Annotated in this window: 51 protein-coding genes and 4 tRNA genes (2 of these 55 only partly in view); 29 read left to right on the top strand and 26 right to left on the bottom strand. The window is 58.8% G+C overall.

The genetic code is table 11. The features are described from left to right. Together GS612_RS06480 and GS612_RS06475 are read left to right on the top strand one after the other, a co-directional pair. Nucleotides 1-48: the 3' end of an MmcQ/YjbR family DNA-binding protein gene (locus GS612_RS06480; protein ID WP_171639441.1), read on the top strand. It extends 297 nt beyond the left edge of the window; 48 of the gene's 345 nt are visible here — the last part of the coding sequence; the start codon falls outside the window, past its left edge; it ends in the stop codon at nucleotides 46-48. A 56-nt stretch (nucleotides 49-104) separates the two neighbouring features. Next, a complete protein-coding gene (locus GS612_RS06475; protein ID WP_171639440.1) occupies nucleotides 105-1,292 on the top strand; it encodes a pyridoxal phosphate-dependent aminotransferase in 1,188 nt (395 codons plus the stop codon). A gap of 8 nt (nucleotides 1,293-1,300) precedes the next feature. Here GS612_RS06475 and GS612_RS06470 read toward each other — a convergent pair whose 3' ends face one another. Next, nucleotides 1,301-1,831 carry an outer membrane protein gene (locus GS612_RS06470; protein ID WP_253286105.1) on the bottom strand — a complete coding sequence of 177 codons (531 nt, stop codon included), beginning with the start codon at nucleotides 1,829-1,831 and terminating at the stop codon, nucleotides 1,301-1,303. Nucleotides 1,832-2,232: 401 nt separating this feature from the next. Here GS612_RS06470 and GS612_RS06465 point away from each other — a divergent pair, with 401 nt between their 5' ends. Further along, nucleotides 2,233-3,777, top strand: a complete 1,545-nt coding sequence (locus GS612_RS06465) for a trimethylamine methyltransferase family protein (protein ID WP_171639439.1) — start codon at nucleotides 2,233-2,235, stop codon at nucleotides 3,775-3,777. Between the two features lie 45 nt (nucleotides 3,778-3,822). Here the strand turns inward: GS612_RS06465 and GS612_RS06460 are convergent, their stop codons facing one another. Together GS612_RS06460 and GS612_RS06455 are read right to left on the bottom strand one after the other, a co-directional pair. Continuing rightward, nucleotides 3,823-4,068 (bottom strand): hypothetical protein, encoded by a 246-nt coding sequence (locus GS612_RS06460; RefSeq protein WP_117868858.1) that lies wholly within the window; start codon nucleotides 4,066-4,068, stop codon nucleotides 3,823-3,825. A 540-nt stretch (nucleotides 4,069-4,608) separates the two neighbouring features. Continuing rightward, entirely contained in the window at nucleotides 4,609-8,229 is a 3,621-nt protein-coding gene (locus tag GS612_RS06455; RefSeq protein WP_171639438.1) for a vitamin B12-dependent ribonucleotide reductase, read from the bottom strand. Nucleotides 8,230-8,675: 446 nt separating this feature from the next. Between GS612_RS06455 and GS612_RS06450 the strand changes: the two genes are divergently transcribed. Continuing rightward, nucleotides 8,676-9,206 (top strand): hypothetical protein, encoded by a 531-nt coding sequence (locus GS612_RS06450; RefSeq protein WP_253286104.1) that lies wholly within the window; start codon nucleotides 8,676-8,678, stop codon nucleotides 9,204-9,206. An 11-nt stretch (nucleotides 9,207-9,217) separates the two neighbouring features. On the opposite strand, the gene GS612_RS06445 is transcribed toward GS612_RS06450, so the two are convergent. From GS612_RS06445 to pdxH, 4 genes are all read right to left on the bottom strand, one after another. After that, nucleotides 9,218-9,294: transfer RNA gene (locus GS612_RS06445), tRNA-Pro, on the bottom strand. Between the two features lie 43 nt (nucleotides 9,295-9,337). Next, entirely contained in the window at nucleotides 9,338-9,805 is a 468-nt protein-coding gene (locus tag GS612_RS06440; protein ID WP_152458086.1) for a DUF192 domain-containing protein, read from the bottom strand. 5 nt (nucleotides 9,806-9,810) lie between these two features. Continuing rightward, nucleotides 9,811-10,317: a cold-shock protein gene (locus GS612_RS06435; protein WP_174829352.1), complete on the bottom strand. Its 507-nt coding sequence runs from the start codon at nucleotides 10,315-10,317 to the stop codon at nucleotides 9,811-9,813. Between the two features lie 142 nt (nucleotides 10,318-10,459). Next, a complete protein-coding gene (pdxH, locus tag GS612_RS06430) occupies nucleotides 10,460-11,065 on the bottom strand; it encodes a pyridoxamine 5'-phosphate oxidase (protein WP_171116534.1) in 606 nt (201 codons plus the stop codon). Between the two features lie 135 nt (nucleotides 11,066-11,200). Here pdxH and fabI point away from each other — a divergent pair, with 135 nt between their 5' ends. From fabI to trpE, 5 genes are all read left to right on the top strand, one after another. Continuing rightward, nucleotides 11,201-12,007, top strand: a complete 807-nt coding sequence (fabI, locus tag GS612_RS06425) for an enoyl-ACP reductase FabI (protein ID WP_171167969.1) — start codon at nucleotides 11,201-11,203, stop codon at nucleotides 12,005-12,007. Nucleotides 12,008-12,011: 4 nt separating this feature from the next. Next, nucleotides 12,012-12,521 (top strand): xanthine phosphoribosyltransferase, encoded by a 510-nt coding sequence (gpt, locus tag GS612_RS06420; RefSeq protein ID WP_152458089.1) that lies wholly within the window; start codon nucleotides 12,012-12,014, stop codon nucleotides 12,519-12,521. A gap of 21 nt (nucleotides 12,522-12,542) precedes the next feature. Then, nucleotides 12,543-13,718 (top strand): aminotransferase, encoded by a 1,176-nt coding sequence (locus GS612_RS06415; protein ID WP_171639437.1) that lies wholly within the window; start codon nucleotides 12,543-12,545, stop codon nucleotides 13,716-13,718. Nucleotides 13,719-13,798: 80 nt separating this feature from the next. Continuing rightward, nucleotides 13,799-15,640: a peptidylprolyl isomerase gene (locus tag GS612_RS06410; RefSeq protein ID WP_171639436.1), complete on the top strand. Its 1,842-nt coding sequence runs from the start codon at nucleotides 13,799-13,801 to the stop codon at nucleotides 15,638-15,640. Between the two features lie 11 nt (nucleotides 15,641-15,651). Continuing rightward, entirely contained in the window at nucleotides 15,652-17,163 is a 1,512-nt protein-coding gene (gene trpE / locus GS612_RS06405) for an anthranilate synthase component I (protein WP_171639435.1), read from the top strand. 57 nt (nucleotides 17,164-17,220) lie between these two features. Here trpE and GS612_RS06400 read toward each other — a convergent pair whose 3' ends face one another. Continuing rightward, nucleotides 17,221-18,654 carry a polysaccharide deacteylase family 2 protein gene (locus tag GS612_RS06400; RefSeq protein WP_171639434.1) on the bottom strand — a complete coding sequence of 478 codons (1,434 nt, stop codon included), beginning with the start codon at nucleotides 18,652-18,654 and terminating at the stop codon, nucleotides 17,221-17,223. 198 nt (nucleotides 18,655-18,852) lie between these two features. Here GS612_RS06400 and GS612_RS06395 point away from each other — a divergent pair, with 198 nt between their 5' ends. The 6 genes from GS612_RS06395 (at nucleotide 18,853) to lexA (ending at nucleotide 23,678) form a co-directional block, all read left to right on the top strand. Further along, the gene (locus GS612_RS06395) at nucleotides 18,853-19,434 is read left to right on the top strand and encodes an aminodeoxychorismate/anthranilate synthase component II (RefSeq protein ID WP_171639433.1); all 582 of its coding nucleotides are present in this window, start codon (nucleotides 18,853-18,855) and stop codon (nucleotides 19,432-19,434) included. Continuing rightward, nucleotides 19,431-20,450: an anthranilate phosphoribosyltransferase gene (gene trpD, locus GS612_RS06390; RefSeq protein WP_171639432.1), complete on the top strand. Its 1,020-nt coding sequence runs from the start codon at nucleotides 19,431-19,433 to the stop codon at nucleotides 20,448-20,450. The genes GS612_RS06395 and trpD overlap by 4 nt, the downstream gene beginning before the upstream one ends. Continuing rightward, nucleotides 20,447-21,259 carry an indole-3-glycerol phosphate synthase TrpC gene (gene trpC, locus GS612_RS06385; RefSeq protein ID WP_171639431.1) on the top strand — a complete coding sequence of 271 codons (813 nt, stop codon included), beginning with the start codon at nucleotides 20,447-20,449 and terminating at the stop codon, nucleotides 21,257-21,259. The genes trpD and trpC overlap by 4 nt, the downstream gene beginning before the upstream one ends. Continuing rightward, complete coding sequence (gene moaC / locus GS612_RS06380; protein WP_171228256.1) at nucleotides 21,259-21,732, top strand: cyclic pyranopterin monophosphate synthase MoaC; 474 nt, start codon at nucleotides 21,259-21,261, stop codon at nucleotides 21,730-21,732. Before trpC ends, moaC begins: the two co-directional genes overlap by 1 nt. Further along, on the top strand, nucleotides 21,729-22,901 hold the full coding sequence (gene glp / locus GS612_RS06375) for a gephyrin-like molybdotransferase Glp (RefSeq protein ID WP_171639430.1): 1,173 nt from the start codon (nucleotides 21,729-21,731) through the stop codon (nucleotides 22,899-22,901). Before moaC ends, glp begins: the two co-directional genes overlap by 4 nt. A 78-nt stretch (nucleotides 22,902-22,979) precedes the next feature. Then, nucleotides 22,980-23,678 carry a transcriptional repressor LexA gene (gene lexA, locus GS612_RS06370; protein ID WP_171167952.1) on the top strand — a complete coding sequence of 233 codons (699 nt, stop codon included), beginning with the start codon at nucleotides 22,980-22,982 and terminating at the stop codon, nucleotides 23,676-23,678. On the opposite strand, the gene GS612_RS06365 is transcribed toward lexA, so the two are convergent. Beyond that, on the bottom strand, nucleotides 23,672-25,720 hold the full coding sequence (locus tag GS612_RS06365) for a ComEC/Rec2 family competence protein (protein WP_171639429.1): 2,049 nt from the start codon (nucleotides 25,718-25,720) through the stop codon (nucleotides 23,672-23,674). The genes lexA and GS612_RS06365 overlap by 7 nt on opposite strands. Nucleotides 25,721-25,798: 78 nt before the next feature. Between GS612_RS06365 and gltX the strand changes: the two genes are divergently transcribed. Both gltX and gltA read left to right on the top strand, forming a co-directional pair. Continuing rightward, nucleotides 25,799-27,199, top strand: a complete 1,401-nt coding sequence (gene gltX, locus GS612_RS06360) for a glutamate--tRNA ligase (RefSeq protein WP_171639428.1) — start codon at nucleotides 25,799-25,801, stop codon at nucleotides 27,197-27,199. A 121-nt stretch (nucleotides 27,200-27,320) separates the two neighbouring features. Then, nucleotides 27,321-28,616, top strand: coding sequence for a citrate synthase (gene gltA, locus GS612_RS06355; RefSeq protein WP_152458102.1), 1,296 nt, complete (start codon nucleotides 27,321-27,323; stop codon nucleotides 28,614-28,616). A gap of 135 nt (nucleotides 28,617-28,751) precedes the next feature. Here gltA and GS612_RS06350 read toward each other — a convergent pair whose 3' ends face one another. Continuing rightward, nucleotides 28,752-29,819 carry a PA0069 family radical SAM protein gene (locus tag GS612_RS06350; protein ID WP_171639427.1) on the bottom strand — a complete coding sequence of 356 codons (1,068 nt, stop codon included), beginning with the start codon at nucleotides 29,817-29,819 and terminating at the stop codon, nucleotides 28,752-28,754. A gap of 270 nt (nucleotides 29,820-30,089) precedes the next feature. Here GS612_RS06350 and GS612_RS06345 point away from each other — a divergent pair, with 270 nt between their 5' ends. From GS612_RS06345 to GS612_RS06335, 3 genes are all read left to right on the top strand, one after another. After that, a complete protein-coding gene (locus GS612_RS06345; protein ID WP_152458104.1) occupies nucleotides 30,090-30,788 on the top strand; it encodes a B12-binding domain-containing protein in 699 nt (232 codons plus the stop codon). A gap of 146 nt (nucleotides 30,789-30,934) precedes the next feature. Continuing rightward, nucleotides 30,935-31,972: a Hint domain-containing protein gene (locus tag GS612_RS20510; RefSeq protein WP_171639426.1), complete on the top strand. Its 1,038-nt coding sequence runs from the start codon at nucleotides 30,935-30,937 to the stop codon at nucleotides 31,970-31,972. A gap of 77 nt (nucleotides 31,973-32,049) precedes the next feature. Continuing rightward, nucleotides 32,050-32,709, top strand: coding sequence for a DUF1638 domain-containing protein (locus tag GS612_RS06335; protein WP_171639425.1), 660 nt, complete (start codon nucleotides 32,050-32,052; stop codon nucleotides 32,707-32,709). A gap of 2 nt (nucleotides 32,710-32,711) precedes the next feature. Here GS612_RS06335 and GS612_RS06330 read toward each other — a convergent pair whose 3' ends face one another. Further along, nucleotides 32,712-33,122 (bottom strand): SufE family protein, encoded by a 411-nt coding sequence (locus GS612_RS06330; RefSeq protein ID WP_117868838.1) that lies wholly within the window; start codon nucleotides 33,120-33,122, stop codon nucleotides 32,712-32,714. Nucleotides 33,123-33,261: 139 nt separating this feature from the next. On the opposite strand from GS612_RS06330, the gene GS612_RS06325 reads away from it, so the two are divergent. Further along, the gene (locus GS612_RS06325; RefSeq protein WP_171639424.1) at nucleotides 33,262-33,792 is read left to right on the top strand and encodes a hypothetical protein; all 531 of its coding nucleotides are present in this window, start codon (nucleotides 33,262-33,264) and stop codon (nucleotides 33,790-33,792) included. A 6-nt stretch (nucleotides 33,793-33,798) separates the two neighbouring features. Here the strand turns inward: GS612_RS06325 and rnd are convergent, their stop codons facing one another. From rnd to purM, 3 genes are all read right to left on the bottom strand, one after another. Next, entirely contained in the window at nucleotides 33,799-34,956 is a 1,158-nt protein-coding gene (gene rnd / locus GS612_RS06320; RefSeq protein ID WP_171639423.1) for a ribonuclease D, read from the bottom strand. A gap of 114 nt (nucleotides 34,957-35,070) precedes the next feature. Next, on the bottom strand, nucleotides 35,071-35,667 hold the full coding sequence (gene purN / locus GS612_RS06315) for a phosphoribosylglycinamide formyltransferase (protein WP_171204835.1): 597 nt from the start codon (nucleotides 35,665-35,667) through the stop codon (nucleotides 35,071-35,073). Next, on the bottom strand, nucleotides 35,664-36,710 hold the full coding sequence (gene purM, locus GS612_RS06310; RefSeq protein ID WP_171639422.1) for a phosphoribosylformylglycinamidine cyclo-ligase: 1,047 nt from the start codon (nucleotides 36,708-36,710) through the stop codon (nucleotides 35,664-35,666). Before purM ends, purN begins: the two co-directional genes overlap by 4 nt. Before the next feature lie 106 nt (nucleotides 36,711-36,816). Between purM and GS612_RS06305 the strand changes: the two genes are divergently transcribed. Continuing rightward, nucleotides 36,817-36,893, top strand: a tRNA-Ile gene (locus GS612_RS06305). A 53-nt stretch (nucleotides 36,894-36,946) separates the two neighbouring features. On the opposite strand, the gene GS612_RS06300 is transcribed toward GS612_RS06305, so the two are convergent. Continuing rightward, a complete protein-coding gene (locus GS612_RS06300) occupies nucleotides 36,947-37,504 on the bottom strand; it encodes a hypothetical protein (protein WP_152458112.1) in 558 nt (185 codons plus the stop codon). Nucleotides 37,505-37,602: 98 nt separating this feature from the next. Further along, a complete protein-coding gene (locus tag GS612_RS06295) occupies nucleotides 37,603-38,922 on the bottom strand; it encodes an ATP-binding protein (protein WP_171639421.1) in 1,320 nt (439 codons plus the stop codon). Nucleotides 38,923-38,966: 44 nt separating this feature from the next. Between GS612_RS06295 and GS612_RS06290 the strand changes: the two genes are divergently transcribed. The 3 genes from GS612_RS06290 to GS612_RS06280 all read left to right on the top strand — a co-directional run bounded on the left by GS612_RS06290 (nucleotide 38,967) and on the right by GS612_RS06280 (nucleotide 40,234). Further along, nucleotides 38,967-39,881, top strand: a complete 915-nt coding sequence (locus tag GS612_RS06290; RefSeq protein WP_171639420.1) for an MBL fold metallo-hydrolase — start codon at nucleotides 38,967-38,969, stop codon at nucleotides 39,879-39,881. A gap of 76 nt (nucleotides 39,882-39,957) precedes the next feature. Continuing rightward, a tRNA-Asn gene (locus tag GS612_RS06285) sits at nucleotides 39,958-40,032 on the top strand. Between the two features lie 127 nt (nucleotides 40,033-40,159). Beyond that, nucleotides 40,160-40,234, top strand: a tRNA-Asn gene (locus GS612_RS06280). Nucleotides 40,235-40,255: 21 nt separating this feature from the next. Here the strand turns inward: GS612_RS06280 and GS612_RS06275 are convergent. The 4 genes from GS612_RS06275 to zwf all read right to left on the bottom strand — a co-directional run bounded on the left by GS612_RS06275 (nucleotide 40,256) and on the right by zwf (nucleotide 45,793). Then, entirely contained in the window at nucleotides 40,256-41,875 is a 1,620-nt protein-coding gene (locus tag GS612_RS06275) for a long-chain-fatty-acid--CoA ligase (protein ID WP_171639419.1), read from the bottom strand. Nucleotides 41,876-42,055: 180 nt separating this feature from the next. Then, nucleotides 42,056-43,666, bottom strand: coding sequence for a glucose-6-phosphate isomerase (gene pgi, locus GS612_RS06270; protein WP_171639418.1), 1,611 nt, complete (start codon nucleotides 43,664-43,666; stop codon nucleotides 42,056-42,058). Between the two features lie 4 nt (nucleotides 43,667-43,670). Beyond that, nucleotides 43,671-44,342, bottom strand: coding sequence for a 6-phosphogluconolactonase (gene pgl, locus GS612_RS06265; RefSeq protein ID WP_171639417.1), 672 nt, complete (start codon nucleotides 44,340-44,342; stop codon nucleotides 43,671-43,673). After that, nucleotides 44,339-45,793 carry a glucose-6-phosphate dehydrogenase gene (gene zwf, locus GS612_RS06260; RefSeq protein WP_171639416.1) on the bottom strand — a complete coding sequence of 485 codons (1,455 nt, stop codon included), beginning with the start codon at nucleotides 45,791-45,793 and terminating at the stop codon, nucleotides 44,339-44,341. Before zwf ends, pgl begins: the two co-directional genes overlap by 4 nt. A gap of 163 nt (nucleotides 45,794-45,956) precedes the next feature. Here zwf and GS612_RS06255 point away from each other — a divergent pair, with 163 nt between their 5' ends. Continuing rightward, on the top strand, nucleotides 45,957-46,910 hold the full coding sequence (locus GS612_RS06255; RefSeq protein WP_171639415.1) for a radical SAM protein: 954 nt from the start codon (nucleotides 45,957-45,959) through the stop codon (nucleotides 46,908-46,910). Here the strand turns inward: GS612_RS06255 and GS612_RS06250 are convergent, their stop codons facing one another. Together GS612_RS06250 and GS612_RS06245 are read right to left on the bottom strand one after the other, a co-directional pair. Next, complete coding sequence (locus GS612_RS06250) at nucleotides 46,911-47,573, bottom strand: hypothetical protein (protein WP_216603509.1); 663 nt, start codon at nucleotides 47,571-47,573, stop codon at nucleotides 46,911-46,913. It lies immediately after the preceding gene. A gap of 99 nt (nucleotides 47,574-47,672) precedes the next feature. Then, entirely contained in the window at nucleotides 47,673-47,942 is a 270-nt protein-coding gene (locus tag GS612_RS06245; RefSeq protein WP_152458119.1) for an usg protein, read from the bottom strand. A gap of 193 nt (nucleotides 47,943-48,135) precedes the next feature. Between GS612_RS06245 and gyrA the strand changes: the two genes are divergently transcribed. After that, on the top strand, nucleotides 48,136-50,862 hold the full coding sequence (gene gyrA, locus GS612_RS06240) for a DNA gyrase subunit A (RefSeq protein ID WP_171639414.1): 2,727 nt from the start codon (nucleotides 48,136-48,138) through the stop codon (nucleotides 50,860-50,862). A 131-nt stretch (nucleotides 50,863-50,993) separates the two neighbouring features. Then, on the top strand, nucleotides 50,994-51,656 hold the full coding sequence (locus GS612_RS06235) for a hemolysin III family protein (RefSeq protein WP_171639413.1): 663 nt from the start codon (nucleotides 50,994-50,996) through the stop codon (nucleotides 51,654-51,656). Nucleotides 51,657-52,618: 962 nt separating this feature from the next. Here the strand turns inward: GS612_RS06235 and GS612_RS06230 are convergent. From GS612_RS06230 to GS612_RS06220, 3 genes are read right to left on the bottom strand one after another with little or no spacing between them, the layout of a single operon-like run. Further along, nucleotides 52,619-54,088 (bottom strand): carboxypeptidase M32, encoded by a 1,470-nt coding sequence (locus tag GS612_RS06230; protein ID WP_171639412.1) that lies wholly within the window; start codon nucleotides 54,086-54,088, stop codon nucleotides 52,619-52,621. A gap of 1 nt (nucleotide 54,089) precedes the next feature. Continuing rightward, nucleotides 54,090-55,238, bottom strand: coding sequence for a heme A synthase (ctaA, locus tag GS612_RS06225; protein WP_171639411.1), 1,149 nt, complete (start codon nucleotides 55,236-55,238; stop codon nucleotides 54,090-54,092). A gap of 59 nt (nucleotides 55,239-55,297) precedes the next feature. Then, a complete protein-coding gene (locus tag GS612_RS06220; protein ID WP_152458125.1) occupies nucleotides 55,298-56,041 on the bottom strand; it encodes an RNA methyltransferase in 744 nt (247 codons plus the stop codon). 155 nt (nucleotides 56,042-56,196) lie between these two features. Here GS612_RS06220 and GS612_RS06215 point away from each other — a divergent pair, with 155 nt between their 5' ends. Beyond that, nucleotides 56,197-56,817 carry a thiamine phosphate synthase gene (locus GS612_RS06215; RefSeq protein WP_171639410.1) on the top strand — a complete coding sequence of 207 codons (621 nt, stop codon included), beginning with the start codon at nucleotides 56,197-56,199 and terminating at the stop codon, nucleotides 56,815-56,817. Here the strand turns inward: GS612_RS06215 and GS612_RS06210 are convergent. Beyond that, nucleotides 56,814-56,972, bottom strand: partial view of a HupE/UreJ family protein gene (locus tag GS612_RS06210; protein ID WP_171639409.1) — the end only. 984 nt of this gene lie beyond the right edge of the window; 159 of the gene's 1,143 nt are visible here — the last part of the coding sequence; its start codon lies beyond the right edge, outside the window; the stop codon is at nucleotides 56,814-56,816. The genes GS612_RS06215 and GS612_RS06210 overlap by 4 nt on opposite strands.

Here is a 56,972-nt window from a genome sequence, read left to right as displayed (position 1 = left end):
GCATCGCTGACAAAAAAGCTTCAGGCGACGCTGGCGCCGCGAAGCTGATTGACAAACGGCCACCGCTCTGCCCCATTCAGCGCAAAGCAACCAGGGGCGATTTCATGAGATTGTCTGAACGCATCACGCAGATCACCGGCGGCGGCAGCGATGGCTGGGACGTGTTCTATCGCGCCCGCCGGATGTTGAGTGAAGGACAAGCCGTAACCGAACTGACGATCGGTGAACATGACACCCGAACCGACCCTTCGATTCTTCGGGCGATGGAGCTGTCGGCCCGCAGCGGCCATACAGGTTACGCGATGGTGCCCGGCACGGACCTGCTGCGCGACACGGTCGCCGCTCGGGTTCAGACCCGCACTGGCGTTCCGACCTCTCGGAACAATGTTCTGATCACCCCCGGCGGGCAAGCTGCCCTGTTCGCGGCACATATGGCCGTTTGCGATCCCGGAGATGTCGGATTGTATCTCGACCCGTACTACGCCACCTATCCCGGCACGATTCGGGGTGTTGGCGCCGTGGCCCGTGCGGTTCAAACCCCGGCCGATGACGCTTTCCAGCCCCAGGCAGAGCGGATCGATGCCGCTGCTGAAGGCGCGGTTTCGCTGTTGATCAACACGCCGAACAATCCGACCGGCGTGGTCTATTCCCGTCAATCGCTCGAGGCGGTCGCTGACGTGTGCAAGCGGCGCGATCTCTGGCTGATCTCGGATGAGGTGTACGATACGCAGGTCTGGGACGGTGAACATCTTTCTCCGCGTGCGCTGCCCGACATGGCAGAGCGAACGCTTGTGGTTGGATCCATGTCCAAGTCCCACGCCATGACCGGGTCTCGGTGTGGATGGGTCGTCGGCCCTCAGGAGGTCATCGCCCATCTGATCAATCTGGCGACCCACACCACCTACGGCGTTCCCGGGTTCGTACAGGACGCGTCGAGTTTTGCGCTGACTGCGGGTGTTGAACTTGAAGAAAAAATCGCCGCTCCGTTCCGCCGCCGCCGGTCCTTGGCCATGGACATTCTGGCCTCGCAAAACATCGTCGGCCTCGTCCCCGCGCAGGGCGCCATGTATCTGATGCTGGATATCCGCGCGACCGGGATGTCGGGGGACGCGTTTGCCAACGCGCTGCTGGACGCACACAAGATTGCCGTCATGCCCGGCGAAAGCTTCGGCAAGGCCGCTGCCGGGCACATACGGGTGGCCATGACCGTGGCGGATGAACGCTTTGCGGTTGCGCTGAAAACGCTGTGCGAATTCGCGTCGCAACTTGCGAGGCAGCACGCAGCTGAATAAGCCCGTTGTCAGAAACGAAACGTTGTACGCAGGTTGAAAACGTTGGAATCCAGACCACCGGTGGATCGGGTGACATCATCGAAGTCCTGCCGCAGCGCCTCACCGCTGATGACAAAATTGTCGCCAATCGGATAAGCGACGCCGATCCCGTAAACAGCGGCGGTATCGCTGTCGACGGATGTTTCGGCCCGTGCCGCACCAACGACGACATACCCCAGCGCGCTGCCGAAATCGTACCCGCCACGCAGTTTCAATCGGGTCATACTGTCCAGACTGCCCTGAGACTGGCTGAGGTTCAGGGAAAGGCGGTTGTATTCAAGTTCACCGCCCAGAACGAAAGCCCCGAAATCCCGATCATAGCCTACATGCGCACCAAAGGCGGTGTCGTCCCCGCTTGATCCGCCCGGTCCATCCGCATCCGCGTACCCAAAGCTGAGCCCAACGTACCCCCCTGTCCAATCCTCTGCCAAAACCTGGCCGGCGCTGGCCGTCAGAGCCACGACAATCAGGACAGAAAAAAGTTCAAAAGTCTGTTTCAACGCGATTTCACTCGGGCTTCAGATCATGTGTTAACTTATAATTAAACTGGGATCGCTTTTGTCAGAGTTCAATTCCTTGCACGCAAAGCTCAAGAGTAAGTGAATGCAGTATAACAGATTTCTGTCCTCGGGGGAGAAAATCTGCCTTAGAGTTCCGTCAGAGGTTTGTTGGGCAGATATTTGCTGAAGTAAATTCCGTTGAGGTCGCAAACAGAACAGATTGCGTCGCCGTGTTTTGGAATTGTTGCGCCAAACGTATAGAGGCGGAATGACTGACCACGACTGGAAAATCAGCCTGATCAGCCGCACCATTGGTGCGGACCGGGGGCGTGCAGCGAGAGGACGGCCGTAAGCGGCCATTTGCCAGTTCCCCAAACATCTCTCACAGATCGGAAATAGAAATGAACGACCAATCCCGCAACACATCGCGCAGCGGCGGTCGCGCTGCGCGTCGCGCTGCCCGTGCAACCGCATTGCCTGAACATCTGCGGCCCGTGCGCCCCGGTATGGAGGGCGGTGTCCTGAATGTTCTGACCCAGGCACAGATCGAACGTATCCACGAGGCCGCCCTGACCGCATTGGAAACCATTGGTCTGGCGGACGCGCCGCAAAGCGGGATCGACTATCTGGTTGGTGCAGGCTGCACATTGGGCGACGATGGCCGCATCCGCTTTCCCCGTGCGCTTGTCGAAGACACGATCGCAAAGGCGAACCGCAATGTCACTTTGTACAGCCGTGACGGGAAGACCGATCTGGACCTGACAGGTACAAAAGTACATTACGGCACGGCTGGTGCAGCCGTTTCCTTGGTCGACGTGCATGGTCGCGAGTATCGCGATTCAACCGTTCAGGATTTGCACGATGCCGCACGTATCTGCCAACAGCTTGACAATATTCACTTTGTTCAGCGCCCCATGGTCTGTCGCGACATTGCGGACAACCTGGAAATGGACCTGAACACGATCTACGCCAGCTGTTCAGGAACATTCAAACACGTCGGCACATCCTTCACGGAACCCAGCCACGTCGCCCCCGCGATGGAGATGATCTACATGATCGCGGGCGGCGAAGACAAATATCGCGAGCGACCATTCGTGTCGAACTCGAACTGCTTCGTCGTCCCGCCGATGAAATTCGCCACTGAAAGCTGCGAAGTGATGGAGGAATGCATCAAGGCCGGAATGCCGGTTCTGTTGCTGTCAGCCGGAATGGCCGGCGCCACCGCGCCATCAACCATCGCCGGAGCAATCACCCAGGCCACGGCGGAATGCCTTGCGGGATTGGTTTATGTAAACGCCGTAAGCCCCGGCGCGCCCGCAGTTTTCGGCACCTGGCCCTTTGGTCTTGATCTGCGGACTGGCGCAATGTCCATCGGTTCCGGAGAACAAGCCCTGCTGACGGCAGGCTGCGCCCAGATGCACCGTTTCTACGACTTGCCGGGGGGCGCGGCGGCCGGTGCGTCAGATTCGAAGCTGCCCGACATGCAGGCCGGGTGGGAACAGATGTGCTCGAACGTGATGGCGGGGCTGTCCGGTCTGAACATGGTTTATGAAGCCGCTGGAATGCACGCCTCGCTGCTGGGATTCTGCTTTGAAAGTCTTATCCTCAGCGACGACCTGATCGGTCAGGCACAGCGCTGTGTGCGCGGGATCGAAGTGACCGATGAAACCCTGGCATTGGATCAGATCGCATCGGTATGCATGGGCGGCCCCGGTCATTATCTGGGCACCGATGCGACCCTCAGCCGGATGCAGGCCGACTACGTCTATCCGACCTTTGGTGACCGCTCGTCCCCCAAGGAATGGGTGGAGCTTGGCAAGCCGGATCTGGTTGAAAAGGCAGTGGCCCGAAAGAATGAGATCCTGTCCACCCCGTCGGCGGCCCGGTTCGACCCGCTTCTGGATGCTGAGATTCGGGAAAAATTCAACATACACTTGCCGTTATAGCATCTGAAAAAGCGGCCCGATGAGTGTCGGGCCGCCCTTTCTTGTTTACCCGTTGCTGGGTGGAAGCAAACCTGCCTCTTGCGCAACGGCCACTTCATCAGCATCCAGCGCCCCGTCGCCATTTGCGTCCATCGCCGAAAATGTATCGGCGTCAACGTCGGGCAACACGGCCTGAATTTCTTCGATGGTCAGAACGCCATCGCCATTGGCGTCGGTTGAGGACTGCGCCGAGAGCACTCCCGGCAAGGTCAGTGCAGCAATGGAAATCCCAATCAAGTACTGCGGTTTCATTTTCGTGCCTCCTGGATAAGTTGATTATGTCTTCGTCCGGACAGGCCCGAGAAACACCGGATTAGCCGCAGGCGTCACCCGTTTTGCGTGATTTCCGGGAAGTCGCGCCAATCTTTGCGTGTTTGCCCGAGTCGGTGTTGCGACACACCGCCGGGCAAAACCTTGCCAGACCCGTTTCGGCAAAACTTGCCCGACAGGCATGGCCCGATCCGGCAAGACCGCGCTCATCCGGGCAACCAGTCGCAAAAAAGAAAGGGGGCCGAAGCCCCCTGTCAGTTTCGCCATCCAGGCTCATTTCGTTGACCGCCCGGTGTTTTTTTGCCTGCGGCCTGGACGTCGCATGGAACGAGCGCACCCGTTCCGTGAAAGAGTGGGAGGGAGCAAATATTCCGCCCCACCCTGTTCCCGGCCAACACGGGCATGTCGGCCGAGTGAAGAAAGGACATCTGGTAAATCTTGTGTCCTTTCTCCGAATTCGTCGGGGTCGGTTACCTAGGGCAGCGTCCGACCCCTACGCCCCGGGTTGCCGGGGCGCTTTCCTTAGCTACACCCGCTTGTCGCGCCACAGGTGTTGCATTTCATGCAGGTGCCGTTGCGCACCAGTGTGTAGTTTCCGCATTCGCCGCAGGGATCGCCCTCGTACCCCTGCATCTTGGCCTTTGTGCGGGCGTCCATGCTTGTGGCCACCGCCGTTTCGGCTGCCGATGCTTCAAAGGAAGCCGCCGGTTCAGCCATGCCGTTCACCTCGACCTGACCCGCATTGAACACAGCCAGATCTTGCGGCAAGCGCTTGCGCAGATAGCCGGTGGAGCTGATTTGTTTCAGCACTTCCAACGACTTGGACGCGGCTGTATCGCTGATTTCCGAAACATTCGAGACACCCTCGTCCTCGCCCCGACCCAAATCGTCAAAGGTTGCGCCTTCGGGTTTCACGTGGGCCAAATCGGTGCGGTCCAGATAGGACACGGCCAGTTCGCGGAAGATGTAATCCAGGATTGACGTTGCGTTCTTGATCGAGTCGTTGCCCTGCACCATCCCCGCGGGTTCGAACTTGGTGAAGGTGAAAGCGTCCACGAATTCTTCCAGCGGAACGCCGTATTGCAGTCCAACCGAGACGGCGATGGCAAAGTTGTTCATCATCGCACGGAAGCCAGCGCCTTCCTTGTGCATGTCGATGAAGATTTCGCCCAGCTTGCCGTCTTCGAACTCACCGGTGCGCAGATAGACCTTGTGGCCGCCCACGATCGCCTTTTGGGTATAACCTTTGCGGCGATGCGGCAGTTTCTCGCGATGGCTGCGGATCATTTCCTTGACCACAACCTTCTCGATCACCTTCTCGGCCAGAACGACCGCTTTTTCCTGTGTCGAACCGCTTTCCAGAACTTCGGCTGCCTCGTCGTCATCCTCGACCAGTGCTGCCGCCAGCGGTTGCGACAGTTTCGAACCGTCACGATAGAGCGCGTTGGCCTTCACACCCAGCGACCAGCTGAGTTCATAGGCTTTCTGGCAATCTTCGATGGTCGCGTCATTCGGCATGTTGATCGTCTTCGAGATCGCACCCGAGATGAAGCTCTGTGCCGCCGCCATCATGGTGATATGGCTTTCAACCCCAAGGAAACGCTTGCCTTTTTTCCCGCACGGGTTGGCGCAGTCGAAGATTGAATAATGCTCTTCCTTCAGATGCGGCGCACCTTCCAGCGTCATGGTTCCGCAGACATGGTCGTTGGCCGCCTCGATATCCGCACGGGAAAAACCAAGATGACGCAGCAGGTCGAATGTCGGGTCATTCAGCTTGGTCGCCGGGATGCCCAGAACACCGGTGCAGAAATCCTCGCCCAGTGTCCACTGGTTGAAGACGAACCGTATATCGAAGGCGCTTTCCAGAGCCGCATCCACCTTGGCCAGTTCATTCGGGCCAAAGCCATGACCGGTCAGCGAGGTGTGGTTGATCCCTGGCGCATTGCCGATGGTGCCGTGACCAACTGCGTAGGATACGATCTCTTCGATCTGCGACGAGGAATAGCCCAGCTTTTCCAGCGCCGATGGCACCGAGCGGTTGATGATCTTGAAATACCCGCCACCGGCCAGCTTCTTGAACTTCACCAGCGCAAAGTCAGGCTCGATCCCGGTGGTGTCGCAATCCATCACCAGACCGATGGTGCCGGTGGGCGCGATCACGGTGGCCTGCGCGTTGCGATAGCCGTTCTTCTCACCAAGGCTCAGCGCCTCATCCCAGGCTGACATGGCCAGATCGACCAGGCGCTTGTCCGGGCAGTTGCCGTGATCCAGCGGCACCGGTTTGACGGCTAGTTTCTCGTAGCCTTCTGTCACACCCTGCGCCGCGCGGCGGTGGTTGCGGATGACACGCAGCATATGCTCGGCGTTGCGCTCATAACCTTTGAACGGGCCAAGCTCTCCGGCAATTTCAGCCGAAGTCGCATAAGCCACACCGGTCATGATCGCGGTCAGCGCGCCACAGATCGCCCGGCCTTCGTCCGAGTCATAGCTGTAGCCCATGTTCATCAGCAGACCGCCGATATTGGCATAACCCAGACCCAGTGTGCGGAAGTCATAAGACAGCTGCGCGATTTCCTTCGACGGGAACTGCGCCATGGTCACCGAGATTTCCAGCGTCAGGGTCCACAGGCGCGAGGCATGCATGTAATCCGCTGCCTGGAACTCACCATCCTTGAGGAAGGTCAGCAGGTTCATCGAGGCCAGGTTACAGGCCGTGTCATCCAGGAACATGTATTCCGAGCACGGGTTCGAACCGCGGATCTCACCATCTTCGGGGCATGTGTGCCACTCGTTGACCGTGTCATGGAACTGGATGCCCGGATCGGCACAGGCCCAGGCCGCATGGCCGACCTTTTCCCACAAATCCCGCGCCTTGACCACCTTGGCCACCTTGCCGTCGGTGCGGTTGATCAGCTCCCAATCGGCATCCTTTTCAACCGCCTTGAGGAACGCATTGGTCACGCGGATGGAATTGTTCGAGTTCTGGCCCGAAACCGAGCTGTACGCCTCCGAATCCCAGTCTGTATCATAGGTCGGGAACTCGATGCTGTCGTGGCCCTGCTTAGCATAATCCAAAACACGCTTGATGTAAGTTTCTGGTATTGCGACCTTTTTCGCTTCACGAACCGCCTTTTTCAGCGCGTCGTTCTTGTTCGGATCATAGGCGTCATCGGCAGATCCATCCCAAGACCGGATGGCCTCGAAAATGCCGTTCAGCATCTTCTCGTGCATCTTCGATCCGGCAACGATCGAGGCCACCTTCTGTTCTTCGATCACCTTCCATTCGATGAATTGCTCGATGTCTGGGTGATCTGCATCGACGATCACCATCTTTGCTGCCCGACGGGTTGTTCCGCCTGATTTGATCGCGCCAGCGGCGCGGTCGCCGATCTTGAGAAAGCCCATGAGGCCCGAGGATTTGCCGCCGCCCGAAAGCGCCTCGCCTTCTGCACGTAGATGGCTGAAGTTGGTGCCTGTGCCGCTCCCGTATTTGAACAGGCGCGCCTCGCGCACCCACAGGTCCATGATGCCACCTTCGTTCACCAGATCATCATCGACCGACTGGATGAAGCACGCGTGCGGCTGAGGATGTTCATAGGCCGATTTCGACTTGGTCAGCTTGCCGGTCTTGTAATCGACATAGTGGTGCCCCTGCGCCGGGCCATCGATTCCATAAGCCCAGTGCAGGCCAGTGTTGAACCACTGCGGTGAGTTTGGCGCCGCACGCTGGGTCGCCAGCATATAGCGCATCTCGTCGAAATAGGCGCGCGCGTCTTCCTCGGTCGAGAAATAGCCGCCCTTCCAGCCCCAATAGGCCCAGGCACCGGCCAGACGGTCGAACACTTGCTTCGACGATGTTTCTCCTTCGAACTCTGCGCCTTCTGCGGGAACCGATCGCCACAGAAATTCAGGAACGTCTTTTTCTTTCACCTTCTTGAGCTTGGTGGGCACCCCCGCCTTGCGGAAGTACTTCTGCGCAATCACATCACTTGCAACCTGCGACCAGCTGGAAGGGATTTCGATGTCATCAAGACGAAAGACAATTGTACCGTCCGGATTTCGGATTTCAGATGTTGCCGACACAAAATTCAGTTCCGCATAGGCGTCCTGATCCGGTTTGGTGAATTTTCTTTCAATCTTCATGTCCGCAGCCCTGGTTTATTCAGCTCAATTTCAGATTCCCGACACCAAATCTTGTGTTGCAGGGTGTCGCCCACAACGCCCTGAGAAGCGTGCAAAAAGGTACTGTTCGCTGCCTTGGACAGCGCAATGCCGCTAATGCGGCCGCACGATAATCGTTTGTGCTTATCCGACCCTCGCCCGCTGCCTTTTCTGGAATATACACCAGATGTTGTGGCAATCTCGTTGGCTCATACAATTTGACGTATGTTCCCATAGTAGGTCAACGCCCTTTTTCGGTCATTTCCCAAATCTTTTTTATTGACCTGATGGTTGCATGAGGCCTTCTGCGTGCAGGCCGCGATTCCTCCACAGCTTCATCCACGGCCAATTTCCGCCGACGTTTTGCGCTCTCAAAATGAATTCCCGTTTTTACCAGCATAGTTATCTGGATTTGATCAACCAATGGCATGCTGGTTACCTTGAAAGGGAATCAATACCGTCCGGGCAAACAGACCTGCGCCATGTGCCGAACGGTTTACCCAAGAGCGAGGGAGTTCAAACGAATGAAGTTGTTTCATTTTTTCCCGGCCATGGCCTGCATCGTTGCATGCGCACCACAAGATGTGCCCATCCCGTCACGCAGCGCACAGTTTGAATCCTTCCCGAAACGGCTGTTCGATACGTTTGAAACCAGTTGCTCGGGCCCTGGCGAGTCTTTCAAAAAAACCGCGAACCAAGTTTTTGAATGCAGTGAGTTCCTGCCCCCGAAGGCGACAGCCTTTCTGATTCTGAACTATGACGGCCATCCGCAGGAACTGCCCCAAAGCGTCATGCGTCTTACGTCAACAAAAACAAACGCAGGGTATCGCGTGGACGCGCGTGTTTTCTTCCACGTCCCGCAAAAAACCGGTGCGGCAGTTGAAGTTCCGGTCGAAAGTGAGGTTTTGAATCAAGCCATCAGCGAGCTCTACCAGACAATGGGTGGCTCGCCGAATTAGCTTGATGGAAGTGGTCGGGGCGGCAGGATTCGAACCTACGACCCCCTGTACCCAAAACAGGTGCGCTACCAGACTGCGCCACGCCCCGGACCGTGCGCCTTCCTAACGACGCCGATCTGATTTGAAAAGCCCTAACAGGGCCAAATTGCAGGTCCTTGCGAAAAAATTTCGTGCTTCATCTGTGTCCCGGGCCCGATGGAGTAGCGCGCGGACAATCCTGCATTGATTTCAAGCACCGCGTATACGGAGTCGCCCCCTTCAATCGGCGTAAGATCACCCGGAATCGCCCCTTCATGCACACGCGTCACCAAACCGGTGCGATCCAGAAAAACCATATCGAGCGGGATCAGTGTGTTCTTCATCCAGAAAGCAACGGGTTGCGGCGGATCAAAGACGAACAGCATACCGGATCGAGCCGGCAACGATTCGCGAAACATCAAACCGCGGGATCGCTCTTGCGGAGTGACGGCAACTTCCACGTTAAATTGCACGGTCGCACTGTCGTTTCTGAGTGTGACACGATCCGATCTGCACGCAGCAGCGGCAACCCCTGCCCACAACGTTACGAATATGGTCAAGAGAATCCGAAGCCGTTTCATCCGGTTCAGCTATCCAAAGCCGCTTCCCAGGCCAGAACCTGCGCGGCCATCCGACCACGCTTGCCGTCGATCACCCTCATGGCCAGCGCTTCACCTGGTTGCAGATCGGCAAGACCCGACCGGCGCAACACCTCAATATGAAGGAATACGTCTTCATTTCGCCCAAAGACATTGGCAAATCCGAAACCCTTGCCTTTGTCGAACCATTTCACCCGTGCGGCTTCCAGCGGCGCCTTTGCGATAGCCTCCGGATCCAGCTCGGCGAAATCGGCAAGCATCATCGAGTCGGTCCGCGCCGGCGGATCAATCGCAACGACCTCGACCGCCTGAACCCCTCGGTCCGTGCGGTGAGTCATGATTTCAATGCTGGCGCCATCCGCAACCGAACTCTGGCCGTAATTGCGCAGAACATTCACGTGCAACAGAATATCCGGGCCGCCCTCTTCGGATACAACAAAGCCATAACCCTTGGCAGGGTCGAACCATTTTACGTGTCCACGGACGCGGTACATGTTGTTCAGGTCTTCTGGCACGGTTTTCCCATCGCGAATTTCAACAGTTCGTTAAGGGTTTGTTGTTTATGGGAATAGCAGGCAAATTCAAGCTGAAAAAATCGTTTATTTTCTGCCTGTTGCATTTCACGACACGTGAACGTCATGGATTCAACCTTTCAACATGCCATGCCGATCCCGGCTCAATTCGTTGCCATCTGAACCGGTCATGCAAGCGGAATGCTCCATCGGCCCAGAACTCTATCTCGGTGGGCGTCAATCTGTACCCGCCCCAAAACGGCGGACGCGGTGGATTTGGCCCAAGTTTCGCCGTCACTTTCGCGACCTCTGCCATCAAAGCTGCCCGGCTTGAAAGCGGTTGCGACTGCTTTGAAGCCCACGCGCCCAGTCGGCTTTTCAATGACCTTGATGCATAATACTCATCTGCCTGGGGCCCATTTTCACGACGTATTGTACCACGAACACGAAGTTGACGCCGCAAAGATTTCCAATGCATCACAAATGCAGCTTTTCCTGCGGTATCCAGTTCCTTGGCCTTGGCGCTTTCGTAGTTCGTATAAAAAACAAACGAGTCCGCTTCGATTTCCTTGAGCAACACCATGCGTGCATTTGGCAAGCCATCCGGATCAACGGTTGCTAGCGCAATCGCATTCGGGTCGTTCAATTCGGTTTCTTCAGCCTCGGCAAGCCACCGGGCCGCTATTTCAAACGGATCGGAGCCAGCAAAGATGCCATCACGCTCGGTCATTTCCATCCCCTGGAAAGTATTAACGACGAACCTAAGGCGAGAACCCGCTGCGGGCAAGAGCGCACGGCCTTGATGCAACGCAACCAATGGCATAAACCAACTCAACATAACGCGAAGACAGGCGGAGAACCGAACATGTCAAATCAGTTGATGGCCGGCAAACGCGGCCTCATCATGGGACTGGCCAATGACAAATCAATCGCATGGGGAATCGCCCGCGCCTTGTCGAATGCCGGGGCCGAGCTGGCCTTTTCCTATCAGGGCGAGGCTTTGAAAAAGCGCGTCGATCCGCTGGCGGCACAATTGGGCAGCGAAATCGTTCTGCCCTGCGACGTCAGTGACGAAGCATCCATCGACGCGCTTTTTGCGGCACTGGAAGAGAAATGGGGCAAGCTGGACTTCATCGTCCACGCCATCGGCTTTTCCGACAAGAACGAGCTGCGCGGTCGCTATGTCGACACCAGCCGCGCGAATTTCAAACTGACGATGGATGTTTCGGTATATTCCTTCACAGCCGTGATGCAGCGTGCTGAAAAGATGATGTCAGAGGGCGGCAGCGCTGTGACCCTGACCTACTACGGCGCCGAGCAGGTCATGCCGCATTATAATGTCATGGGCGTCGCCAAGGCCGCGCTGGAGGCGTCGGTCAAATACCTGGCTGAGGATCTGGGCAAGGATGGGATCCGCGTGAATTCGATCTCGGCCGGGCCGATCAAGACGCTGGCCGCCAGCGGCATCGGCGATTTCCGCTATATCATGAAGTGGAACGAATATAACTCGCCCCTGCGCCGCAACGTGACGATCGATGACGTCGGCAACTCGGCGCTGTACCTGTTGTCGGATCTGTCCAGCGGTGTCACTGGTGAGAATCTGCATGTGGATTCGGGGTATCACATCGTCGGCATGAAGGCCGTTGACGCCCCGGACGTTGAAAAAGGTTAATAACATGAGCGCCAAGGACCGCCTGCCCCACGAAAAAGGCTTTCATATAAGCTGGGACCAGATTCATCGCGATTCGCGTGCGCTGGCCTGGCGTCTTGACGGGCAAGGTCCCGATGATGGCAACTGGCGGGGTGTTGTCGCGATCACGCGCGGCGGCATGGCGCCTGCGATGATCGTCAGCCGAGAACTGGACATCCGTACGGTCGATACGATCAGCGTGCGTTCATACCACCACCAGGAACAGGGTGAAGCAGAGGTGCTGAAATCTCCGGACGCCGACCTGATGGGTGACGGAACCGGTATTCTGATCATCGACGACCTGGTCGACAGCGGAAAGACGTTGGAACTGGTTCGGGACATGTACCCGAATGCGCATTTCGCGACGGTTTACGCCAAACCCAAGGGCCGCCCGATGGTGGATACCTTCATCACCGAAGTCAGCCAGGACACATGGATCTTCTTCCCATGGGATATGGCCCTTCAATATGTCGAGCCGTATCGCGGCACCGATTGATTTCTGATTAGTAGACCGCTCATGACGCTCAGCCGTACCGCCGCAACATTCGCACCTCCGGTGATGGAGGCGCGCCGATGGGTCGAGGGCGTTGCCTTCCCATCCGACCGCCCGTTGATCAACGTAAGCCAGGCGGCCCCGGTTGATCCGCCGCCGCTGGCCTTGCGGCGGGCTATGGCCGAGTTCGCCGTTCGCGAAGACAGCGCACATCTTTACGGCCCGGTATTGGGCAATGACGATCTGCGCGCCGAACTGGCGACGCAGATCAGTTCTCACTATGCGGCGCAGGTAGACGCACCTCGGATCGCCGTCACCTCGGGCTGCAATCAGGCGTTTTCGGCCGTGATATCGGCGATCACCGGCGAAGCGGATGAGGTCATTCTGCCAACCCCCTGGTATTTCAACCACAAAATGTGGCTGGACATGGCCGGAGTGCAGGCCGTGGACCTGCCGACCGGCGACGATCTTTTGCCCGATCCCGAGCGTGCGCGCGCATTGATTACCGACAAGACACGCGCCATTGCGCTGGTCACGCCCAACAATCCGGGCGGCGTCGAATACCCTGCCGAACTGGTCAGAGCCTTCTACAACCTGGCCCGTGAAACCGGGATCCGCCTGATCGTCGATGAAACCTATCGCGATTTCGACAGCCGCAGCGGCCCCCCGCATGATCTGTTTCAGCACCCCGGGTGGGACGAAACGCTTGTCCATCTTTACTCTTTCTCCAAGGCTTATCGTCTGACGGGCCACAGGGTGGGTGCCATCGCAACAAGCCCGGCCTTGTTGGCCGAGGTCGAGAAATTTCTGGATACGGTCGCCATTTGCCCAGGCCAGATCGGCCAGTTCGCAGCGTTGTGGGGTATGCAAAACCTGTCGCAATGGCTGGCCGGCGAGCGTGACGAAATTCTTGACCGCCGCGCAGCCATTGCAGAAGGCATGCCGGCGCTTGAAGCCCGGGGGTGGCGGCTTTTGGGACTTGGCGCCTATTTTGCCTATCTCGAACATCCGTTCGACATGCCGTCAGACGAGCTTGCGCGCCGACTGGTCAGCGAAGCCGGCGTGCTGCTGTTGCCCGGAACCATGTTCATGCCCGATCATGACCCGGCTGGAAAACGGCAGGTGCGCATTGCTTTTGCCAATCTGGATCGGGCCGGGCTGGGCCAATTGTTCGACCGGTTGCAGGACCTGCCCTTCTAAGCTTGCCCCTCGGCGGTGTGCGTCGTATTCAGGGCCGCAACCGACAGGGCAGAACTCTGCCGAAAAAACAAGAGGGCATCATGGCCGCAGGCGCTAAAAGTCTTTCGAAAACCTTTGTCTGGATTCTGATGGGCCTGCTGATGCTGGGCCTTGCGGGATTTGGCGCGGTCAACCTCAGCGGGACGATCCGCACAGTTGCGACAGTCGGCGACGAAAGCATCTCGGTCGATGACTACGTGCGCGAATTGCAGCGCGAGATCCGAGCGGTAGAGGCACAATCCGGGCAACCTTTGCAGATGTCGCAAGCCCGCGACCTGGGTCTGGACCGAAACGCCCTTGCCCGCCTGACCGCTTTGGCTGCGCTGGACAACGAGGTCGGTCAGCTTGGGATTTCCATCGGCGATGAGAACCTTCAGCAAGAAATCATCTCGATCCCGGCATTTCAGGGCGTCAACGGAACGTTTGACCGTGAATCCTATCGCTTTCAGCTGGAGCAGGTCGGCATGACCGATTCCGAGTTCGAATCCGATCTGCGCAAGGAATCCGCCCGAACCATCGTGCAGGGCGCAATCATGGGCGGCGTGAAAATGCCGGCAACGCTGACGGACACGATGATCGATTATATCGGCGCGCGGCGCAGCTTTACGGTTGCAACTGTTGGAACGGAAGCGCTGGATACACCTGTGGCCGAACCAACGGACGCACAGATCCAGGCATTCTATGATGACAATGGGGACCAGTTCATGCTGCCCCGCACCAAGCAGCTGACTTATGCGATTCTGTCGCCGGCTATGTTGGTGGATACGGTCGAAATCGACGAAGACGCGCTGCGCAAGCTTTATGAAGAACGAAACGACGAATACAACCAGCCCGAACGCCGTTTGGTCGAACGTCTGAACTTCCCAAGCGAACAGGCCGCCAAGGACGCTTTGGCGCAGCTTGAGGTTGGCGGCACAACGTTCGAACAGTTGGTTCGGGATCGCGAACTGGAACTGAACGACATCGATCTGGGCGACGTGACGCGTGAGGATCTGGGCGAAGCTGCGGATGCCGTATTTGCGGCCGAGCTTGACACTGTCGTGGGCCCGTTGCCTTCGGTGTTCGGTCCGGCCCTGTTCCGCGTCAACGGATCACTGGCCGCAAACAACGTTCCGTTTGAAGAGGCCGAGCCGGCACTTCGGGAAGAGTTGGCGACTGAACGCGCCCGCCGTCTGATCGAGGCGCAATCCGAAGATATCAACGATATGCTGGCTGGCGGTGCAACGCTGGAAGAACTGGCGGAAGAAACCGAAATGGAACTGGGTCAGATCGACTGGACCCGTGACAGCGACGAAGGCGTTGCGGCCTATGACGGGTTCCGAGCGGCCGCAGAAGCCGTTCAGGAAGGGGATTTCCCTGAAATCGCCTTTCTCGAAGACGGGTCAATTTTTGCCCTGCGCCTGGACGAGGTTCTGCCGCGCCGCCCGGAACCGCTGGAGAGCGCGAGCGACCGTGTCGCCGCGGCCTGGCAACAGGCCGAGACCAACAAAGCCCTACGGGAAAAGGCGGATGCCATTCTGAACCAACTGGCCACTGACGGTGATTTTGCCGCGACCGGTCTGCCCTTCCGCGTCGAAAACGCCCTGACCCGCACCGCGTTTCTGGATGACGTTCCCGCCGATTTCATGACCGAAGTATTCGCCATGGAACCGGGCGAGTTGCGCGTTATTGGCGGCAACGGCGCGGCCTGGATTGTGCGTCTGGACGAAATCCTGCCGCCGGCGGATACGGATGAACTGCGTCAGTTGCGTGATGCCCTGAGCTCGCAGATGGATCAGGCTTTGGCACAGAATATCTTTAACGCCTACGTACGTGATGCCCAGACCCGGGCGCGCCCCGTGGTGGATCAACAGGCGTTGAACGCCGTGCAGGCGAGCTTTTAAACGAGACCGATATGGCCCTGACACCCGATTTCGAAACCTTCGCGCGCGCCTATGATGCGGGCGAAAACCAGGTTGTATATACGCGTCTGGCCGCCGATCTGGACACACCTGTTTCACTGATGCTCAAGCTGACGGGCGCGCAGAAAGATGCGTTCATGCTGGAATCGGTGACAGGCGGTGAGGTTCGTGGCCGCTATTCGATCATTGGCATGAAACCTGATCTGGTTTGGCGCTGTCATGGGGAAACCTCGGAACTGAACCGTTCGGCCCGTTTCGATGCCGAGGCGTTCTCGCCCCAAGATGGCAACCCGATGGACAACCTGCGGGCGCTTCTTGCCGAAAGCCGCATGGAATTGCCCGATGACCTGCCACAGGCCGCTGCCGGGCTGTTCGGGTATCTGGGTTATGACATGGTTCGGCTGGTGGAACACCTTCCGGATGTGAACCCTGATCCACTGGGTTTGCCCGATGCGATCATGCTGCGCCCGTCTGTCATCGCGGTACTGGATGGTGTCAAGGGTGAGGTGACGGTGGTTTCACCTGTCTGGGCCAGCGACGGTCAATCGGCCAAGGCGGCCTATGCCCAGGCGGCTGAGCGTGTGATGGATGCGGTCCGCGACCTGGAACGTGCCATGCCCGCGGAAACCCGCGATCTGGGCGACGCGCGCGAGGTCGCCCCGCCGGTGTCGAACTTCACCAAATCCGGCTATATGGAGGCGGTTGAAAAGGCCAAGGAATACATCCGCGCGGGTGACATCTTTCAGGTTGTCCCGGCACAGCGCTGGACGCAGGATTTTCCGCTGCCGCCTTTTGCTCTCTACCGATCTTTGCGGCGCACGAATCCGTCACCCTTCATGTTCTACTTCAACTTCGGCGGTTTTCAGGTCGTGGGCGCAAGCCCCGAAATCCTGGTGCGTGTGTTTGGCAACGAAGTCACCATACGCCCCATCGCAGGCACGCGCCCACGCGGCGCGACGCCCGAAGAAGACAAGGCGAACGAGCTGGACCTGCTGGCCGACAAGAAAGAACTGGCGGAGCATCTGATGCTGCTGGATCTGGGTCGCAACGATACCGGTCGCGTGTCAAAGATCGGAACCGTGCGTCCGACCGAAGAATTCATCATCGAACGCTACAGCCACGTGATGCACATCGTATCAAACGTTGTAGGCGAACTGGCCGAAGACAAAGACGCGTTGGATGCCTTTTTTGCGGGTATGCCGGCAGGAACGGTTTCGGGCGCACCCAAAGTGCGCGCGATGGAGGTCATCGACGAGCTGGAGCCTGAAAAGCGCGGCGTTTACGGCGGCGGCGTCGGCTATTTCAGCGCGGGCGGAGACATGGACATGTGTATTGCCCTGCGTACCGCCATCGTGAAAGATCAGAAACTCTATATCCAAGCTGGGGGTGGTGTTGTTTACGACAGCGACCCCGAAGCCGAGTTTATGGAAACTGTTCATAAATCCAACGCCATACGGCGCGCAGCAGCTGACGCCGCGCGGTTTACCGGCAACGGAAACGGCTAAAAAACAGAGGCGGCCGATCAGATGATCACCGCCCCTTTTCTTTGCATTCTGCGCAGGTCACTGCACCTGTTTCATCATGACGGCCGAGATCGGAGCCATTGCCACGCGGTTGCCCCGATCTTCCAACCCCCACAGCAACAGGGCTGAAATCGTCTCGGGACGCACGCGTCCCAGCATGACCACTGTCCCTTCCTGACCCGCACGGAACGCGGCCTGATCCAGGAATCTGCGCATGATTTTCGGATCCTGCCGTGCGCCGTCGATATCGCGGAAAACGACACTGGACGGAATTCCGTTTCGCGCCGCCAGTTTCTGCACGGTGTTGAGCCCGTTGTCCTGCGTAATCAGCCCCCGGCCGGTTCCCGCAGCAATCGCGGCGACCTGATCAGCCAGTTTACGATTGCCCTGAATCCCGCTGTTCACACCTTCCAGAATGCCAACCGTTTCCGGCAGGGTATCCAGCCACACCGACAGCGACACCTCGGCGTCCTGCGCGCTTGCGGCCTCGGGCAGATCCGCCAGGGCCAGAACCTCGAACCCGGCCTTGCGGTGACGGGCCATCTTTTCTGCCGCGTCTGGGTCCGATGGGTTCACGGCAAAGCTGATCGGATAGGGAAAGTCCTGCAACGCCTCGGACCCGAATGCACCCTCGTCATCAATCAGAATAATGGACATCAGCGGCTTGGATTCGGGGTTTTCGAACTTTGCCGCAAAACGCTCGATCGGCTTGGTCGATTTCGGCTGTTCGGCCGAGGCCTGTTCCACGACGGGCTCATCATCCCGTTCCGTCAGCGGAACGACGCGTTTTCCGATGATCGAGCTGGCATTTGCTTTCTGCTCACCCCCGATCTGGGGCAGCGCAGCGATGCGCGGCAGTTCACGTGGCATGGTGTCTTCATCGCCTTCCACGGCAATAGGGCTGTTTTCAAAGGGGTTCTGTTCTTCGGCCTCTGTCGACTCTGGCTCCGGTTCTGGCGCTGCTTGTGGCAGAGGGTCCGGTTCGGGCGCAAGCGCGGCCATCTCGGTGTTCTCGGGCTCTGCCGGCGGGGCCGGTGTTTCATCAATGACCGCAGGCAGCACATCGTCTGGCTGAATCGCGGGAACCTGACTTGGCTCTGGCAGGGCGGCGGGTGCTTCGATCACGAATGACACTTCATTTGCATCTGCTGATTCCGGTTGGATCAATTCGTCCGTTGCGGCGCCGACAACTGGCTGGGAATCGACTGATGTTTCCAGACCCGACAGATCGGCCAGATCCTCGCTGGCGTCATCGGCGGCTTCTGGCGCACGCGGGGCCAGTTCCACCAGATCGGCGTCAGAACCGGCCTCAGCCACTTCAGCCGGGCCTTCGGGCGTTTCAGAAATCGTCGGTGCCGGTGCTTCGGTTGCGACAACCGGGGTATTCACCATCGGCGTCTTGAGAGACACGACCGCGCCCAAGATCAAAACAACGATCGCGCCCGCGACCATTCCTCCGAAAAATCCGCCCATTTTCCTGCCTTTCGCCTCTTTCCTCTGCCTCGTCCAGCTCTGCGCCATCTGGTGTGGCGCTCGGCCAATTGAACGCGCCAGAAACGGTATGTCCTCTTGACGCTGCCGCTCAAGCCTGAGCATGTATGTGCGGACATTATACCGTGGCCCGGGGCTGCATCGCCAGCCCGAAATGCCCAAGCGAAGATAAGTGCCCAAATGCTGCTGCTGATCGACAACTACGACTCGTTTACCTACAATTTGGTACATTATTTAGGCGAACTTGGTGCCGAAATGGTCATTCGCCGAAATGATGCGCTGGATGTGCAGGAAGCGATGGCCATGAACCCCGCCGGCATTCTGCTGAGCCCCGGCCCCTGCGACCCGGATCAGGCGGGGATTTGCCTGGTACTGACGGAAGCGGCCGCTGAAACCAAAACGCCGCTGTTGGGGGTTTGCCTGGGCCATCAGACCATAGGCCAGGTGTTTGGCGGCAAGGTGGTTCGATGCCACGAGATCGTTCATGGCAAGATGGGCACGGTGAAGCACACCGGCAAGGGGTTGTTTGCCGGTCTGCCCTCACCCTTTGAGGCAACGCGCTACCATTCGCTGGTGGTCGAGCGCGAGACCCTGCCCGATTGCCTGGAGATCACGGCCGAGCTGGACGACGGCACGATCATGGGATTGCAGCACAAGGAATTGCCAATCCACGGTGTGCAGTTCCATCCGGAATCCATCGCATCCGAGCACGGTCACGCCCTTCTCAAGAACTTCCTGCAAGAACTGAAAGTCCCGGCATGAGCGACGCGCTTAAACCGCTGATCGGAGCCGCTGCCGATCGTCCTTTGACACGTGCCGAGGCCGAAAAAGCCTTTGCCATACTGTTTGATGGCGAAGCCACGCCCAGCCAGATCGGCGGGTTGCTGATGGCCATGCGGACACGCGGTGAGACGGTCGATGAATACGCTGCGGCAGCCGCCGTGATGCGTTCGAAATGCAATGCCGTAAACGCACCCGAGGGGGCGATGGATATCGTCGGCACCGGCGGCGACGGCAAAGGCACCCTGAACATCTCGACCGCGACCGCTTTTGTCGTGGCCGGTGCCGGAGTCACGGTCGCGAAACACGGCAATCGCAACCTGAGCTCCAAATCCGGCGCGGCGGATGCGTTGGGCCAGATGGGCATCAACGTCATGGTTGGCCCTCAAGTTGTTGAAAATGCGCTGAAAGACGTTGGTATCGGCTTCATGATGGCGCCTATGCACCACCCTGCCATCGCCCATGTGATGCCGTCCCGGCAAGAATTGGGAACGCGCACGATCTTCAATATTCTCGGGCCCCTGACCAACCCTGCCGGCGTCAAACGGCAATTGACCGGTGCCTTCAGCCGCGACCTGATCCGGCCGATGGCCGAAACGCTTGGCCTACTGGGCTCGGACCGGGCCTGGCTGGTGCATGGTTCGGACGGGACGGACGAGCTTACGATCACCGGCATCAGCTGGGTCGCCGCTCTGGAAGACGGGATTGTGAAAGAGGTCGAACTGCACCCCGAAGACGCAGGTCTTCCGGTGCATCCGTTCGAGGACATCATCGGTGGCTTGCCCGAGGAAAACGCCGTTGCGTTCCGGGCTTTGCTGGAGGGTGCACCGTCCGCGTATCGTGACGCGGTGTTGCTGAATTCGGCTGCCGCTCTGGTCGTCGCCGAAGCGGCAAATGATCTGCGCGAAGGCGTGGCCATGGCTGCTGAAAGCATCGACAGTGGCAATGCCAAAAACAAAATCACGGCCTTGGCCGCCAAGACACAGGAAGCCGCATGACCGAAACCGTTCTGGACAGAATCAAAGCCTACAAACTGGAAGAAGTCGCGGCGGACAAAGCGCAGAAATCCCTGGAAACACTGGAAAGCGAGGCCCGGTCCGCCTCGGAACCCCGTGGCTTTGCCAGTGCGTTGCAACACGCCTCACGGCAAGGCTATGGCCTGATCGCCGAGATCAAGAAAGCCAGCCCGTCCAAAGGACTGATCCGGCCGGATTTCGACCCGCCCGTTCTTGCAAAGGCTTATGAAGATGGTGGCGCGACATGTTTGTCCGTCCTGACCGACACCCCCAGCTTTCAGGGCAAGAAAGAGTATCTGACGCAGGCGCGCGAGGCGACGTCCCTGCCCGCCTTGCGCAAGGATTTCATGTACGACCCGTATCAGGTGGTCGAAGCACGCGCCTTGGGGGCGGATTGCATTCTGATCATCATGGCCTCGGTCAGTGATGATCAGGCGGCTGAACTGGAAGACACTGCATTCGATTGGGGAATGGATGTTCTGATCGAAGTACACGACGAAGCAGAGCTTGAACGCGCGGCACAGCTGAAAAGCCCGCTGATCGGTATTAACAACCGCAATCTGAAGACATTCGAGACAACGCTCGACACGACGCGCCGCCTGTCCAAGCTGGTGCCCGCCGATCGCACCATCGTGTGCGAAAGCGGACTGGGTACACCAGACGATCTGAAGGACATTGCACGCTATGGTGCCCGCTGCTTTTTGATCGGAGAAAGCCTGATGCGCCAGGACGATGTTGAAGCGGCAACACGCCATATCCTGTCAAACCCGCTGATCCCCGGAGTGATGTGATGCCACTGACCCATTTCGATGCCCAAGGTCAGGCACATATGGTCGATGTCTCGGACAAGGAGGTGACGGATCGCATCGCCGTTGCCGAAGGTCACATCAGGATGGCGCCGGAAACCTTTGAAATCATTTCCGAAGGTCGCGCCAAGAAAGGCGATGTTCTGGGCATTGCCCGTTTGGCCGGCATCATGGGCGCAAAGAAGACGCCGGACCTCATTCCGCTGTGTCATCCTTTGCCGGTGACCAAAGTGGCCGTAGAGCTGACTCTTGACCCGGACCTGCCGGGTGTTCGGATCCAGGCCACCGTCAAGACCTCGGGCCAGACCGGGGTTGAGATGGAAGCGCTGACCGCCGTATCGACAGCCGCCTTGACCGTATACGACATGACCAAGGCCGTCGATAAGGCGATGGAGATAGGCGGCATTCGCGTTCTGCTCAAAGATGGCGGTAAATCAGGGCGTTACGAGGCGAAATGATTACTGTCGAAGAGGCGCGCGCCCTGTTGTTCGATCTTGTGGGGCCATTGCCGGCCGAAGAGGTTCCACTGGCCCAGTCCGCAGGGCGCGTTCTGTCGCGGGACGTCACGGCCACGCGGGATCAGCCGCCTTTTGCCGCCTCTTCCATGGATGGCTATGCAGTCAAATCTGACGAGGTCGAACTGCACGCCATGTTCAAAGTCGTGGGCGAGTCAGCGGCCGGGCGTCGTTTTGAGGGCGCTGTAGGCCCCGGACAGGCCGTTCGCATCTATACCGGCGCCCCTGTGCCCGAGGGCGCGGATTTCGTTGTGATTCAAGAGGATACGGACCGCCGCGGTGATCTGCTGACAATCACGGACACACCCGGCGCCAAAACGAACATCCGACCCGCTGGCGTGGATTTCAAGGCTGGCACGTCCATATCGGCCCCGCGATTGATCCGCGCTGAAGATATGGCCTTGATGGCCGCGATGAACATCCCTCGCGTCCCTGTGTCGCGCAAACCCGTGATCGCCCTCATCTCGACTGGTGATGAGTTGGTCATGCCCGGGGAAGAACCCGGCCCGGATCAGATCATTGCATCGAACACATTTGGCCTGAAGGCAATGCTCGAAGGATTGGGGGCTGTGGTGCGCGTGCTTCCGATCGCACGGGACACTGTTTCGTCACTTGAAACGGCCTTTGGTCTTGCGCAGGGGGCGGATCTGGTCGTGACGATCGGCGGGGCGTCGGTTGGCGATTATGACCTCGTGTCGGACGTCTCGCAGGGGTTGGGGATGAAGCAATCCTTCTACAAGATCCGAATGCGCCCCGGGAAACCCCTGATGGCCGGTCGTATTGGCAACGCGGCGATGGTCGGGTTGCCGGGCAATCCGGTCAGCGCCATGGTCTGCGGCTATCTGTTTCTGGCTCCGATGGTGCGCCGGATGCTGGGGCTTGAACAGGTGCTGCCGCCCTTCCGCACGGCCCGGCTGAGTGGTCCTTTGCCCGAGAATGGCCCGCGCGAGCATTATATGCGCGCCGTGGTGACGGATGCCGGTATCGAAGCTTGCGCAGATCAGGACAGTTCCCTTCTCAGCGTATTGGCTCAGTCCAACGCGCTTTTGGTCCGCGCCCCACACGATCCGGCGCGCGACATCCGGGAAATGGTCGAATACCTGCCGATCTGACCTGCCCTCAAATTCGTTGACACAAAACGTGAACATGCGTAGAACAAAAGAAAACGAATGAGCGACGAGGTGTGAGCGATGCTGACCAAGAAGCAATTGGATTTGCTGGAATTCATCCACAAACGCGTGCAGGCGGACGGTGTTCCGCCCAGTTTTGATGAAATGAAGGCTGCTCTCGACCTGCGGTCGAAGTCCGGCATTCACCGGTTGATCACCGCATTGGAAGAACGTGGGTTTATCCGCCGCCTTGCCCATCGCGCTCGGGCCATTGAGATCGTGAAATTGCCCGAAAGCCTTGGCGGTGAGCCGACAGCTGGATTTACGCCACGTGTGATCGAAGGCGACCGGCCCAAGGGCCCCCGCCCTGCGAACGTGGAGCCTGTATCGGTGGACGCGCTCGAGCTGCCGGTCATGGGCCGGATCGCAGCCGGTGTTCCCATCGAAGCAATCAGCCATGTATCGCATCACGTGGCCGTTCCCGGCCCCATGGTTTCGGGACAGGGTCAGCACTATGCATTGGAAGTTCGCGGCGACTCGATGATCGACGCTGGCATCAATGACGGTGACGTGGTCGTCATCCGAGAAACCTCGACCGCGGATAACGGCGACATCGTGGTTGCCTTGGTCGAGGATCAGGAAGCGACCCTCAAGCGGTACCTCCGCCGCGGCAACGCAATCGCGCTTGAGGCTGCAAACCCGGCTTATGAGACGCGCGTCCTGCCCGAAGAAAAGGTCAAGGTTCAGGGCCGGTTGGTCGGACTGATCCGCACCTATTGAGCCTGATTGGAATGACGGTCCCCGGCAGGTTTCGGGGACCAAAGCCGATGACCTGTCATGTCCGCGCTCGAGGTCAGCTTTCCGTTCGAAACCGACAGGCTGCCGGTTTCGTACAACCGTTCCGGATCGAATACTCCGCACGAACCTTGCAGGGCAAGCGCAACGGCCGAGATGATGATCTGGTTTTCCTGACATTCATCAAACACCCGCGCCGCCCGTTTTCCGGTGATATGGATGATCTCAAAATCCTTCAGCGGGTATCGTTGCACGATGTCGCTGTCCGGCCATCTGAGCGCCGCCTCGATCTGATCAACGCCGTCCCCGTCATTTTCAAGCCAGACACCGGCGACAAACCCGCTGCCTTTGCTTTTGCTGAGGGCCCGCCCCTTGTCGGTCATGACCCCTACCAATCCGCCGTTTTCAGCGATCAGGACATCCGGTCTGTGCCCCGAGTTCCAAAGCAGAAATGCCAGGACAACAGGCACTGCTCCGGCCCGCCGTGCATGTCCCTGCCACAAGGCCATCCACAAGGCGCCGAATGCGACCAGGGGCAGGATGTACCAAGGCGGGCTGACCACAAAACCCTGCGCGCCATCAAGGTGCGATACCCAGTCGGAAACCGTAAGGATCCAATGCAACGCCCAACCCATGACGGTCAGGGCAATTGCCTCCAGTCCAAACGGGGCCAGAAGCGCCGCGACGACGGCGGAGGGCACGACAAAAAGGCCCATGACAGGAACGGAAAGCAGGTTGGCCAGCAGACCGTAATGGGACATCGTATTGAAATGCGCTGCACCTATGGGGGCTGTTGCAAGGCCTGCAATTGCCGATGACATCACCACGCCGGCGACTGGCTTCAGCCAGTTTGGGCCGGGCATCGGGCGCATCTCTCGCAACGCTCCGAAGACGGCGACCAAGGCTGTGGTTGCGGCGAAGGACATTTGAAATCCGGGGCTCAGCAGCGACTCGGGCCGAAGAACCAGCACGATTACGGCGGCAACAGCAACCGCACGCAGCGAAATCGCGCGTCGGTCGATCAATACGGCGCCCAGCATGACGCTGACCATGACAAAGGCCCGTTCGGTTGCAACGTTGCCGCCGGACAACAACAGATAAAGGGTTGCGGCACAAAGCGCGAGAACAGCAGCCACCTTCCGAACCGGAAGTCGCAACGCCACGGGGGGGCACAACGACAGCCCCAACCGACACGCGACGAATACGAAGCCTGTCAGAAGCCCCATATGAAGCCCGGAAATGGCCAGCAGATGGGCCAGATTGGACGCCCGCAAGGATGATAGCGTCTCCTGCCCCATCCCGCTGCGATCTCCGGTGGTGACGGCGGCGGCAAATCCACCGATTTCACCGGGCAGAATCTGCCTGACCCGCTGCGAAATGGCCATGCGGATCGCAGTGACCCGAATGCCGTCGATCCCCTCGGTCGCTGGCGCGATGGTCATGATCGGGACGCGGGTATAGCCGACCGCGCCCAATCGTTGAAACCAGGCATGTCGGCGAAAGTCGAAACCTCCGGGCTCGACCGGGCCCTGCGGCGGCGAAAGATGACCTGTGGTCATAATACGCTGCCCCGGTGCAATTGCGCCCGTTGGAACATGAACGGAAAGACGGATGCGCTGCGGCCTGCGCTCCTGAGGTACATCCCCTATGCGTACCTGATCAAGCGTCAACCGCAACGCATCCGAGGCAGACCGATCCATGGCGACGACCCTCCCCTCGACAGGGCCATAATATCGCCACGACAGTACCGGTTCTGCCACCATATGGGCGCGAACGCCTGCCAGAATGAAACCGGCAGCGATCAGCGCCCCCCCGATTGCCAACGTTCCTACCCCCGGTGGCAGCCGGCGGCGCAAGGCGACAAGAGCGATTCCAAGACAGACAAGACCGGCATAGACTGACCAATCCGGCTCGACGCGGACGCCGAAATAAAGACCAATCCCCGTCGCCAGCAAAACCGGCGTCCAAGGGAAAAGGTAGCCTGTCTGGCGCAGCAGCGCGGCCTCGACCCGTGCAAGAACACGCATGGTTGCCCCCGTCCTTCGGGCTCGTTAGACAGGCTTCAAACTATGCCAGATACGGTTACCAAAAGGTTAATCCTCACCATGACTGAACAGGTCGTCACTCGTTTTGCCCCCTCGCCCACCGGTTTCCTGCATATCGGCGGCGCGCGCACTGCATTGTTCAATTGGCTGTATGCGCGTGGTCGGGGCGGCAAATTCCTGCTGCGGATCGAAGACACCGATCGCGAACGTTCGACACCCGAGGCGACCGCCGCGATCCTTCAGGGCATGGCCTGGCTTGGCCTTGATCACGACGGTGATGTGATCAGCCAGTTCGAAGGGGCTGCCCGTCACGCCGAGGTCGCGCATCAGTTGCTGGCCGAGGGCAAAGCCTACAAGTGTTTTTCGACCCAGGAAGAAATCGCGGCTTTCCGGGACCAGGCGCGCAGCGAAGGGAAATCAACCCTGTTCCGCAGCCCATGGCGTGACGCCGATCCTGCGACACATCCGGATGCACCTTTTGCCATACGCATCAAGGCGCCTCAGGACGGGGTGACCGTGATCCACGATCAGGTTCAGGGCGATGTGAGCATCCGCAATGACCAGTTGGACGACATGATTCTTCTGCGCTCGGACGGAACACCCGTCTACATGCTGGCAGTCGTTGTCGACGATCACGACATGGGTGTCACCCATGTCATCCGCGGCGACGATCACCTCAACAACGCCGCGCGGCAAATGATGATCTACGAAGCCATGGGCTGGGACGTTCCGGTCTGGGCGCATATCCCGCTGATTCACGGGCCGGACGGCAAGAAGCTGTCCAAGCGCCATGGTGCTCTTGGAGCGCAGGAGTATCAGGCCATGGGCTATCCCGCAGCCGGGATGCGCAATTACCTGGCCCGGCTGGGCTGGAGTCATGGCGACGATGAGTTTTTCACGGATGCGCAGGCAAAGGACTGGTTCGATCTGGACGGGATCGGCAAAAGCCCTGCACGGTTTGATCTGAAAAAGCTTGAAAACCTGTGTGGACAGCATATCGCAATCTCGGTTGATGCTGCACTGCGGCAAGAGATCGAAGCATATCTGGCCGCAGCAGACCTTCCGCCCCTTACCGAAACACAATCCAGTGATCTGGAACGTGCGATGTATTGCCTCAAGGACCGGGCGCGCACTTTCCCGGAACTGCTTGAAAAGGCTCATTTTGCACTGACAAACCGCCCGATCGTTCCGGATGAAAAGGCGGCAAAGGCACTGGCAACTGTATCCGATGGTATACTGACGGAATTGACGCCGCATCTGCAAAATGTTAGCTGGTCGCGGAACGAACTGGAGGAGGCCCTGAATTCCTTTGCCGAGTCAAAGGAGCTCAAGTTCGGCAAGCTGGCCGGTCCGCTGAGGGCCGCCCTGGCGGGTCGGGCCGTTACGCCTTCGGTTTTTGACATGATGCTTGTGCTGGGACGGGAAGAAACCCTGGCGCGGCTTTCTGAAGCAGCGAAATAACCCAAGCTTCATAAAGGGGTAACGCTGCTCCGCTAACACCCGGACTGCGCGTCCACGCGCAGTCATTGCCCGTATCACCGGAGGTATCTCTGGCGTGCGCATGAATGAAGAAGGGACAACCATGACTGATAGCAACAAAACAGCCACTCTGACCGTTCACGGCAAAGAGTATGAGTTGCCTGTTCATTCTCCGACCGCTGGTCCGGATGTCATTGATATCCGAAAGCTTTATGGTCAGGCCGGCGTCTTCACGTACGATCCCGGGTTCACTTCGACCGCTAGCTGCGACAGCACCATCACCTATATCGACGGCGAAAAAGGCGAACTGCTGCACCGCGGCTATCCGATCGACCAACTGGCCGAGAAATCGCATTTCCTCGAAGTCTGCTATCTTCTGCTGTACGGAGAACTGCCGGCGGCAAAGGATCTTGAGAAATTCGAGACCACGATCACACGCCACACCATGCTGCACGAGCAGATGCAGTATTTCTATCGCGGTTTCCGCCGCGACGCGCACCCGATGGCCATCATGGTCGGCGTTGTCGGCGCGATGTCGGCCTTCTATCACGATTCAACGGATATCTCGGACCCGCAGCAGCGTGAAATCGCATCGCATCGTCTGATCGCCAAGATGCCGACTATTGCTGCATGGGCCTACAAGTATCACACTGGTCAGCCTTTCGTGTATCCGCGCAACGATCTGGACTATGCCTCGAACTTCCTGCGCATGTGTTTCAGCGTTCCTGCCGAGGAATATGAGGTCAACCCGATCCTCAGCCGCGCCATGGACCGCATCTTTACGCTGCATGCGGATCACGAACAGAATGCCTCGACATCGACCGTGCGTCTGGCGTCGTCCTCGGGGGCAAACCCGTTTGCCTGTATCGCCGCTGGCATCGCTTGCCTTTGGGGTCCGGCACATGGTGGCGCAAATCAGGCCTGCCTGGAGATGCTGGAAGAGATCGGCACCGTTGATCGCATCCCCGAGTTTATTGCCCGCGCCAAAGACAAGAACGATCCGTTCCGCCTGATGGGCTTTGGTCACCGCGTTTACAAGAATTTCGACCCGCGCGCCAAAGTGATGAAGCAATCGGCTGACGAAGTTCTTGATCTGCTGGGCGTTGAAGACAACCCGAAATTGCAGGTTGCCAAGGAACTGGAACGCGAAGCGCTGGAAGACCCGTACTTCGCCGATAAAAAGCTGTTCCCGAATGTCGACTTCTACTCGGGCATCATCCTCGAAGCGATGGGATTCCCGACCTCGATGTTCACGCCGATCTTCGCCCTGTCACGCACTGTTGGCTGGGTCAGCCAGTGGAAAGAGATGATCGCCGATCCGCAAAACAAAATCGGCCGCCCGCGTCAGCTGTACCTGGGCGAAACGCTGCGCGATTACGTGGATATCGAAAATCGCTGATACGCGCCTCACGTCAATCTGTTTCGAAGGCCCCGGTACTGCCGGGGTCTTTTTGTTTGGGCTGAAGCAATGAGAGCGCGAAGACCCGGTGTTTTCCCGCGCAAGAAAGCACCGGACAAGCCGGGGCGCACGACCTCAGAACAGGCTCAGCTGATCCCGGGGCTGCGGCGGCACCGCAAACAAGTCGCAACGCAACGGGGCCGATTTTGTGGACAGCCCCAGACGTTTGCAGGTCTTCACGAACCTTTGAGCGATAATCCCGGCATACTCACCCTCGCCCCGCATTCTGTGCCCCCAACGCGGATCGTAGTCCCGCCCTCCATGCATTTCCCGCAGTTTGGACATGACCTTTTCCGCCCGCGACGGCTCATGATCTGCAAGCCAGCCCTGCCAAAGCTGCGAAACCTCGCGCGGCAGGCGCAACATGATCCAGCTTGCGGCATCCGCACCGGCCTCTTTCCCTGCTTCCAGAAGGCTTTCCAGTTCATGATCCGTCAGCCCCGGCACGATGGGTGACGTCATGACACGCACCGGAACGCCCGCTTCCGTCAGCGTTCGGATCACGCGCAACCGCCGAAGGGGCGACGGCGCCCGTGGTTCCATCCGGCGGGACAATTCCGCATCCAACGTTGTCAGCGAAATACCAACCCGCACCAGCCCCCGGCCTGCCATGTCGGCAAGCAACTCCAGATCCCGCTCTATCAGGGTACCCTTGGTGACGATTGCGACCGGGTGGTTGAACTCACTCAAAACCTCAAGACATGACTTTGTAATCATGTGCTTTTTCTCAATCGGCTGATACGGGTCCGTATTCGTACCAATTGCAATCGGCGCGACTTTGTAGGATCTGGCGGACAATTCCTTGCGCAGAACACGCTCCATGTTGGGTCGAGCGATCAGGCGGGTTTCGAAATCCAATCCTGCCGATAGCCCAAGATACGCGTGGCTGGGCCGCGCAAAACAGTAAACGCAGCCATGTTCACATCCCCGGTACGGGTTGATCGACCGATCGAAGGGCAAGTCAGGAGATCGGTTGTAAGTAATAGCGCTGCGCGCAACCTCTTCGCTTGTCTCGGTCCGCAGCGGCGGCAATTCTTCCTCTATGTCCCACCCGTCTTCGGCGGGCGTGGTGGCAAAGCGTTCAAACCGACCAGCTTCGTTCGTCGTTGTTCCTCTTGCCTTGATCGTCCGCGCGATGTTCATGTCAGTATGTTCTTCTTTTGTTCCCGCGTAAACATAGGCCTGTCGCCGATTTGGCGCAACCCCCGCCAAATCTTCGTTGGATTGAAGTTAGTTGAAGAGTCTGCAGGATAATCTTGCAGACTTTTCTATCGAGCCCCCCCATTTTTTGGCTTATAGGTCGGTCCCGAAACGACCGACGTCGCAATCGTCACAGTCACGATGCGACGTTTTGGCCAAAACGGAAAAAATGCCACCACGGGTCGATGGCCCGCCCAGCACAGGGAATACCCCATGTCCGACGAAGAAGACATCGTCCTGTCCGAACTGAATGACGACGAACTGGTCGAGCAGATGTTCGACGATCTCTACGATGGCCTGAAGGAAGAGATCGAAGAAGGTACCAACATCCTGCTGGAACGCGGATGGACACCTTATGACATCCTGACCAAGGCTCTGGTTGGCGGTATGACCATCGTGGGCCATGACTTTCGCGACGGCATCCTGTTCGTCCCCGAAGTTCTGCTGGCCGCAAACGCGATGAAGGGCGGCATGTCCATTCTCAAGCCGCTGCTGGCCGAAACCGGTGCACCGCGCGTCGGCAAGATGGTCATCGGCACCGTGAAGGGCGACATCCACGACATCGGCAAAAACCTTGTTTCGATGATGATGGAAGGCGCTGGCTTCGAAGTTGTCGATCTGGGCATCAATAACCCGGTCGAAAACTACCTGGAAGCGCTGGAAAACGAACAACCCGACATTCTGGGCATGTCGGCCCTGCTGACCACTACGATGCCTTACATGAAAGTGGTCATCGACACGATGGTCGAACAGGGCGTCCGCGACGATTACATCGTTCTGGTCGGCGGCGCGCCCCTGAATGAAGAGTTCGGCAAAGCCATCGGCGCGGATGCCTATTGCCGCGACGCAGCTGTTGCAGTGGAAACCGCCAAGGAATTCGTGGGCCGCAAGCACAATCAACTGGCTGGCTAAGACCCGAACAATACTGATTGAAAGGCCGTCCGATCCGGGCGGCCTTTTCGATTCTGAAGCGCCTTGTCACCGGAGGATCCGGATTATACAATTTTAAACCAAAGCAGGTCTAAAAGAACGAGGCATTCACATCCCCAGGGGGTCTCGTGCCGACTACGTTCACAGCCATCTCGCTCGGCAAACTTGCCGATATCGACAGTTTCGAACGCAACAACACAGCTGAAAACGCTTCGGCGCTTGTAGGGAAAACCTTTGGCGGGTCCGACGATCCGCTGGCTCACAACAGCGTCACCTGGAGCGCGGTCGGCAATCCGAGTTCGTACTACAACATGAACAACATGTCGGCCAATGATCGGTTTTCGATCGATGGCGGGCCGCCTCAGACATTCGATGGCACTTCGGTCTACAACGCCACGATCACCTATTTTGACGGATCAACTGCCAGGATTTCCGCAGTTGTGGCGCAGGATGTGGATGGCAACACCTATCTGATGCCGGAATTCTCGGACAATTCGGACCAATCCGCCTTGGAGGCTGGCCCTGTCCGCTCGATCACGCTCAACAGCCTTGCCGGAAACCGGTATTCAGGCCTGACATCCCGCCGTGAAGATTGGGATCTGGTACCCTGCTTTACCCCCGGAACGATGATCCGCACCGAACAAGGCGCGCGCCCGATTGAAACCCTGTCCGTCGACGACCGGATCGAAACCCATGATCATGGGCTGCAACCCCTGCGTTGGATGGGGCGGCGAACCGTCAAGGCAACGGGTCCGCATGCGCCTGTTCTTTTCAAAGCGGGCGCCATCGGAAACTCGCGCGACCTTCTGGTGTCACAACAACACCGCATGCTGATTGGGGATTGGCGTCTCGAGCTGAACACCGGACATTGCGAAGCCCTGACGCCTGCCAAACATCTCGTGAACGGGTCCGACATCATACTGCGGCCCGGAGGGGTGGTGACCTACATCCACTTGCTGTTCGACCGGCATGAGCTGCTCTGGGCCGAAGGTTGCCTGAGCGAGAGCTTTCATCCCGGCGCGCATATCTGGGACAGTCTCGGGTCTGCCGCACGGCAAGAAATCCTGTCGCTGTTTCCGGAACTGTCGGTGAACGGTGTTGCCGCGTACGGCCCGCTGGCCCGGCCCCTGCTGACTGCGTTTGAAGCGCATGCGTCGGCGGCCTGACATGAGATGTCGGATCGGGGCTTGCCCAACGGCCTCAATCATCCTCCTATGGCAAAAGCCCCGGAGGATGCCAAGCGATGTCAAACGAATCCCTGCCAGATGATGCAAGCCTGACCTCGAAGGGCTATGAAGATACAGGCAAGGGAAGCATCCTGTTGATTGCCTGCGGCGCTCTTGCGCGCGAAATACTGGATATCAAAACACGGAATGGCTGGGATCACATGGCTCTAACCTGCCTGCCTGCGATCCTGCACGTTCACCCGGAACGGATCACCCAGGCCGTGGAAGACGCCGTGGCCAAGCATCAAGGCGATTTTGACAAGATCTACATCGTTTACGCCGATTGCGGCACCGGGGGTCTGCTTCAGGCCGCCTGCGAAAAACTTGGGGTCGAAATGGTGAAGGGGCCCCATTGCTATTCCTTCTTCGAAGGAAATCAGGCCTTTCAGGACCGCGGAGAAGTCGAAACAACCGCGTTCTATCTGACAGATTTCCTGGCCCGGCAATTCGACGCCTTTGTCTGGAAACCACTGGGCCTGGACCGCCACCCGGAACTGCGTGACATGTATTTCGGCAATTACACCAAACTTGTCTATCAGGCCCAGATCGACAGCCCAGAACTGACGGAACGCGCGCGCGAATGCGCAGACCGGATGGGGCTGGAATTCGAACGCCGGTTCACCGGTTACGGCGATCTGGAAAACACGCTGTCGGACTGGGCAAACCGCCCAAGATGAGGTCAGGCGTTTTCCTGTGCGACCTGCCGGATGCGTTCGATCATCGACCGCAGGCCGTTTGAGCGCTGAGCGGACAGGTGGTCGTTCAGGCCAAGGCGTGCCAGTTCCGCCCCCGCATCGACTTTGGGAACTTCGGCCACGGGCAAACCGTTGTACAAGGACCGAAGAACAGCGATCAGCCCACGCACGATCAGTGCATCGCTGTCACCATCGAACTTGAAGACGCCGGATTCAATCATCGGATGCAGCCAGACCTGACTGGCGCATCCATGCACTTTTGTCGCCGGAACCTTGAATGCGTCGTCCAACGGCTCCATCGCCTTGCCCTGCTCGATAACATGGCGATACCGGTCTTCCCAATCCTCGAGAAACTCGAAATCCTCGACAATCTCTTCAAAGGCGGGCGTGGCCATGATGCGGTGATCCTTTGGTTGCATTCACAATTGTGACCTAAGCCGGTGACCCGCCACTGTCCAGCCCCCGCGGTGGCTTTTCAACGCGAAGAATATGCGCTAACCCATTGCCTGAACTCGTGTGAAAGTCTGTGGGTCCATGCAAAAATCTCTGTCCGTTCTCATCATCGCCACGCTGACCCTGACTGCATGCAGCAGCTGGCGTGACTCTCGGGTGAACCCGTCAAACTGGTTCGGATCCAGCAGATCTGTCGAGGCCGAAACACCGCCCGACCCAAATGCCGCCGACGCACTGGTTCCGAAGCAAGGCGGAGGAACCGGCCTGTTTTCCCGCCCCGAAGCCGAAGACACCAGCATTCCAATTGGTCAGATCGACGAGTTGCGTATCGACCCAACTCCCACCGGCGCGATCATCTATGCGTCTGGCACGGCTGTCCGACAGGGGGCATTCAACGCGCGTCTGGTTCCTGTTGAAAAGGAAGAAAACCAGAAGAACGGAACTTTGGAATTTGTGTTCCGTGTGAACTACCCCAGCTATGAGACGCCGCAAGGGTCGGAACGTACTCGGATGGTATCGGACGCCATCAATATCTCGAATCAGGAACTGCAAGGCATTCGGCTGGTCCGCGTGGTCGGACAGCAAAACGCACTGGAATCACGGCGCCGGTAAGCGCCGTTACAGGGACACGACCTTGACCGACTGTCCTTTGGCCGCGAGGGCAATCTTTCCTTCGCACAGTTTGAGAGCATCCTCGCCAAAGACCTCGAACCGCCATCCCGACAAGGCTGGAACATCCCGCTCGCCGGCCGCAATCTGATCCAGGTCCGAGCTTGTGGCGATCAATTTCGCCGCCACACCTGAACTTTCGGTCTTGGACTTCAGCAGAACCCTAAGCAGGTCAGCCAGCGCCGGATTGACCTTGAGCTTGTCGCGCGAAGTGTCGACCTTGGGCAATTTGTCGGGCGGGCAATTCACGCCACGCTGGACTGCGGCCAGAATACCTTCGGCGATCGCCCCTTTGCGGGCTTCGCGCAACAACAGGCGGGATCCGCCCAAATCCGAATGTGTTTTGGGTTTGGTCGATGCCAGCTCGATCAGCGCGTCGTCTTTGAATACGCGGTTCCGTGGCACGTTGTTTTCCTGCGCATAGGATTCGCGAAACTGCGCCAATTCGCGCACCACGGCCAGAAACTTGGCCGAGTTCGTGCGCGTCTTTACCCGCTTCCATGCGTCCTCAGGGCGGATGTCATATGTGGCAGGCTGTGTCAGCGTCCGCAATTCTTCGGCAACCCAATGGCTGCGCTGCGTCTTTTCAAGTTCTGCGGCCAGGTATTCATAGATCCCGCGCAGATGCGTCACGTCTGCCAGAGCATAGTTTTTTTGAGCATCGGTCAACGGGCGCCGGGACCAGTCGGTGAACCGAGAAGTCTTATCAACGCCTTGTTTGCAGATTTTCCGGACCAGAGTTTCATAGCCGACCTGTTCGCCAAACCCGCACACCATCGCTGCGACCTGTGTGTCGAACAGCGGCTTGGGAAAAACGCCGGCTTCGACCCAGAAGATCTCAAGGTCCTGGCGGGCAGCATGGAACACTTTGACCACGCTTTCATTCCGGAAAAGATCGTAAAGCGGGTCAAGCGACAAACCATCGGCAAGCGGATCGACCAGAACCGCGCTGTCTTCATCCTCGGACGGGACAGCCAATTGCACCAGGCACAGCTTGGAGTAATACGTCCGCTCGCGCAGAAATTCGGTGTCGACCGTGATATAGGGATAGCCTTCGGCGGCCTTGCAGAAATCGGCCAGCTCTTGCGTCGTCGTCAGGGTTTTCATGCGCCGTACTAGTATCGCTCTTGTTTTTGTGCCTGCCCGTTTTTGTCCTCGTCCCGAGCGTTGTCGACGACCATAGGCCGATTATTGCACGGGTGTAAATCACCCACAGAGCGTTCACGGCAACAGGACGGGCGACCTGTTGCCTTCTGCAAAGCGTCGCAGCACTTCGGGGTAGAGCTTATGCTCCCACACCAGCACCCGCGCAGCCAGCGATTCCGGTGTATCATCGGCTTGGATCGGCACCCGTGCCTGGCCCAGAATCGGGCCATCATCCAGTGCCGCCGTCACCTCATGCACCGAGCATCCGTGTTCGGAATCCCCGGCTTGAATCGCGCGGGCATGGGTGTGTAACCCTTTGTATTTTGGCAATAATGAAGGGTGGATATTCAGCATCCGCCCTTGAAACCGAGACACGAAATCCGCTGTCAGAACCCGCATGAAGCCAGCCAGACAGACAATGTCGGGTCGCGCCTCTTGCAGGGGTTTCAAAAGCTCGGCTTCAAAGGCACTGCGGTCGCCCTTGAAAGGGCGATGATCAACCACTGCGGTCGGAATGCCACGGTCCGCAGCTTTTTTCAGCCCGCCTGCCTGCGCGTCATTGGACAACACCAAACAGGGCCGCGCCGGATGATCTTTGGTCATGCTGTCAACAAGCGACACCATGTTCGACCCGCCCCCGGAGATCAGGATCGCGACGCGCTTCTGGCTCACAGCAATTTGCCCGAATAGGCAACGCCGGGCGTTTCCGTGACGGTACCGATCCGAGCGACGGTTTCACCCGCATCCGCCAGCAGGGCCGACAGCTCATCCGCCTTGTCCGCGGTGCACACGACAATAAGGCCGATGCCGCAATTGAAAGTCTTGAGCATTTCAGACTCAACGATACTGCCGGTCTTCGCCATCCAACCGAAGACAGGGGGCAACTGCCAGCTATCCAGATCGATCCGGGCCCCCAGCCCTTGGGGCAACACGCGCGGAAGATTTTCGGTCAACCCGCCGCCGGTGATATGCGCCAGCGCGTGAACACCACCCGCACGAACCGCAGCCAAAGCCGGTTTCACGTAAAGGCGTGTGGGCGTCAGAAGTGCCTCACCCAAGTTGCCCTCTCCGAAGGGCGACGGCGAATCCCAGCCCAGACCGGACAGTTCGACCAGCTTGCGCACAAGCGAATAGCCGTTGGAATGCACCCCGTTCGAGGCCAGACCCAGAAGTACGTCACCGGCTTGAACGCCCGCGGGCAGATCTGCGCCGCGTTCCATCGCACCGACTGCAAACCCGGCCAGATCAAAATCGCCATCGGGATACATTCCCGGCATCTCGGCGGTTTCACCACCGATCAGGGCACAGCCAGACTGCGCACAGCCTTCGGCAATCCCTTCGATGATCCGCGCCGCCGTATCGGTATCCAGCCTGCCGGTCGCGAAATAGTCGAGGAAGAACAGCGGCTCGGCCCCCTGACAGATCAGGTCATTCACGCACATGGCCACCAGATCGACGCCGACCCCGTCCACGACGCCGGTATTAATCGCAATCCGCAGCTTGGTGCCCACACCATCCGTCGCACCGACCAGGATCGGGTCCTGGTATCCGGCAGCCTTCAGATCGAACAGCGCGCCAAATCCACCCAGACCGCTCATCACACCGGGGCGGTTGGTCCGCTTGGCGGCGGGTTTGATCCGATCGACCAGGGCGTTGCCTGCGTCGATATCCACACCTGCATCGGCATAGGTGATTCCGTTTTTACCCGCTGTCATGTCCGGTCCCTCAAGAAAGCTTTGCGGGCGGGTTAGTCGATTGTGGCGTTTGTTGCAACGGTCAGGCTTGACGCGGCTGTTCACCGTGATACCCAAGCGCCTAGGCGGGCCTGTAGCTCAATTGGTTAGAGCAGAGCGCTCATAACGCTTTGGTTGGGGGTTCGAGTCCCTCCGGGCCTACCATTTCGCCGAAACATCCGAGTGGGTTGTTGCCGTCTGGACGTTGATGCGCTGGCTTATCCGTCCGAATCTTCGAACCCAAAATAGGCGTCGAGCTCCTCTTGGGTTACTTGCCATTCATAGGAATAGCCGTCGCGCCCACCAAAGCTGTAATCCTCGTGACTGCCGGACAGGCTCGGATCTTGATGCACCGCCTCCAAATAGGTCTCGAATTCATCAGGATCGACCCAGAACGACGCATCCATGATCATCATGTAGTAATCATAGGCGAGAGGCTCATCGAACTTGCCGAAGTCATTCTGCAAATAGTCCAGCATTTCAGCGCAAAATATCGCCATATTGGCACGCACCTGAACCGGAAGAGGTGCCAGATCCTCGTCGCCTTCCACCACGTCCTGCTGCGACGCATGCCACAACTCGGATGCCAACGGCTCGATCAGGTCGGACCGCAACCATTTCAGACATGTATCGCCTGCCCCGATAAAACCGGTCAGGCGTTCCACCCGCCTTTCATCGGTTTCGTCATACCACTGCCAAAGAGGCAGCAGGGCCGCAAGTGTCGCGCACCCGACAAACCCCTTTTCGGCCAATTTCACGAATCCTGCGATAACCATCCTATACGCCCCCAAAAAAGCAAAAAACTATGGGGACAGGATGCCATGGCCAGACAAATTAACAAAATTGAACCCCAAGCGCAGACATAACAGGGGGTCTATCGCCCGATAATAATGTCCGCGCAGAGCCCTCCGAGACGTTCACTTTTCGACAGACGCAAAGCTCCACCATGCGCGCGCGCGACATCCGCCACAATCGCAAGACCAAGGCCAACGCCACTGCCCTGATTCTGATTGCGAGCCGGGTCGAGCCGCGTGAAAGGCTTTACAGCCTCTGTACGTTGGTCCGCAGGTATACCGGGGCCGTCATCCTCAACGCGGATGCGCATCGACTTCGCGTTCAGAAACAGGCTGAGCTCGGCCCGGCTGCCATAGCGCATGGCATTTCCAATTAGGTTTTCCACCGCCCGGCGTACAGCCATGGGGCGTATCATGACCGTCCCCTGCCCCTCGACCGCGATCAGCTCTGCCTGATGACCGGCCCGTTTTGCATCATCCACGATCTGGCGGAGGAATTCATCCGGTTGGACCTCTTCCGTCGATCCCTCGGCAGCCCCACGCGAAAAATCCAGAAACGCATCCAGCAAGGACTGCATCTCCGTAACATCCTTTTGCAACGGTGCGGCCTCGTCTTCCGGCAACATCGACAGTCCAAGCTTCAAACGTGTCAACGGGGTCCGCAGATCGTGGCTGACACCCGACAGCATCAACGTCCGTTGTTCGATCTGGCGTTCGATCCGGGACCGCATATCCAGAAACGCATTTCCCGCCGCGCGCACCTCGATAGCACCACCTGGTGAATACGGAACGATTCGCCCCCGCCCGAATGCCTGCGCCGCATCAGCGAGGCGCGTAATGGGACGCAATTGATTCCGCATGTAAAGAAACGAGATCGTCGTCATGATGACCGCAAAGAACACCATGGTGACGATCAATTGATGCGGGGCCGCGGGCGACAACCTGCGCCGATCGAACGTCAATTGCAGCAGCCCCAGATGCGTATTCAGGTAGACCCGCGCCTCTTTGCTGCTGGGTAAAGCCACGGCGTCAAGATTGTGCAACCTGGCATACAGTTCGGATTCGACCTGCGGTGCGATGAAATCGTACCATCGCCGCGCGCCAATCTCAGGCTGTTCGTTGACGCCCAGAAACCTGGCCTTCATCTCAAGGGCCTGCAAATCGGGACGAATCGACGCCAGCGCCTGTTGTTGCGTTTCCGCGTCCTCGATCATTGTCGAAATCAGCATCACCTCGCGGGATGCCGCGCGTGTCATCTGGCCGGTGACATCCTCAAGATGCTTTTGAAGGAACGCGATTCCCACGACCAGCAACAGCACGATCACAGGTAAAACCAGGATCAGCGCTGCCCGGGCGTAAAGACTGCGAGGCATATAAGGTTTGAGCCAGTGCGAAGACATGCGCTAAACCTAACGGGCTGCCCGGACAAGAGAAAGAGCACAGAATGCAGGCACCAGATGATTTCGATCCGCCCGTCGGCCAGCCAGAGGAACTGCATCCGGGTTTGCGGCGTATTCTGGCCCCGAATCCCTCTCCGATGACCTATCGTGGCACCAACACGTATCTGCTGGGTGAATGCGACATTGCCGTCATCGATCCAGGCCCCGCAAGCGAGGCACATCTGGGCGCAATTCTGGATTCCTTGGCGCCGGGTCAAAGGATCAGCCATATCATAGTCACACATACGCATGTGGACCATTCACCCCTGGCCGCTCCGCTGGCGGCGCGCACAGGGGCGACGATTTATGCTTATGGCGGGCCCGAGGCAGGACGCAGCGCCGTCATGACCGATCTTGCAGCGCAGGGGCTGACCGGCGGCGGCGAAGGCATCGACACCACGTTTCGCCCTGATGTCGAAGTGGCGGATGGTGAGACCATCAATGGCGACGGGTGGCAGCTTGAGGTCATTCACACGCCGGGCCATCTGGGCAATCACATTTCTCTGGCTTGGCAGAACATCTGCTTCACGGCGGATCATGTCATGGGGTGGGCCAGCTCGTTGGTGTCCCCTCCGGATGGTGACCTGACCGACTTCATGACTGCCTGCCATCGGCTGCGCGCGCGCGACTGGTCGGTTTTCCATGCAGGCCATGGCGCACCGATCACCAGCCCTGCCGAACGTTTGGACTGGCTGATTACACATCGCCAGACCCGCGAGGCCCAGATTCTGAGCGCATTGGAAGAAGAAGACGGGACGGCGCGGCATCTGGCCGAGCGCATCTATACGGATACGCCAGCGGCATTGCTGCCCGCGGCCGAGCGCAACGTCTTTGCTCATCTCGTTGATCTGACTGGGAAAAACAAAGTGGCCCCCATTGGCCCCCTGTCAGTTTCATCTGTTTTTCGGCGGGTTTGCTAAATCAGAAAAATTTTTTGATGGTTCTCGTACTTAACCTCTGGACGTCCGGAATCGGGGTTGCTATACGCGCCTCAGTTCCGGCGTAGCTCAGCGGTAGAGCAGTTGACTGTTAATCAATTGGTCGTAGGTTCGATCCCTACCGCCGGAGCCAAAATCCCCCCTTCGTTCAGACCTGCATTATCGTCAGAAATCACTTCGATTTATGCCGTTTTTTTCGACGAAAAACACACGCACCCTCTGGACGTCGGGAAACCGGATTGCTATACGGCGCGAACCGTTCCGGCGTAGCTCAGCGGTAGAGCAGTTGACTGTTAATCAATTGGTCGTAGGTTCGATCCCTACCGCCGGAGCCAATTCCCCAAAACGCAGCGGACCTAGCCTGTCAGGGCTTCGCCGAACTCGGCCCGAAGCTTGCGTTTCAATACCTTTCCGGTCGCGCTCAGCGGCAATGCGTCGACAAAGACAACCTTGTCCGGGATCTGCCACTTGGCGATTTTGCCTTCGAAAAAGGCAAGCAAATCCTCTTCGCTGGGCTCTTCACCATCGGCTTTCACGGCAACCAGCAAGGGGCGTTCATCCCATTTCGGATGCGGAACACCGACCACCGCGGCCGTTGCAAGCTGGGGGTGGGCCACGGCGATGTTCTCAAGCTCGACCGAACTGATCCATTCCCCACCGGATTTGATGATGTCCTTGGATCTGTCGCGAATGGTCATGTAGCCATCCGGGTCCAAAGTGGCCACATCCCCGGTGGCGAACCAGCCATCCTGCAACAGATCCTGATCCTGCAACTGGAAATAGCTGTCCAGAACCCAGTGACCCCGCACCATCAAATCGCCCTGGGTTTCGCCGTCATGCGGCAGATCATTCCCATCTTCGTCCACGATTTTCAATTCGACCCCAAAGGGTGGTCTGCCCTGGCTCAGGCGGATCTTGTGCTGGTCTTCCGGCGGCAGCTTCAGGTGTTTGGCCAATGGATAATTCGTCGTGCCCAGCGGGCTCATCTCGCTCATGCCCCAGGCGTGAACCGTGTCAACGCCATAGGTTTCGCGGAACGTTTCGATCATCGACGGCGGGCACGCGGCGCCGCCGATAACCGTGCGTTCAAGGCTTTTGAGTTCGGTTCCGCATGCCGCGGCATGGGCCAGCAAGCCCTGCCAGATGGTCGGCACGCCCATGGCCAAGGTCACGCCATAGGTGTCAATCAGATTGACCAGCGCTTCGCCGTGCAAATCCGGCCCAGGCAACACAAGCCGCGATCCCGACATGGCGCAGGCGTAGGGCGACCCCCAGGCGTTGACGTGGAACATCGGCACAACCGGCATGACAACATCCATCGCTGAATACCCGATCACATCCCGTGTGTTCGATGCAAAGCTGTGCAACAGTGTTGACCGATGGGAATACAACACGCCCTTTGGGTTGCCCGTGGTTCCCGACGTATAGCACAGACCGCAGGCCGTCTTTTCATCCAGGTCAGGCCATTGGAAATCCGCATCTCCTGTCTGGATCAACTCGTCATAGAACTTCAGGTCAGGAACCTGAGCCGCAGCCTCTTCATTGCGAGGCCCCATGAGGACAAAATGCTGAACCTCGGACAAAGCGTCATGCAGCGCGGCAACCAGCGGAATGAACGTCGCATCAAAGAACAGAACCCTATCCTGGGCATGGCTGATGATAAAAGTCAGCTGCTCGGGGAACAGGCGGGGATTGACCGTGTGACAGACATAGCCCGCGCCCGACGTGGCAAAATAGATCTCGAGATGCCGCCGGTTGTTCCAGGCCAGTGTCCCGATCCTGTCCTGCGGCTCCAGCCCCAGATTCGTCAACGCCGACGCCATCCGTCGGGCATTCTCCGCAATCTCCGACCAGTTGGTTTCAGTGACCGTTCCATCCGTTTCAACCGAAACAATCTCGGTCTGGCCGTGATAGCGGTCTGCGTGATCGATCAGCGACGAAACCAGCAGGGGCTGCGTCATCATCTGTCCTAGCATGGACATCCTCCCGTCCTTGGCGAGACCTTGGATGGCCTCTGCCTTGTCCATCTGGCATTGACGGCGTGGGGCGTGACCCGATGCGTCAATACAGTCGTTTCCTACGGAGGAACCCTGCCAATCATTTAATTGTCTGACAATAAAAGAATGCAGCCCAACACGGCCGTGGGCGGCATTTTTTCACTCTTGGTTTCGGTGTTTCAGCGCATAGGCGACCAATGCGGCGGTTGATCCGTCTTTATCGTCAGCACTGGCGACACCATCCACGACAGGTCCAAGCGAGTTGGCAAGTTCCTTGCCCAATTCCACACCCCATTGATCAAAGGAATTGATGCCCAGCAGAACACCTTCAACGAACACACGATGCTCGTACAGCGCGATAATCTGCCCCAGAACGAACGGTGTAAGTTTCGGATAGATCAGCGTTGTGGAAGGGCGGTTGCCCGGAAACACGCGGTGTCGCGCCTGCCGATCAAGTTCGTCGCCATCTAGGCCTTTTTCCGCCATGCGTTCACGGGCTTCATCCAATGACCGGCCACGCATCAAAGCCTCTGACTGGGCCAGACAGTTGGCCAAAAGCAGGCGGTGATGGTGGGTCAACTCGGGTTCGTGCCCATCGGCGGCGACCATGAATTCGCATGGAATGACATCCGTCCCCTGATGGATCAGCTGATAGAATGCATGCTGGCCGTTGGTGCCCGGCTCACCCCAGACCACCGGCCCGGAGGGCACAGCCAGCGAAGATCCGTCCATCGCGACAGATTTGCCATTCGATTCCATTTCCAACTGCTGGAGATAGGCTGGCAGGCGCAGCAGCCGCTGATCATAGGGCAGCACAGCGCGGCTGGTGCGACCCAGAACCTGACGGTGCCAGATGCCGACCAGCGCCAGCATCACAGGCATGTTTTCCACCCAATCCGCCGAGCGGAAATGCAGATCCATCGCCTGCCCGCCCCGCAGAAACGCATCAAATGCATTTGAACCGACGGCAATCATGACCGGCAATCCGACCGGCCCCCAGACCGAATAACGCCCGCCCACCCAATCGGCGAAACCGAAGACATGCGCCTCGGGGATGCCGAAAGCCTGCGTCTTGTCCAGCGCGCTGGATACGGCGGCAAACTGGCGGGAGGGATCACCCCCGCCCTCGGACATCCAGGCGCGGGCCGTGCGCGCATTGGTCATCGTTTCGATCGTGGTAAATGTCTTGGACGCGACAATCACAAGCGTCCGTGCAGGATCCAACGGGCGTAACGTGTCCGCGATATGGGCCCCATCCACGTTCGAGACGTAATGTACCCGCGGGCCATCGTGATAAGGGGCCAGTGCGTGGGTGGCCATCACCGGGCCAAGGTCGGACCCCCCGATGCCGATATTCACCACATCGGTGAAACTGCCCCTTGCCCCCGCAATGGCGCCGCCGCGCACTTCCTCGGCAAAGACACGCATCCGATGCAGCGTGTCCAGAACCCCGGGCATGACGTCCTGACCGTCCACGTCAACCGGCCCACCATCAAGGTTGCGCAGGGCGGTGTGCAGCGCTGCGCGCCCTTCGGTTTCGTTGATCTTCTTCCCGGCAAACATGGCGTCGCGCCGCGTCGCAAGCCCGGCATCTTCGCACAATTGCAGCAGCGCAGCGCGCACGTCTTCATCGATCTGCGTTTTTGAATAATCGAACAGCAAATCCCCGGTCGAGGCTGAAAACGACCCGGCCCGGGTTGCATCCTTTGCAAACAGGTCGACGATACGGCGGTCAGCCGTCGCAAGCGCCTTCAAAGCATCCAACTGCATTGCCTCACTCCGCCCAATGAACCGTCATGCCACTGAGGACCGCAGCGATCGGTGCCTCTTCCGGTGGCATCGACATGGCTTTGTCCAAAACGTCTCGTTTTGCCTGACCGTAGATGATCAGATGTTTCGACAAGGCCCCGTCCAGAACAGGGGCCGTCAAAGAAATCCGGGGCTCTGGCTGCACATCGGTCCGGGCGACGATCGAGGTCGGCGCCTGGCTGTCGAGGGCCTTGTCCAGCCCGTCCATTCCCGGGAACAACGAGGCCGTGTGCATGTCTTCCCCCATCCCGAGGACAAGAACCGACAAAGGCAGCACCGGCGCGATCAGCGATTCAATTTCCGGCAACGCCGCTTCAGGCTCTGCGCCCGGAACATAAAGTGGAAGATACTGCGCCACGGATGCCCGGTTTGTCAGCAGTCTTTCCCGGATCAGACGTTCGTTCGAACGTTCGTGATCAGCCGGCACGCAGCGTTCGTCCGTAGGCAGAACACGCACACGGTCCCACTCGAGATCCGCGGCACACAGGCTGTCAAAAACCGGCCCCGGTGTTGTCCCGCCGGGGACGGCCAATGCAACCGTGTCATTGTGCAACAAAGCGGCCTCAAGCTCACCCGCCAACGCGTTTGCCACATCGATGGCCAGCATTTCCCGGTCGGCATATTCCTGAATGTTCATGGCTTTATTCCCTGCCAGCGGCGACCGTCACGTTTCATCAGCAGCTCGGCGTCGCCCGGCCCTGTGCTGCCGCTGTCATAAGGTTTCGGCACGTCCCCGCGCGCCAGCCATCCGGCGATGATCGGATCGGTCCAGGCCCAGGCGGCCTCGACCTCGTCCCCGCGCATGAACAGCGTCTGGTTGCCCCGTATCACGTCCATGACGAGGCGCTCGTAAGCATCTGGCGGGTCTTGGTTTTCGGGCCCCAGCGCTTCGGCGAAACTCATGTCCAATGGAACGTCGATCAGCCGCATCCCGCCCGGTCCCGGCTCCTTGATCGTCACTTTCAGCGTGATCCCTTCGTTGGGTTGCAACCGGATCGACAACGCATTGGCGTGACGCCCGGCCTCTTCCCCGAAAATCGAATGCGGCGCGTCCTTGAACATCACATTGATAATCGACGAGCGCGCCACCAGCCGTTTGCCCGTACGGAGATAAAACGGCGTGCCCGCCCATCGCCAATTGCTGACATGCGCCTTCAGCGCCACATAGCTTTCAGTGGTCGAGCGTGGATTGCCGACACACTCGCGGTATCCCGCCCCCTCGGGCCCTGCCGAAAACTGGCCGCGCACGATGTGATGCGGCTCCACCGGATCAAGCGCCCGGATCACCTTGAGCTTTTCATCCCGCACCGCGTCCGGATCGAACTTCGCCGGGGGTTCCATGGCAATCAGGCACAGCAGCTGCATCAGGTGGTTTTGCACCATGTCCCGCATCGCGCCGGCGCGTTCATAATATTCTTCGCGCCCATCGATACCGACGGTTTCGGCAACGGTGATCTGGATATGGTCGACATACTGGCTGTTCCACAGCGGTTCGAACAGCATATTGCCAAACCGTACGGCCATCAGGTTCTGGACGGTTTCCTTGCCCAGGTAATGATCGATTCGGTAGATCTGGCTTTCATCAAAATGCGCAGCCAGTGTGGCATTCAGCTCTCGCGCGCTGCCCAGATCATGCCCGAACGGCTTTTCCACCACGATGCGCGTATCTTCGGTCGCCAGATCATAGGCCCGGACCCGCTCGGCCAAGGGGCCGAACAGGCTGGGGCCGACCGAGAAATAGAACGCGCGCACGCGGTTGGGTGACAGTTTTTCACCCAGCAACTCCCATCCTTCGGCGGATACTGCATCCAGCGGGACATAATCGACCCGCCGTAGAAAACGAGACACTCTCTGGGACTCAGAAGCGCGGACCGAAGCATGCCGGTGCAGCGATTCTGCGACCATCTGTCGGAAATCCTCCGCGGAGTGCCCCGCACGCGCGGCTGCGATAATCCTGGCATCCTCGTGCCATTGCCCGGCGCAGAACCGACGGTAAAGCGCGGGCAGGATCTTGCGCTGCGCCAGATCGCCGGTGCCGCCGAAAATGATCAGATCAAAGGGATCAACAGGTATGACGCGTGAAACCATGAGTTGTCCTTACCCCGCCCCTTCCGGCATGTCCAATGTTAGCGCAACCACTCAGCAAAAAATCACTCTGTTCAAAACTCTGTCAGAACCGCTGCGTCACCCTTACCGAATCCGCGACAAAGGGCTAGATCGGATTGATGACCTTTAAGAACCGGATGCGGGAATGAAAGACAACGCTCCTCAGCTTGCCAATATCGGCAAGTTTCAAAACAAATCGGTGACAGCTGACGGCCAGACCCGCGCAAAGGTTTCCCTGACAAAGCCCGAGACCCTTTGGTTCAATACGGGCACTTTGTGCAATATCGAATGCGTGAACTGCTATATCGCCAGCAGCCCGACCAATGACGCTTTGGTTTACATTACCGCTGACGAGGTCCGGAACTACCTGGATCAGATCGAAGCCCGCAACTGGCCCGTGCACGAGATCGGGTTCACGGGCGGTGAGCCGTTCATGAACCCGGATATGATCGACATGACACGCGCCGCGCTGGAACGAGGGTACAAGGTTCTGATCCTGACCAACGCAATGGCGCCGATGATGCGCCGCAAAATGCGCGAAGGGTTGCTGGGGTTGCAAAAGGAATTCAACCACATGTTGACTTTGCGCATTTCGGTCGATCATTTCCGCCCGGCCCTGCACGATGAAGAACGCGGCGACGGCAGTTTCGACAAAACCCTGGCCGGTATGGAATGGTTGCGCGACCACGGTTTCAACATGGCCATCGCCGGGCGTACGGTCTGGGGGGAGTCAGACGCGGAAAGCCGTGCTGGCTATGCCAGGTTCTTTGCCAGGCACGGATTTGATATTGACCCGCAGAACCCGGCTCAGACCGTTCTGTTTCCCGAAATGGACGAAACTGTCGAGGTTCCAGAAATCACCACCGCGTGCTGGGGAATTCTTGACAAATCCCCCAACGACGTCATGTGCGCCAGCGCCCGTATGGTGGTCAAACGCAAGGGGGCCGAAAAACCTGCTGTCCTGGCCTGCACCCTGCTGCCCTATGAGCCCGAGTTCGAGATGGGTCATACCCTGGCCGAGGCCGAGGCGGACGTGCATCTGAACCACCCTCATTGCGCCAAATTCTGCGTTTTGGGCGGGGCCAGCTGTTCTGGCTGATCAGTTCAGCTCGGGCGATTTCCAGAACTTCGTACCGGACGCGCCGGCCGATACGCGCCAGCCCTTTTTGTTGAGAACAAAGAACGAGCGTCCGTCAGTAAAACGCAGGGTTTCGCCCGTTTTGTCCTCGCCATACATGGCCCCCGTTTCTGCGGTCGCGTCATAGCCTTGGTTTATGAACTTATCCAGATCAGCGGGAGTTTCGAACAGGATCACGAATTTGGTCTCGAACCCACCGATGCCGATGGCGCCGCCAACCCCGCCCGTTCCCATGTTCATGTATGTGTGTTGCCCGGTGTCTTTCGACACCGCCACGCCCCGGCCATAGCCCGCCGACACAGGAAATACTGTAACCTTACGAGAGTCGAACACCGCATACCCGGCACTGACGTCATAAAGTGGCCGCGCATCGGGGTTTTCCGCCAAAAGCTGATCCAAAATCTCGCCTGCCATCGCGTCAAGCTTTGCGCGCGTTTCTTCAGGTGTTGCCTCGTTGGACAGCAGCTCAGAGGTGGACGTGATCGTATCGTCAACCGCTTCGGCACCTTTGTCGATCGTCTTCCCGACGCTCTCGGCACCTTTCTTGATCTTGTCCAGAACACCCTCGGCAAAAACGGGGCTGGTCATGCAAAGCGCTGCAACAAAGAGAACGGCTCTGATCATTGTTTTTTCCTGTGACGCCATCAGATTGGCAGTCACCATACGCGACTTGCCTCAAATGAGAACAGGAATTCCGACGCACAGGCGGACCTGGCCGATCACTCAGTTCACGCGAAACTCGCCAACCATGTTGCGCCACTCGCCCGGTGCGATCATCTTGCGGTGCGTGAATTTCACGGAATGCAGCGGCCCTTCTATTTCTCGTTGCCAAAACTCGATGAATTCGAAGAGTTTCGGATGATCCGGCGCAAGGTCATATTCCTGCCAGATGAAGGTATTCAGGACGTGGACGTAATCGGGCATGTGATAGAAAAATTCGGCCGTTGTCAGGCCATAGCCCTTAAGCATCAATTCGGTTTCACTTGTCTTCATGCAGACCTCCGGTTTGTTGCACGGTATTCTCAGGCTAGCACGAAAACCCCCTAATACTTAGATAACAATATGTTACTTGGGTGTTACCGAGGATTCGAACCTTGGGGAGCGCTGCTTGCTTGCACCTTATGTGCCGGGTCTGATAAGGTGCATCCACAAGATATAGACCCAGCACAAAATACGGGCAGTTTACGTGAGCGATACGCCAGAAATCCCCGAAAACATGGATGAAACCCCGCCCGAGCGCCCTGTCTATGACGGCCCGACGGTCTCGATCGAATCCGAGATGCGCACGTCCTATCTGGACTATGCGATGTCGGTCATCGTCAGCCGCGCGATCCCCGATCTGCGCGACGGTTTGAAACCGGTGCATCGGCGCATCCTCTATGCGATGCACGAGACCGGTAATACCCATGACAAGGCCTATCGCAAATCGGCCCGTCCGGTGGGTGACGTGATGGGTAAGTACCACCCCCACGGAGACAGCGCGATCTATGATGCGCTGGTGCGGATGGCGCAGGATTTTTCGATGTCGCTGCCACTGCTGGATGGTCAGGGCAACTTCGGCTCGATGGACGGCGACAACCCGGCGGCCATGCGGTATACCGAAGTGCGGATGGACAAGCCCGCCGCAGCCCTGCTGGCGGACATCGAGAAAGAGACGGTCGATTTCCAGGACAACTACGACGGCAAGGACAAGGAACCCACTGTCCTGCCCGCGCGGTTCCCCAACATGCTGGTCAACGGCGCCGGCGGTATCGCGGTGGGCATGGCCACCAACATCCCGCCGCACAACCTGGGCGAGGTCGTCGATGCGACGCTGGCCCTGATCGACGACCCGGACCTGACGTCCGAGCAACTGATCGAATACGTCCCCGGCCCTGATTTCCCCACCGGCGGCGTGATGCTGGGCCGGTCCGGCGCGCGCAAGGCCTATCTGGAAGGCCGTGGCAGCGTAATCATCCGCGCCAAGACCCGCGTCGAGGAGCTGCGCAAGGACCGCTTTGCCATCATCGTGGACGAGATCCCCTATCAGGTGAACAAGGCCTCGATGATCGAAAAGATCGCCGAAGCCGTGCGCGAAAAGCGCATCGAAGGCGTCAGCCATGTTCAGGACGAATCCGACCGCAACGGCGTGCGGGTGGTGGTCGAACTGAAACGCGACGCAACGCCCGAGGTGGTGCTGAACCAACTGTACCGGTTCACGCCGATGCAGACCTCGTTCGGCTGCAACATGCTGGCGCTGAACGGCGGCCGCCCCGAGCAGCTGACCCTGCGCCGTTTCCTGACCAGCTTCATCGATTTCCGCGAAGATGTGGTCGCCCGCCGCACCGCCTTTGACCTGCGCAAGGCGCGGGAGCGCAGCCATATCCTGTGCGGTCTGGCCGTGGCGGTGTCGAACGTGGACGAGGTCGTGGCCACGATCCGGTCTTCGGCCGACGCGGCCGAGGCGCGCGAAAAGCTGATGACCCGGCGCTGGCCGGCCGCGGACATCGCGGATTATCTGCGCCTGATCGACGATCCGCTGTCCACGATGAACGACGACGGCACCTATAACCTGACCGAGGTTCAGGCCCGCGCCATCCTTGACCTGCGCCTGCAACGCCTGACGCAACTGGGCGTCAAAGAAGTCACGGACGAGCTGGAAGACCTGGCCGCAAAGATCAAGGAATACCTGGATATCCTGTCCTCGCGCGAACGCATAATGGGCATCATCGCCGATGAACTGCGCAGCGTCCGCGAACAGTTCGCGGTACCGCGCCGCACCGAGATCGTCGACTGGTCGGGCGACATGGAGGACGAAGACCTGATCGAGCGCGAAGACATGGTCGTGACCGTGACTTCGGGCGGCTATATCAAGCGCACGCCGCTGGCCGATTTCCGCGCGCAAAAGCGGGGTGGCAAGGGGCTGTCGGGCATGCAGACCAAGGAAGAGGACGTGGTCACCACCCTCTTCGTGGCCAATACGCACACCCAGCTGCTGTTCTTCACCACCGACGGGATGGTCTACAAGCTCAAGACCTGGCGCCTGCCCCAGTCGGGGCGCACCGGCAAGGGCAAGGCGATTGTCAACATCCTGCCGATTCCCACCGGCGTTTCCATTGCGGCTATCATGCCGGTCGATGTGCCGGATGAAGAATGGGAAAACCTTCAGATCGTCTTCGCCACCAGCGCCGGCGACGTGCGCCGCAACGCGCTGAGCGACTTCACCAACGTCAAGCGCAACGGCAAGATCGCGATGGACCTGCCCGAGGGCGTGGAACTGGTCAACGCGCGTATCTGCTCGGACGATGACGATGTGATGCTGGTCACCAATTCCGGCCGGGCGATCCGTTTCTCCACAACCGACGTGCGGGTGTTCAAGGGGCGCAAATCGACCGGTGTGCGGGGCATCCGGCTGAACGCGGGCGACCGCGTGGTCTCGATGTCGGTGATCCGTCATTTCGAGGCCACCCCGGACGAGCGCGCCGCTTATCTGAAAATGCGCCGCCTGATGGCCGGCGTGACCGACGACACCGAAGCCGACGAGGATGGCGGCAATGCCGACAGCATCCTGCCGCAGGAACGCTATGCCGAGATGTCGGCGGCCGAGAACCTGATCCTGACCATCACGGCCAAGGGATCGGGCAAGCTCAGCTCGTCGCATGACTATCCGGTGCGCGGCCGTGGCGGCATGGGTGTGATGGCGATGGACAAGGCGATGCGGGGCGGCCCGCTGGTGGCCTCGTTCCCGGTCGAGATCGACGATCAGATCATGCTGGCCACCTCCAAGGGACAGTCTATCCGGGTTCCGGTCGACGGCATCTCGTTCCGGTCGCGCAGCGCCGGCGGGGTCAGAGTGTTCAACACCGGCAAGGGTGAAGAGGTCGTCAGCGTCGCCCGGATCGCCGATCAGGGTGATGAGGAAACCGAAGATTAATTCTCACGCTAAATTACGGATATGAAACAAAACGCTCGCTCTGCGGGCGTTTTGTCATTCTGGATCACGATATCGATAGCTCTCGGGATGATCCGCTTGCCCGAAGCCATTCTGACGCCTAGCTTTTTTATATGTGGTCTTTTGCACATATCCGACCAGCTTACAGCCGCACAGAACGTATCAGCGACGGGGTGGTCCATGTGCTCGGTGTCTCGAGCGCGTTGATTGCGGTCCCCCTGCTGATCACGATGACCATCAATTACCGGTATGATCAATTTGCGGTACTGGGTGCCTCGGTTTACGGGGTGACGTTGATACTCATGCTGACGTTTTCTGCGTTGTACAACATGATCGAGAGCGAGGAATGGCGCGGGTTTCTGCAACGCCTCGATCATTCCGGCATCTACGTCAAGATCGCAGGGACCTATACGCCGTTTTTACTGTTGTCCGGTGCTCAGCCTCCTGGGCTGTTGCTCGGGTTGTGGTCCTCTGCAACGCTTGGGTCAGTTCTCAAGATGTTAGACCCAAACCGGTTCCGTTGGTTCGGGCTTGCGCTTTACCTTTTGATGGGTTGGGCAGCCGTCTGGGCCGGGCAATCCATGTTGGCAGATCTGTCCCCCACAATCGTCACACTGATGATTTCCGGTGGGCTCGTGTATACGATCGGTGTCGCCTTCTACCTGCTGGATTGGCTGCCGTTCCACAATACGATCTGGCACGTATTTGTGTTGGTCGGCAGCGTTTTGTTCTTTGCAGCCGTCGCGACCCGGATTGAACTGGTGCCAGTGGTTTAGGTCAATCTGAGCATGTTTGTTCGGCAAGTGTTTGGGCAGAATGAAAGAACGCGCCACCCAAAATCAGCGTTCAGTGTGAAATCAAAAAACAATCTGACTTTCATTTATCGCAGTCTCCACTCGATCTTCACGTGATCGGATTTGTGCTCGCAGCACTCTGGTCCAAAGCATTCACCGCTTCAAACCAGTCGCGCATCACATCGCTCCAGCCATTTGGAACGCCATGCCTGATTTAGTAGCCAACAACCGAAATGTTCAAACCGGTCTCATAGTCCCCCGGAATGCGCCGATCATAGCACCATGCTAAAAAACTTGGTCCCATTGAAAACCCGCAGAGGTCCCGCGCCTTAGTGTGGCTTCCACGGCGCCCATAGAACCTGGATCAAACCAATTAGAACTGGGCGTGGCGAAGGGAGTACCGCTGTTGTCGTAGCCATGGCGGCAATACATGTCGAAATCTGTTGATGCGCACTTTTCCGGTTCGCCGCGGGAATGGCCGGTGGTTACGATCTGTGCCAGATCAATGGGGAATCGTGCCAACACCTCCTCAAGCGTATTTGGCAATGAATTCAGAAACATCGCGCCTATCGTGAGAGTCACTCCAAACCCAGCCTGTGCCCCGGCCATTCTGGTGCTCAATTTCCAGCGTGGTCGGAACGACGCTGGCCTACCGGCGTTCAATTACCGGTGTGACAGGAAACACACTCTGAAGCACCCGTTGCGCCGTTCCGCGAGATCCATGAAGAAAAATCACGGTTGAACATGGTCATTCGCCCTTCGGACGCAAGACACTGGATTGTCACCCGGAAACCATACATGAAATACCCGCGCGCCCGAATTCCTGTGCTTGTTACAGGTGTAAAAACTTTTTGCACGACGCGCTGGTTTGAGTATTCAAGCCAAAGCCAATGTTGCAACGCAAATGGCAAGAAACCTTACCAATCGGCTACCGATTCATGCTGTCACAGCCCGTACAATCCGCTGAACTTCTGTTCTAGATAGTCCAGCAAAGGTTCGGGCCCCGGCTCTACTCCACTCGCCCTCTGGATGATCTCGCGTGGGGCATAAAGCCCGCCATGTTGCTGAACGTGTTCACGCAGCCAAGCGGTTGCGCCTGTTGTGTCACCTTCTGCCAGTTGCGCATCCAGTTCAGGAACTGCGCCGCGCAGTGCCTGATACAGACATCCTGCATAGACATTGCCCAGCGAATAGGTCGGGAAGTAACCGAACAGTCCAACCGACCAGTGCACATCCTGCAAACAGCCGTTCGACGGTTTGTCGACCGCATAACCGAAGTCGGCCTTGAACCGGTCATTCCACGCCGCTTCCAGCTCGCTGACCTGCAAGTCCCCGGCCATCAGCGCGCGCTCAAGATCGAACCGAAGCATGATGTGCAGATTGTATTGCACTTCATCGGCTTCGGTCCGGATATAACCGTTGTGAACCCGGTTGACGGTAGCGTAGAAAGCATCTGCATCGGCAATTCCGAAATCGCCGAATGCGTCTTTCATCTGATCGAACAACCATCCCGTAAACGCACGCGAACGGCCAAGCTGGTTTTCATAGATCCGGCTTTGGCTTTCATGCACCCCCATGGACACGCCACGCCCCAGCGGCGTCAGCAGGTAGCCGCGGTCGATCCCCTGTTCGTAAGCCGCGTGGCCGACCTCGTGAATGGTGGAAAAAAAGCAGTTGAACGGGTCCGTTTCGCTGGTTCGCGTGGTGATGCGCACATCCAGGCCCGAACCCGAGCTGAACGGGTGAACCGCCTTGTCGACACGGCCGTTGTTGAGGTCATAGCCGAAGGCGACCGCCAGTTTTTGCGTAAGCCGCATTTGGGTCAGCTCGTCAAAGCTTCCGGTCAGCGCGGCAGGTTCCGGGCGTTCCAGAACCGCCGCACGCAAGGCCACAAGACGTGGGCGCATCTCATCGAAAATGGCCGCGATCTGAGCGCCGGTCGTATAGGGTTCATAATCCTCGACCATGGCGTCATAGACGTCTCCGCCCTGTGCCAGCGCCTCGCCTTCCTGACGCTTCAGCGATACGACCTCTTCCAGCACAGGAAGGAAGGCCGAGACATCTTCGTCCTCGCGCGCCTGTGCCCATGTTCCCTGCGCGGCGGACGTGGTCCGGGCAATCGCCGTGGCCAGATCAGCGGGCACCTTGACCGCCCGATCATAGGCGCGCCGGATTTCCCGAAGCTGCGCCTTTCCGACTTCATCCTGAGGCGCAGCCTGATCCAACCACTCTGCCACGCGCGGATCCGATCGGCGCGCGTGCAGGACGGCCTCGATCGCCGCCATTTCCTCGGCGCGTTGAGGCGCGGCCCCGCGCGGCATGACGGTTTCCTGATCCCAACCCAATCGTCCGGCAATCTGGCCCAATGCCGAGGTTTCGCGCTGAAAAGCCATCAGTTCGTCGAAAGCGGTCATGTTATTTTACTCCGCGCACAGATGTTGCGATTGGATATGCAGTCAGGAACCGCGCGCGCAGGATAAGGGTCCAGACGACGACGGCCATAAACTGGTGGAAGATGGCGATCTGCCAGGGCGCTCCGTAGACGACGGTCACAATGCCGACGACAACTTGCAACGACAGGGCCGCGAAAGCCGCATTAAAAGCGAAGCTTGTCTGAGGATGTGCGCTGGCGCTGCCGCGGCGCCAGACGACAATAGCAAAGATGAACAACAGGTAACCTGCGCAGCGGTGAATAAACTGCACAAGCCCCGGGCTTTCGAAGAAATTGCGCCACATCGGCTCCAACGCGGTGGCGTCCGGCGGCAGCAGCTGCCCGCCGATCAGCGGCCAGTCGGTATAAGACCGACCAGCGTCGATCCCGGCGACAAGCGCGCCAATGAGTATTTGCAAAAAGGCGAAATGCATCAGGCCGGTGGACAACGAGAACAGTTTCGCTTCCTTCATGCGACGCGCCTGCATCAGGTCACGTTCTTCCCGGCCAAGCTCGAAAATATACCAGGCGAGGAACCCGAGAATTACGAATGCCAGCCCCAGATGGGTGGCCAGGCGATAGCTGGCGACGGCGGTCATCCCCTCGCCCTGCGTCACACCCGATGCGACCATCCACCAGCCGACAGCACCCTGCACACCGCCCAGAAGGCCGGGGATCAGCAGCTTGCCGGTCCAACCCGTGGGTATCTTGCGGGCCACGAGGAAGCCCAGGAAACCGATGGCCCAGACCAGCCCTATCACGCGGCCCAGTTGGCGATGCCCCCATTCCCACCAATAGATGGTTTTGAAGTCGCTCAGCTGCATCCACTGGTTCTGAATGCGCCACTGGTCAATCTGCTTGTACTTGTCGAACTCGGCCTGCCAGTCTGCCTCGCTCAACGGTGGAACGGCTCCGGTGATTGGGCGCCATTCAGTAATCGACAGCCCGCTGTCAGTCAGCCGCGTCAGACCGCCGACAGCGATCATCACCACGACCAAAGCGAACAGGATCATCAGCCAGGCACGGATTGCCTTGCGCGCACCGCCACGCCCCCGGTCGATCATACCGGGTTGAACGGCCTGTTGTTTTTCGGTGTCCGAGACCTCTTCGAAGATGCTGCGCTTACCGCTCATGCTGTCCTCATGTCCTGATTTCGTCGCAAGCTAGGGTGTGGCGGAAGATAGGTCCAGCCTCAGCCTTTGTCTTTCCAGCGGACCATCTGCCGCATGATCCCGTGCAGCATCTGCACGTCGGCCCGCGTCATCCGCATCCGCGACCACAGGTTGCGCAGGTTGATCTTCATGCCCTCGGCCTTTTCGGGGGGGTAGAAGAACCCGGCCTCTTCCAGCCGGTCCTCGTAGTGCTCGACCAGTTTTTCGACTTCGATCCCCGTGGCCCAGTCGCCCTTGCCCAGATCGGTGGATTCATGCACCACGTCGCCGGTCTGGCGCATCCACTCGTAAGCGGTCAGCAAAACGCATTGGCCCAGGTTCAGCGACGCGTATTCCGGGTTCACGGGCACCGAGATGATTGCGTTTGCCTTGGCGATGTCTTCGTTCTCCAACCCTGCGCGTTCGGGGCCGAACAGAACCGCAACCTTTTCGCCCGCCGCGACCTGTTCGGCGGCGATCTGCATGGCGCGCTCGGGGCTGTAGACGGGTTTCGTCAGGCCGCGCTGCCGTGCAGTGGTGGCGAAGACAAAGGTGCTGTCGGCCAGCGATCCGGCCAGATCGTCAAACAGCTGCGCTTCGTCCAGCAACCGGCCCGCACCGCTGGACATGGCCACCGCCTTGGGGTTTGGCCAGCCGTCGCGAGGCGCCACGATGCGCATCCGGTCCAGTCCAAAGTTCCACATCGCCCGGGCCGCGGCACCGATATTCTCACCCATCTGCGGGCGAACAAGCACGAAGGAAGGCTGGGATTTGTCGCTGGGCATGGTTCACCTTATGAAAACTTGGCCTGCTGTAATCGGCAGGCTCTTGCAGGGCAAGGCGCTGGGGCTGGAATTTGCGTGGTCTCAGCCATAAAAGTTTGCTTCCCCGCCGCAATCCGCTAAACCGCGCCAAAGACCAAAAGCCGAAGGACGCGCCCATGGACACCCCCGAGCAGCCGCAGATTTACCTGATCACGCCTCCGACCATCGAGCTGAGCACGTTCCCCGCCAAACTGGCATCGGTTCTGGACGGGGCCGAGATCGCCTGCATCCGCCTGGCGCTGGCTGGCAACGACGAAGACAGCATCGCCCGTGCTGCTGATGCCTGCCGCGAGGTTGCCCACGCCCGCGACGTGGCCATCGTTATCTCGAACCACGTGCTACTGGCGCAACGTCTGGGGCTGGACGGGGTGCACCTGGATGACGGCGCACGTTCGGTCCGTGCCGCGCGTAAGGAGCTGGGCGCGGACGCGATCGTCGGAAGCTTCTGCGGCGCGTCCAGCCATGATGGCATGACGGCGGGCGAACATGGCGCGGATTATGTGGCCTTCGGCCCCGTAGGCACCGCCACGTTGGGCGACGGAACCCGCGCCGAAAAGGATCTGTTCCAATGGTGGTCCGAGATGATCGAAGTTCCGGTCGTGGCCGAAGGCGGCCTGACGCCCGAACTGATCGGCGATCTGGCCCCCTGCACCGATTTCTTCGGCATCGGGGACGAGATCTGGGGCGATGACGACCCGCTGGGTGCGCTGAACAGGCTGCTGGCGGCAATGTCTTAAGCCAGCAACCAGGGTTCAGCCATCCAATACACACCGATCCCGGCAATCAGCATCGAGGCCAGAACCGAAATCCGGCCTCGTTTTCTGTGTGACCCGCCTGCAACCAAAAGCGCGCAGGCAAAGGTCAGAACAGCCACAAAGACGACAGGCAGTAG

It is taken from the genome of Ruegeria sp. HKCCD6157 (assembly GCF_013110685.1).
Classification (GTDB): Bacteria; Pseudomonadota; Alphaproteobacteria; order Rhodobacterales; family Rhodobacteraceae; genus Ruegeria.
This window is presented reverse-complemented; position numbering and strand designations above follow the sequence as displayed.

Excerpts from the sequence above, each read along its gene's own strand:
- GS612_RS06440 (WP_152458086.1), bottom strand. The coding sequence starts at position 9,805 with ATGAAACGGCTTCGGATTCTCTTGACCATATTCGTAACGTTGTGGGCA.
- GS612_RS06345 (WP_152458104.1), top strand. The coding sequence starts at position 30,090 with ATGTCCGACGAAGAAGACATCGTCCTGTCCGAACTGAATGACGACGAA.
- trpE (WP_171639435.1), top strand. The coding sequence starts at position 15,652 with ATGGCCCTGACACCCGATTTCGAAACCTTCGCGCGCGCCTATGATGCG.
- GS612_RS06365 (WP_171639429.1), bottom strand. The coding sequence starts at position 25,720 with ATGCGTGTTCTTGCACGGGTCGAGGCCGCGCTGCTGCGCCAGACAGGC.
- glp (WP_171639430.1), top strand. The coding sequence starts at position 21,729 with ATGATTACTGTCGAAGAGGCGCGCGCCCTGTTGTTCGATCTTGTGGGG.
- trpC (WP_171639431.1), top strand. The coding sequence starts at position 20,447 with ATGACCGAAACCGTTCTGGACAGAATCAAAGCCTACAAACTGGAAGAA.
- lexA (WP_171167952.1), top strand. The coding sequence starts at position 22,980 with ATGCTGACCAAGAAGCAATTGGATTTGCTGGAATTCATCCACAAACGC.
- purM (WP_171639422.1), bottom strand. The coding sequence starts at position 36,710 with ATGACAGCGGGTAAAAACGGAATCACCTATGCCGATGCAGGTGTGGAT.
- GS612_RS06235 (WP_171639413.1), top strand. The coding sequence starts at position 50,994 with ATGTGGTCTTTTGCACATATCCGACCAGCTTACAGCCGCACAGAACGT.
- pgl (WP_171639417.1), bottom strand. The coding sequence starts at position 44,342 with ATGAACATTCAGGAATATGCCGACCGGGAAATGCTGGCCATCGATGTG.
- GS612_RS06455 (WP_171639438.1), bottom strand. The coding sequence starts at position 8,229 with ATGAAGATTGAAAGAAAATTCACCAAACCGGATCAGGACGCCTATGCG.
- GS612_RS06250 (WP_216603509.1), bottom strand. The coding sequence starts at position 47,573 with ATGATCAGAGCCGTTCTCTTTGTTGCAGCGCTTTGCATGACCAGCCCC.
- GS612_RS06465 (WP_171639439.1), top strand. The coding sequence starts at position 2,233 with ATGAACGACCAATCCCGCAACACATCGCGCAGCGGCGGTCGCGCTGCG.
- rnd (WP_171639423.1), bottom strand. The coding sequence starts at position 34,956 with ATGAAAACCCTGACGACGACGCAAGAGCTGGCCGATTTCTGCAAGGCC.
- pgi (WP_171639418.1), bottom strand. The coding sequence starts at position 43,666 with ATGCAGTTGGATGCTTTGAAGGCGCTTGCGACGGCTGACCGCCGTATC.
- GS612_RS06350 (WP_171639427.1), bottom strand. The coding sequence starts at position 29,819 with ATGAACATCGCGCGGACGATCAAGGCAAGAGGAACAACGACGAACGAA.
- zwf (WP_171639416.1), bottom strand. The coding sequence starts at position 45,793 with ATGGTTTCACGCGTCATACCTGTTGATCCCTTTGATCTGATCATTTTC.
- trpD (WP_171639432.1), top strand. The coding sequence starts at position 19,431 with ATGAGCGACGCGCTTAAACCGCTGATCGGAGCCGCTGCCGATCGTCCT.
- ctaA (WP_171639411.1), bottom strand. The coding sequence starts at position 55,238 with ATGAGCGGTAAGCGCAGCATCTTCGAAGAGGTCTCGGACACCGAAAAA.
- GS612_RS06300 (WP_152458112.1), bottom strand. The coding sequence starts at position 37,504 with ATGGTTATCGCAGGATTCGTGAAATTGGCCGAAAAGGGGTTTGTCGGG.
- GS612_RS06215 (WP_171639410.1), top strand. The coding sequence starts at position 56,197 with ATGGACACCCCCGAGCAGCCGCAGATTTACCTGATCACGCCTCCGACC.
- GS612_RS06330 (WP_117868838.1), bottom strand. The coding sequence starts at position 33,122 with ATGGCCACGCCCGCCTTTGAAGAGATTGTCGAGGATTTCGAGTTTCTC.
- GS612_RS06400 (WP_171639434.1), bottom strand. The coding sequence starts at position 18,654 with ATGGGCGGATTTTTCGGAGGAATGGTCGCGGGCGCGATCGTTGTTTTG.
- gltA (WP_152458102.1), top strand. The coding sequence starts at position 27,321 with ATGACTGATAGCAACAAAACAGCCACTCTGACCGTTCACGGCAAAGAG.
- fabI (WP_171167969.1), top strand. The coding sequence starts at position 11,201 with ATGTCAAATCAGTTGATGGCCGGCAAACGCGGCCTCATCATGGGACTG.
- gpt (WP_152458089.1), top strand. The coding sequence starts at position 12,012 with ATGAGCGCCAAGGACCGCCTGCCCCACGAAAAAGGCTTTCATATAAGC.
- GS612_RS06230 (WP_171639412.1), bottom strand. The coding sequence starts at position 54,088 with ATGACCGCTTTCGACGAACTGATGGCTTTTCAGCGCGAAACCTCGGCA.
- gltX (WP_171639428.1), top strand. The coding sequence starts at position 25,799 with ATGACTGAACAGGTCGTCACTCGTTTTGCCCCCTCGCCCACCGGTTTC.
- GS612_RS06255 (WP_171639415.1), top strand. The coding sequence starts at position 45,957 with ATGAAAGACAACGCTCCTCAGCTTGCCAATATCGGCAAGTTTCAAAAC.
- GS612_RS06410 (WP_171639436.1), top strand. The coding sequence starts at position 13,799 with ATGGCCGCAGGCGCTAAAAGTCTTTCGAAAACCTTTGTCTGGATTCTG.
- moaC (WP_171228256.1), top strand. The coding sequence starts at position 21,259 with ATGCCACTGACCCATTTCGATGCCCAAGGTCAGGCACATATGGTCGAT.
- GS612_RS06435 (WP_174829352.1), bottom strand. The coding sequence starts at position 10,317 with ATGTACCGCGTCCGTGGACACGTAAAATGGTTCGACCCTGCCAAGGGT.
- GS612_RS06335 (WP_171639425.1), top strand. The coding sequence starts at position 32,050 with ATGTCAAACGAATCCCTGCCAGATGATGCAAGCCTGACCTCGAAGGGC.
- GS612_RS06460 (WP_117868858.1), bottom strand. The coding sequence starts at position 4,068 with ATGAAACCGCAGTACTTGATTGGGATTTCCATTGCTGCACTGACCTTG.
- GS612_RS06325 (WP_171639424.1), top strand. The coding sequence starts at position 33,262 with ATGCAAAAATCTCTGTCCGTTCTCATCATCGCCACGCTGACCCTGACT.
- pdxH (WP_171116534.1), bottom strand. The coding sequence starts at position 11,065 with ATGACCGAGCGTGATGGCATCTTTGCTGGCTCCGATCCGTTTGAAATA.
- GS612_RS06475 (WP_171639440.1), top strand. The coding sequence starts at position 105 with ATGAGATTGTCTGAACGCATCACGCAGATCACCGGCGGCGGCAGCGAT.
- GS612_RS06450 (WP_253286104.1), top strand. The coding sequence starts at position 8,676 with ATGCTGGTTACCTTGAAAGGGAATCAATACCGTCCGGGCAAACAGACC.
- GS612_RS06395 (WP_171639433.1), top strand. The coding sequence starts at position 18,853 with ATGCTGCTGCTGATCGACAACTACGACTCGTTTACCTACAATTTGGTA.
- GS612_RS06295 (WP_171639421.1), bottom strand. The coding sequence starts at position 38,922 with ATGTCTTCGCACTGGCTCAAACCTTATATGCCTCGCAGTCTTTACGCC.
- GS612_RS06220 (WP_152458125.1), bottom strand. The coding sequence starts at position 56,041 with ATGCCCAGCGACAAATCCCAGCCTTCCTTCGTGCTTGTTCGCCCGCAG.
- GS612_RS06245 (WP_152458119.1), bottom strand. The coding sequence starts at position 47,942 with ATGAAGACAAGTGAAACCGAATTGATGCTTAAGGGCTATGGCCTGACA.
- GS612_RS06275 (WP_171639419.1), bottom strand. The coding sequence starts at position 41,875 with ATGCTAGGACAGATGATGACGCAGCCCCTGCTGGTTTCGTCGCTGATC.
- GS612_RS06290 (WP_171639420.1), top strand. The coding sequence starts at position 38,967 with ATGCAGGCACCAGATGATTTCGATCCGCCCGTCGGCCAGCCAGAGGAA.
- GS612_RS06415 (WP_171639437.1), top strand. The coding sequence starts at position 12,543 with ATGACGCTCAGCCGTACCGCCGCAACATTCGCACCTCCGGTGATGGAG.